A 57,671-nucleotide genomic window follows, 5' to 3' on the forward strand; every position below is an offset into this window, starting at 1 on the left:
GACTCCCGGCCCGTCGCAGAGCTCCGGTCGTTCAGAGGGCCGCTGCTGCGCAGCTGTAAACACCCTCTTCACCCCCATGTGAGAGTAGCACTCGGCAACTGCGTCCTGCGTTGCTCTAATCACCTGCATCCATGCAGGGAACCGCCAGGCTCCTATTTAGAAAGAAGGCTACCCGGTTGGGTGGCCTTTTTTCGTTTCTGCGGCTTCAAATTCTATCTTCTCTGGTAAACTTTTGGGGTAGCCTCCTTTCTAAATAGCAATTAGCTGCGCTAATCTACAGGGGCAACCTAACCCATCGGGTATCATTTTTAGTCTTGTCTACTGATTAGCGTACGGGGCACAAACGTCCCTGTGATGGCAACCAGCCTCGCCATCCATGGCGAGTCGCTCCGCAGGCTGCGTTCATCCAGTAGGTGAACGGTCCTGCTGCGCCCCCATGTGAGAGTAGCACTCGGCAACTGCGTCCTGCGTTGCTCTAATCTCCTGCATCCATGCAGGGAACCGCCAGGCTCATATTTAGAAAGAGGGCTATCCGTTTGGGTAGCCCTTTTTTGCATCTGGAATTCCGAAAAGTTCAGTTGCTGTATCAATACAGCCGGATAGCCCTCTCCCTAAATAGCGATTAGCTGCGCTAATCTACAGGGGAAACCCAACCCATCGGGTATCATTTTAAGTCTTGTTTGCTGATTAGTGTACGGGGCACAAACATCCCTGTGATGGCAGCCAGCGTTTTAGTAACTAGAAGTAATCTATTTTTGTTTGTGTTTAAGCTATGAAGTTTAAACCTTCCATGGTAGGGGCTTCCAGCTCGACGTCCCCTTGTCTCGCGTTCAACCCTAAAATAGCTCCAGGTATTCGCTTCGTCCGAGACGGGCTTCACCCCCATGTGACAAAATCATTGGGAATGATTTTGAACGTGCTTTAGCACGGCCCCGAAGGGGGGAGTCTCAGGGATGAGACGAATAAAGTAGGTCGAGATTGTTCCCGACAATCTCCGACACTTCCACCATCCATGGCGGGCGCTGCTTCGCAGCTAAAGAATCCAAAACAGTATCTTGATGTAATCTTAAATGGTGAATTTCTATCATCGAGGTTTAAACCAACCATGGTGAGAGCCCCCGGCCAGACGTCCACTTGTCTGGCATTCAGCCCTGACAAAGCTCCAGGTATTCGCTTCGTCCGAGACGGGCTTCACCCCCATGTGACAAAATCATCGGGAATGATTTTGAACGTGCTTCAGCAAGGCCCCGAAGGGGGGAGTCTCAGGGATGAGACGAATAAGGTAGGTCGAGATTGTTCCCGATAATCTCCGACACTTCCGCCATCAATGGCGGGCGCAATCGTCAGGTTCCTGATTAGAGAAAGGGCTATCCAATTGGGTGGCCCTTTTTTGCATTTGGTTTTTACTTAAAGCTATTGGCGACGGGTTGGGTGTCGTAATCTATGCCTAGACGACGTTGTTCCTTTTTCATATAGGTTACGATGTTGATAAAGGTATCGGTCCAGAGGGTTTGCTTATGCTCAGAAAGATATCTCAATAGCGTATTATGTGCCTGGTTACTGATACTCAGGTAATCACCACCGATCCCGTGAAACGTAAAATGTATCATAGTGCCTTTGTTCGCCGCTTGTTTAACCAAGGCTACGAGTGCTTCTCCGGTAACATCATACGGGGCGATAAAGCTGACGGCATAGGGGTTTTCTACAAGCATGTTGTCTATGGGTTGTTGTACCACTTTACTCTTAATACCCACAAACAAGGTTTTGATTTGATCCAGATAGAACTCGCCGGCCGCTTTCACATCTGCACAGGGTGCAGTGAATGTGCGACGTGTATTGTTATCGATTGCATTAAGGTAATTGCTGGCGACGCGAATTTGCTGCACATAAGATTTAGCAGGCAGCTTATCAAGATCATTGTCAGCTGAGACCCATTCACGATCGGGCTTAGAGGCTCTGCATTGATGAAATAGACTGTGATTACCTAATTCATGCCCTTGTTGTGCGGCTAGTCGCCATTGTGACAGGTGAGACACCAGAGTCGGGCTATTTAAACTGAGGTAAAAGCTGGCCTTTATGCCAAGGCGATTTAGCTCAGGTATCGCGTTATTTAACTGACTGATAAGTGCATCGTCATATCCTAAACTTACAGCTGCCTTGTATTGCTCAGGCCATTTAAACTGATCAGCGCCAAAAGCACGTGTTGATATTGCAATGCACACTAAAAAAACATATTTGAACATACTATTCCTGTAATCAATCCTGATGGTGACGCTGTCGTTTAATCTGTTCCGCATTATTCCGGGAGACATTTACCCTGAGTAACTGCGTTGCTGGAAACAGTGCTTGTTTCCCTGTGAAGCCGAACTTACAAAACGATGCGCTTTACTATAATGTCATCGACAGTTACAAGTAATTCAAATTTATAGGATTAATTCTTAGCGAAACAGGTTACAATTGCGTCGCAGTCCGAAATTTTCCAAAATTGCGCGTATCTACCTTAAGATAAAGAGAACTTTATGTTAAGGATTAAAAATTGATGTTGCAGCTACACAGTTGATCTTGTAGCATTCATACTAGTTAATTATCTTTACTTGAGAGCATACTATGAAAAAACTAATTTCTTTAATGATGATCGCTCTCTTGTCGCTGGGAGCAAACGTATCAGCGCAAGAGGAAGCCGAAGCTGGTGCAGCTACTGACTCTGTTAGTGGTTTTATTTCTGAAAACAAAGTCGTGATTGGCGCGGTTGCAGTAGGTGTTGCTGCGGCGATTATTGCCAACAATGACGATGACGGTCGCGATTGTCGTGCTGATCAGATTATCGTTGGTGGTGCATGTGTTTGTCCATCTGGCCAGGAAGAAGTAAACGGCGTATGTCAGGATATCGTAACGGGTCCTGAGTGTAATGCTGGCGACGAACTGATCGATGGTATTTGTTACGGTACTACACTGACTGAGACTTTGTCAGGTACAACAACTATTCTGGTACCGGTTACTTTCACTTACTTACCACAATAAGTAAGCAAAGGATTCAGAAAGCCGCCTCAGGGCGGCTTTTTTAATGACAATAAGAATATTCCTGCCATGAAAAAATTATCTGCCATATTTGTATTTCTGTTTCTGCTAAATGGATGTACTAACCCCTTACAATCCCATATTACCTCGCTTAAATTAGCCTATCGCCTGAATCAGGATGCTGAAATCAGTCTTGATAAAGTTCAGGAATCTAAAGTGGATCTGGCATTGATCAAAAGTGGTGACAGACCTGTTGCGATCATAGCTAAAGCGTTTGCCGAAGAAGGTAAAGATAAGTGGATCTCTGAAGACAGGGCAATGTTGGTGGTTGAATCAGGCCGAATCATCAGAACCCAGGGGTTTAAGAATGATTTACTTAGTTTGAGTGGTATTGGGCCGGACCCCTTATTGCAACCCGAAAAACTGAATGGCTCCAGCTGGCGCTCATTATCTGACTGGGAATCGGGCGAATATGGATATTTAAGCGAATCAAATTTTACGGTTGAAAGTGAAGATATCACGGTTCTTGAACACCATTTCAGCACCATAAAAGTCACCGAATCAGTGGAATTTAAAGCAAAGAGAAACTGGTTAATTGGAAATCAGCAATGGGATAACGTCTATTGGTTCGACAGACACAGTAATCGCTTGCTGAAGGCAAAACAGCGTACCGCGCCACACAGTAATGAATTTTTAATTACATTTGTAAGCACTGCGGCTGAATTACTGCAACAAGGAGAGTGATAGTGAGAGTCATATTAGCAAGTCTCTGCGTGTTAAGCCTCTTTCAGGTAAACGCTGAGGTAAGAATCGATTACCTCAGCAACCAGTTAGTTTACGACAGCAACCCCAGAATCGAAACCGTACTTAAAGGGGTGGTTAAAAATCGCGATATATTCTGGCCTGCTGCTGTTTTGTATAACCGATCTGCAGTGCAGGAACTGGGCCTAAAACAACAGTGCCTGCAGATGATTAACGATTTAAAGTCTGAGACGGGCGTTAAGACAGCAAAGTATCAGGCACTGAATTCCTTGTTAAGCCAAATAGATGGATGGAACTTAGCCCACCGGGTTCCTCTGCTAATTGATTATGATTTTGCCCGTGTCCGGGAAGAACTCAATCCGCGTGTTGATGATGGTGACTATTTATTACATCTCCCCGCCCGAAGTAATCAGGTACAGGTGTTTGGTGCTGTACCGGCAGTTCTGACCTTAAATCACATAGGTGCTGCGCCGGTGCAGTCTTATCTGGAAAAGTTTGAACGGCTGGATTATGCCGACAATGAATTTGTATATGTCATCAAACTGGATGGCACTTACGAAAGGGTTTCAACCGGCGTTCATAGTATGCAACGCGTAGAAGTCCCACCGGGCGGAAGTATTTACATTCCTTTACGGGAATTACCCTTTAGCAGTGAAAATACAATCTTAAATGAAATGGTGGCCGAGTTAGCAGGGAGTCGTTTACCGTGAGCTTTTTTTATCGCACAGTGTGCAGTCTGGCCATTACTGCGGCCTTGTTTCCGGCGCATGCAAATGAAGCTGACTCCGGTTATCACCACACCCGTTTGCCGTATTCTCAGGGCGATTTAGGTGGCGTGGGGTTATTACAAACTCCCACGGCGCGTATGCTGAATGAAGGCGATATGGTCCTTGGATATAAGGACAACGGGGAATATCGTTTTTGGACGGCGAGTTTACAATTGTTTCCCTGGATGGAAGCGACAGTCAGGTATACGGATTTCAGAAACCTTTTGTATAGCGAAGTACCAGAATTTAGTGGCGACCAAACCGCCAAAGATAAAGGCATTGACGTAAAATTCAGGTTGTTGCAGGAATCACTTTATCTGCCTCAGGTAGCTGTTGGATTTCGTGATTTTGGTGGTACCGGCTTTTTTGAAAGTGAGTATATTACTGCCAGTAAACGGCTCGGGGATTTTGATTTTCACCTGGGGCTTGGCTTTGGATATCTGGGGAATGCGGGTTCTGTAAGCAATCCTTTTTGCGACATTGCCGACAGATTTTGCGAGCGCAAAGGCTTTGGCGGGTTTGGTGATGATCAGGGCGGTCAGATAAATTTTGACGACTTTTTTAGTGGTAATACGTCTTTGATTGCCGGTTTAGAATATCAGACGCCATGGGAGCCGCTGCGAGTTAAGATTGAATACGAGGGTAATGACTACACCAGAGAAAGGGCACAGCCGTTAGAGCAGGACAGTCGCTGGAACTTCGGTGTTAATTATCGCTACAACGATTTTGATTTTGGTTTGTCATGGGAAAGAGGAAATACATTCGGTTTCAGCGTTAACTACGCGTTTAATTTCCATACCGCCAGCCAGGCCAAAGTGCAGCCTCAACCTCAGTCTTTGAAAGATCGCGATCCGGATGTCAGCGTTCAGGATGTCGGACAATTTGAGCTGATGGCTAAAGTGTCTCAATCGGGATTGATAATATCCAATACCGTGATCAATAAAGATCAATATATCGTTTACGGCTCAAGAACCCGCTACAGAGACGAACAGGATGCCATCGAAAGAATGGGGCGTGCGATGGCGGCTAAGTTGCCAGACAGCGTGAAAAGCTACCATATCGTTGAAACTGCGATGGGTATGCCTCTGGTGGAAACTGTGATAGATGCGCCTGAATTTATTAAGGTGGCAAATTACGAGACACTGGAACATGACATCAGCACCACCTGGAAACGTCAGGAACCTTCACAAGAGGTGATCGCGAAAAAGCAGGATAAACAAGTCAGTGGTTTTTTTGCTAATCTGGATACCTTTTGGATTCAGACATTCGGCTCACCGGAAGCCTTCTATCTGTATCAGGGCGGCCTGTATGGTACCGGGGGGTATGCCTTTAATTCCAACTTCAGAATTACCGGTGGCGTAAAGGCGATACTGCTGGAGAACATGGATAAGTTTAACTTCAAAGTTGATAACTACGATTCACCTGTGCCCCGGGTCAGAACGTATATTCGTGAATATGTTCGGAAAAGCCGGGTTTCAGTGGATACCCTGTTTGCTAACTGGGTGGATCAGATAGCCCCTAATACCTATGCGCAGGTTTATGCCGGTTACCTGGAAACTATGTACGGTGGTATCGGTGGCGAAATCTTCTATCAGGAAGTAGACAGCAATTTTGGCTTTGGTCTGGATCTCAACTATGTTAAGCAACGCTCGTTTGAAAATGATTATGACTTCAGAGATTACGAAGCGCTTACGGGTCATGCCAGTGTTTACTGGAAGCCATCATTTTGGAAAGACGTGCAACTGAGCTTTAACGTTGGCCAGTTTTTGGCTGAAGATAAAGGCGTTAATGTGGAATTTGCGCGTCGTTTCGACAGCGGGATTGTCGTGGGAGCGTATGCTGCACTGACGGATATCTCGGCAGAAGATTATGGTGAAGGGAGTTTCACTAAGGGATTTTATATTTCTATCCCGTTTGATTTGTTCTCCTTGCGACCATCTACAGGTCGGGGTCGCATCCCCTGGGTGCCGATTGCACGAGACGGTGGACAACCATTAAACCGGCCGGTGAAATTAAATTCGATATCCAAAATACGTAGTCCATTTGTGGACTAACTCAAATCGCACCAGGCACTCTCATCGAGTGCCTTTTTTATTCTTTGGTAAAGGTCCCCGGTCTGATGGCATTGACCACGGATTTAAACATCAGTACCCAAAAGAGTAGCGGTAACATCCACCAGGCTTTCAGTTGTTCAAGGCGGTTGCCTCGGTAATTTGATCGCAGGTATTGTTGCGATAGGAGTACTTTATCATTCAGTGTCATATGGAAAATGACCCCATTATCATGCCAGATCTTAAGGTCTGCATCTTTGGGGATGTCTCGTTGCAGCCTCATACATAACTGACCTTTGATATCCACGGCATAAAACTGATGTCCCCACGAATGCACCACGAAATCATAGTAGGGGTATTCTCTGCTGCCCATTTTCTGGCACCGGGTTGTTTCAACATTGATAAGGTACTGGGGTAGAGAGTCGATTTCCGGGATGTGAAGTTTATGGCTAATGAATCCAGCCAGTAAAAGATGTAGCAGAACAACACTACCAAGAAAGAATTTTCTGAATGTCTGTCGTTCGGCACCCTGAAAGTCCAGAATAAAGGCCTCTGAGCTTTCCTCGTCCACTTCGTCGTCTTGTGTTTCGAATTGTTCCGGCTTTTCGCCGGCATCCAGGCGTTTCTGGATTTCAGCATCTACCTTTTCAGCCCGATTTGGAAATTTGTCTCTGTCGATATTTTCTTTAACTTCGAGCAGCTCTGCCAGGCTGTAGCGGGCATAGTGAGGTTCATTGCTCATGAGTCATCCTTGATGTGATTGATATTGGTAATTTACTTGATATTGCGCTTAATGGAAATCTCTGGAACGGGTTGTTAGCTGGGATAACAGATGACTTTGGTCTTCCAGTTTTCCGGCAATGATATGGGTGACACCGCCGTCACCACGCTCCAGGATACCGGTGACTTTGAGGATCTGAGCTTTCAGATAGGCTTGTTTTTGGGCTCTGGCTGTGGCTCTCCAGACGATAACGTTAATATTGCCTGTATGGTCTTCAAGAGTGATGAAAGTGACGCCAGAGGCGGTTCCGGGCGCCTGACGACCTGTAACCATACCCACAACACTAATAATTGCTTGATGCCGTATCTGAGCAAGCCCGGTGGCGCAGACAAATTTGTCCAATTTGCCATTGGCTTGCAATAAGGCAATTGGATGTTGCTTCAGGGTCAGGCGGGTGGCCTGGTAATCTTCCAGCAGGTTTTCTATGTCGTCCGGTTGGTGCTGATAGCCTGTGGCAGGTTCGTGCAGTTCGTTAAACAGGGGTAATTCCGACTCTGTATTGAGTAACGCCCAACGGGTTTGATAGCGGTTTTTTTCTATCATGTGCATGGCATCGGCACTGGCCAGTGCCTGCAATTCGTTACTTTTAATCGTCAATTGCTTTAGCTGACTCACGTATTGATAACCGGACTGCGGGCGGTTTTTTATGAGCTTGTGAGCTGCGTCTTCGGAAAACCCCTTCACCTGGCGCAAACCCAGACGTATGGCAAACTTATCTTGTTGTTTTTCCATCAAATGATCCCAGTGAGAACGGTTAACGCATACGGGTAATACTCTAATCTGGTGTTGTCTGGCATCCTGCACCAATTGCGAAGGAGTGTAAAAACCCATAGGCCAGCTGTTCATCAGCCCTGTGTAAAAGGCTTCGGGGTAATAGTATTTCAGCCAGGAGGAAACATAGGCCAGTATGGCAAATGAAGCTGAGTGAGACTCCGGGAAACCATACTCACCAAAACCACAGATTTGTTTGAATATACGTTCAGCATAGTCATAGTTGTAACCCCGGTGCATCATGCCGCTGATGAGTTTGCTTTTAAACTTCATCAGCTCGCCATTTTTCTTCCAGGAAGCCATGGCCCGGCGCAACTGATCCGCTTCGCCTCCGGTAAAACCAGCCGCTACCATGGCCAGCTTAATTACCTGCTCCTGAAAAATAGGTACGCCACGGGTTCGGCTGAGCACGGCTTTAACTTCTTCTGATGGGTAGCTTTCTGGCTCTTTACCATCCCGGCGACGCAAGAAGGGATGCACCATGTCCCCCTGGATAGGCCCGGGTCTGACGATGGCTATCTGGATCACCAGGTCATAATAATTTTTCGGCCTCAGGCGTGGCAACATACTCATCTGGGCGCGGGATTCAATCTGAAACACACCGACGGTATCGGCTCTTTGGATCATCCGATAGACATTGGCATCGTCCTGTTTACGGGTGATATCCGTGATACTGAGCTTACGGCCATAATGCACCCAGACTAACTGAAACATCTTGCGGATAGCGGTCAACATGCCCAGCGCCAGTACATCCACTTTAAGCAGAGCCAGACTTTCCAGATCGTCTTTATCCCACTGAATAACAGTGCGCTCTGGCATCGCGGCATTTTCTACCGGCACTAACTGGTAAAGTGGCCCTGCTGAGATCACAAAGCCTCCCACGTGTTGTGATAAATGCCGGGGGAAACCTTTGAGTTCTTCCACCAGGTGCACCAGTTTTTCACTCTGGCTGGCGTTACTGGCCAGACCCAGCTCCACAATTTGGGCCTGCCAGTCCAGGCCGCGATCACGACGATTGATGTTTTTAATAAAGTAATCCAGTTGCACTTCGGCAATACCCAGGGCTTTTCCGACTTCCCGTAGTGCACTTTTAAAACGGTAGGTGGTGACTGTGGCAGCCAACGCTGTGCGTTCCCGGCCGTACTTCTGATAGATATACTGAATCACTTCTTCGCGTCGCTCGTGCTCAAAGTCCACATCAATATCAGGCGGTTCGTTGCGTTCTTTGGAGATAAAGCGCTCGAACAATACCGAGATTTGCCGTGGGTCTACTGAGGTAATTTCCAGACAATAACAAACCACGGAGTTGGCCGCTGAACCTCGCCCCTGGTAGAGGATCTGTTGTTGTTTGGCAAACTGTACTATGTCGTAGATGGTCAAAAAGAAGTATTCATAGTGCATTTCTGTAATAAGGCGGAGTTCTTTAGCAATGGTGCGTTTAATGCCGAAGTAGTTATCAGGCCTTTGGGCAAATCGGACAGCCATTCCCCGAAGCACGCATTCTCTCAGATACTGGCGTGGAGTATAGCCTTTGGGTATCAGTTCTTCGGGATACTGGTATTTCAGTTCAGACGGGCTAAAGCTACATCTTTGTGCTATGTGAGTACTTGCTACTATCCACTGCTCCGGATACAAAGATTTGATTTTATCTAACGGGCGCAAAGCGCGTTCGGCGTTACTGAGTAAGTCCCGCCCTAATTGAGCAACCGGTATACCCTCTTTGATGGCGGTAACCACCTGTTGCAATGGCAAACGCTCCGCTTCGTGCATCAGAACGCCGCCACAGGCGGTGACAGGGATCTGATACTGTTCAGCCAGTTGTTTACAGTGCTGTATATAGCTTTGTTCATTGGCGGTCAGGTGACGCTGTACCCCCAGCCACAGACGCTGCGGGTAGTGCCTGATTAACCACTTCGCCCAATGGTTATCCTGTTCTTTATCGCCTTGCGGTAACCAAATCACCAGGCAGTGCTGGCAGCTTTTCAGATCCCATTCTTCCAGTTGATATTCGCCTTTTTCTGAGCGTCTGCGGGCATTGGTAATGATACGGCAAAGTTCACTGTAAGCTTCTTTATGAGGGCAGAGCAGTACCAGTTTCAGATTTTGTTGAAAGCAGAAATAACTGCCAATGATAAGTTTAATGGCAAGCTGGTGTTTTTGTTGTTCGCTGTAGGCCCGCACAATACCTGCCACGGAGCATTCATCGGTAATGGCCAGTGCCTGATAATTTAAAAAATTGGCTCGCTGCATCAGTTCTTCCGGGTGGGACGCACCGGTCAGAAAAGAAAAATTGCTTTGACAAAATAGTTCAGCGTAATACATGGGCAATAACTCAACGCTTAAGCGAATACGCCATGCAGAAACCACCGCTGCTCAGCGGTGCGAAACACCCAGTACCACCTTCCCTGGGCAGAATGGGCGATAAAGTAGTCCCGGGTAATGGCATGATCATCCCACCAACCAGATACGATGCGCTCAGGCCCCTGTAATAGGCGGACTTTTTCATTTAGTTTTTGGGGCTCAGATAACAGGAAAAAAGGCCGGTTTGCCTGTAGTTTTGGTAATGGCGACAAGGCTTTTCCTGCGTTTTGGTAACGGTTAACTTGCTCCGGGCGAAAATCATTATGCAGTGAGATTTGTTGTACCAACTCTTGTCCCAGCTTAGCCTGCAACATAGCAATCAGCTGTGTCTGGGAGAGTGCGGTTTTTTTTCCGGAGAACAGATCATCTGCTCTCGGGGTTTTTAGGTGGGTGTTACCCGTTTCCAGTGATAAGGCGTATACCGGAGACTGCAATTGTACACTTTCCAGCTTCAGCTGCATCAGGGTTTGCCAAACTTTAGCCCGATATTCTCCCTCAGCACTGTTTACTGTGACGGTTAAGCTGGCTTGTTCCCGCTGGTGCAGATTTAGTAAAAGTTCTTCGGTGACCTGATCCCGAATCAATAAAAAATCTTCTAATGCCTGAAGTAGTAACTGAATTGGCGGCAGCAGTATCTGGGTGTTATCTATTTCATACAACAATTCCAGGCGACGGTTAAAGCGCTTTTCAGGATGATAAAAGCTGATGCTATGATGCAGCTCCCCCAGCAGTCGGCCCATATAAGTGACTAACTGAATATCAAAGCGCCTGGCAATCTCACTCAGTGGCATGGCGGCTAAATCCCCTATCAGCCGGATGCCAACCCGTTTCAGGTTGTCCACCACCCTGGTAGGCAATTCACTGGCATCCAGGGGTTGAGCCAATACCTGTTGGTGCATTTGTTGGCGATCTTCACACACCTGATCCCATTGGCTTTGCGCTAATATTTTGGCGGCAAACGGGGTAGCACCCGTGGCGTAATGGTAGCGGATGTTATTTTTATCGAGTGTGCCTGAAATGGCTTGCCAGTAGTTGTCCAGGCCATCGTAAAAGCGCAACATATTGTGAATACGCAATAAAATGCCATCGGGTGGAAATAAACAAATATCCGAAGTAAGTTGGTACAAACTATCGCATAACTGTTTTATTTTATTGCTTTCAAGGTCAGAGTTATAAGGCTCTACATGTAAATCATGGCACAGGGCACAGGCGGTACCTAAGCCCATTCCCGGTTTAATGCCGGCTTTGCTGGCGAGCTCATTCAGTTGCCGGGTGCTATTGTCTTTAGCCTCCAGAATAATCACGGGTCTATGCTGTTCTGCTAAAAACTGACAGTCCATCTGCAGACGGGGAAAATGCAGATATAACCACAACTTTTTCATAACGACTCGTAACCGAATTAACTGGCGCGTTGCTTTGGAAACGGAATAATATTGTTATCGTTATTATGTTGTTCCGGTAATTGCAGAGCTGGCCAGAGTGCCTGCATATTTAGCTGGATATCCTGGTGTCGCCAACTGCCAATGCGCTTATTTACCTTGATGCGCAAACCTTGTGCTTGTGGTTGCAAAGACATAGACAAGGTAACAGGCAGGGACAACCCCTGAGTTTGTTGCTGGCGAAAAATAACCTGTACGGCATGACTTTGTTTTGCCGCCAGTTGTAATCGTTTTACCTGGTGTATTTCCAGATTCTGCAACCAGCTTAGTACGGTATGGCAGCAGTCGCTTTTCAGGCATTGCTCGGCTGCCCATAAAGCCTGTTGTTGGTCTCCCGGGCGGATCACTAATACCTGATTTAAATCAATGCCCAGTTCCGCCAACATTTCACCATTGATCTGTAAAGGCGGTGCAATGATCACCAGCAGGCGTTGTTGCCGGGCCTGGCGCTGCAAAATATAAGGCAAAAACAGGCGCAGTTCACCAATACCAATATCGGAGTGAATATCAATAACCCCCTGGGTCGGCAATCCGCCTTCCAGCCCCGCATCCAGTTCCGGGTAGCCAGACAGGCTGCCGCTGTCGGGCTCATTAATAGCTTTTCCCTGCCATATCAAATGCTTATTTTTAAGATAGCTAAGGATGTTGTTCACCGAAAATACCTGAAGACCTGAAATTTATACTGTATATAAATACAGTATATTTGTTGTCTGAAAACTTGCAAGTTTTGTTTTGGTGTTTGAGTAAAGATTGCTGTATCGGGTAAATAAAATTATGATGAGCGCCAAAATAAATTCGCTTATTTTTAAGTGGTAGTGGAATAAAATATACCCTGGCAACGTCTCACTGACAGATAGCAGGGTATAACAATGAAATGGAGTTTGAGCATGTCTTATTTCACGCTTGCTAAGCGTCTGCTGGCTTTTGGGGTTTCAGTATTTGCTGCGTCTGCATTGGGCAGTGATTCCTTTTTTAGTGAAGTCGTCCCGACATTCTCCGCAAAGTATCAATATGTGGATGAGGCTGAAAACGGGCAGTCGCGTTTATACCTGGCATGGGGCGGCGAAATAGCCGGATATCAATTACCCGGAGCCCGAAACCGCGCCACGCTGGTTTGGGAAACCCCCGAACAAGCAACGCTATTGCATTTGACCATATCTGGTCGCTTAAACACCAATATTATTGCAAACCCTCACTTATCAGCAGATGAGCAGTCGATATACTACACGGCTAACCTCGCGCTTTCTGGCACAAGAGCTAGGGATGCCACTGACTGGTTGCATCGCTACGATATCAGTACTGGTGAAACCTATGAATATGCGATGCCGGAACTGTTTGATGATCAGGCTATCAATGCCAGCAGCGTCATGGCAGATGACTATCTGTACTTTTTACATGAAAAACAGCTCTATCAGTTTGATGTTGAGGCTGGTACCTGGTCAGCGATCAATCTACCTCTGCCTGAGCGTTGCAGCGATACTTCAAGTTTTAATCCAGAACTACGTGTTGTGGATAGTCAACAAAGAGCCATTATTTTTTCTGCATGTGGGGCAGCGGTTATTGCTGTTAGTGCGGATGGCAGCAGCAATGAAATCATTCAGATGCCCATCAGGCCCCCACTAGACTACGCAGATTATATTACTACCTGGTGGGCACAAGGCGCGGCACTGTTAGCGCCTGCCAGCAAGGAAACTGAGGTGTTTTACTATGGCCGCTATGATGATAAATATTATTTATGGGATATTGCCTCGGCAGAAAAAAGTGTTGAGTCATTGTTTAGCCACTCTGACATAAAGCTTTTGGATACCAATCAGGTTTTCGCTGTTAGCAAAGATGGCCGCTATCTTGTTTATATCATCGACGAAATCCGGTTAAAAACCCATAAGAATGACAGTTCAGAATATTTTCGCGCGCCTTTTTTGGTTTACGATCGGGTGCGAAATCAGTACGCCTTTATTCGGTTTGCATCAGAGAATGGTCAATATAACAGGCTGAACTCCAATGCTGATTATAACCTGAAGTTTCTGGACATTAGCGCTAAAGATAATGAACTCCATGTCATCACGAAACACAATGATGAAAACAGTAACAGGCACTTTCTGATCAGTTTGGACGAGGTGTTCAACAATGAGTTTCCCACTGTTCGAGGGATTGCAATCAGTACCCCTGAGGATTTTTCGGCTGAAATAAGCAACATTGATTATGACGGTGAGCTCTTAAAGCTGCGCAGGGTTCACATGGAAAGTGGCGATGTACAGGAATATTATCTTAGCGGTGAGGCTTTTTCAGATGTCGGGATCACAACACCGGGTAATATTAATTATCAGTTTATCCCTTGCAAAGCAAACTTTCTTTGCAATGAGCAGGATATCGCCAATAGCGAACCTGTTTACATAGAAGATATTGCCACAGTGCCGGAATTTACTCTTGAAGTGCTGGCCGAGGGTGGTGATTTTGTTGGTTATAACGTGACACTAACCAATGAGAAAGAGCCGGGTACGGTGCAATTGGTTTATACAGATAATCGCACAGACAAGCTGAATATCGAGGAAACCAGTGTATTCATTTCTAAAGGGGTTTCGGAAGCATTAAACAGCAATATTATTTTGCAAAACTGTTTTGACAAAGGATATGGCTACACATTGGCATGCAGCAGCAATATCTCTTCCAGGCAAACTATTCTGATCCCTGAAAAAAATAATGGGCATATTATGCCATTCGCGGATGAGTCGGGATTTGCGATTCATTGGAAGCCTGTAACAGGAGGGCGCTATACCTTATCTCGTATTCTGGAAGGTGAAACCGAATCTATTCAATTGTTACAGGACTCCGATACGCTTTTTTATCACGATACTGAATACCCTGAAATTAGTGCCGAATATACTCTGATGTCTTGTGTAGCCAGTGGTTGCGTTAGTCAGGTTTTACATCGAACAGCTATTGATGAGGCTGATACTCACATAGAGTTTTTAAAAACCTCGCTAAAAAATCAGCTGTATTTTTCCGCAAATTTGCACGCTGATTTATTTAAGCTTATCAGAACTCTCAGTCGCTCAACCCAGGAACCTGTTACCGTATTTGAGTCAGACAGTGCGTCATTTTCCTTCATAGACGAGGATATTATTGACGGGGGTGAGTATCTTTATACCGTGCAGTCTTGTACACAAAATATCTGTACAGAAACTGCTTCTCTCAATGTTATTGGCGGGATTGAAGTACCAGACTATTTTAATCCTGACATACCTGGGCCACTGAGTAATTTTGAATTGCAAATGGGTTTTATGTCTTATCGCCTTTTATTTGAGTATGAACTCCCTTTTCGCGCTCCCACAAGTGAACTCAAGGGTTATGGTGTATCAGCGTTATATCGCCAGAAAAACAGTGAAAACTGGAAAAGTGGTAATACCGGGATTAATAATTTTACTTTGTACGGAAATAACAATGCCGGGGCCTATGTTGCAATCATGCCGTATTACACCAGTTTTTATGACGATGGTTTCTACCCTGAATACGGGCCTGCCAGTTATTACTCTTTGCCCGAAGTAGATGCTTCAACATTGCCTGTTAATGAGGATTTTAAACTCGACATTGATTTTTCCACGGCTAATAGCCCGCGTATTTATCTTACTGGCGATCCCTATGTGGATGTTTACCATCTCTGGGTAAAAGCACCACAAGATAGTGAATTTTCGTTGCTCTACACTCAGCGTATTAATGTCTTTAGTTTATACACTGGTGGCGACCTTTACTTTAATTTACCGGAAGAATTTCAGGTTCAGGGCACAGAATTTTATGTGCAAGGTTGCTCCAGAGCGTATGCAAAATGCAGTGAACAGCATACGGTTTACACACCTGAGTTGAGTGAACCAGAAACAGAATTGGTCGACTTTGATAATGTTCAGGTATCGGTTGCTGCACCTTTATTGGAGTGGACATCGCAAGGGCTAAACGTAACCGCACAGATTCATTCCGCAGCACAATTGACGAAAGTTAAATTTTATCGAGTTGATAGCGGTGAAGTTATTCAGCAACAAGCCCAAAGCATTAATTATCGCGGTGAGCATAGTGATTTTTCCGACCTGAACATAGGTGACACACTGAGTTGGCAAACTCAATATTGTTTCGTTGCACTGGTGGAATTGATAGAACAGGAAGTCTGTTCGGCATTGAGTGATATTGCTGATTTTACACTGACAGAAGAGATGACGCGTCTGGCGCCATTTGCACCATTAGTTACTGATGTAATTAAGTTAACCAGTAGTCAAATGGCCAATATTAGCTTTAATGTCAATTTCAGCGATAGTGTGCAGCGTGCTGATATTGTGGCAACACCTACAGAGCTGGAGGTGTTACAGCGTTCGTCCACGGGGGAATATTCGGTAGTACACCAGATGTCATTGGTGTCTCCTGAATCAGGAGTTCAGGCGGTATCATTTGATATTGCAACCGGGCAGCATTTAAACCTTGTGGCCCGTGTATGTTCAGAACAGCAATGCAGTGAGCACAGCCAGGAAGTGAGCGTGGACCTGATTAATGACGTCAGTGGTGACACTATTCCGGAAGTTCCTGAGATAGTGACTTCCAAACCTTCCCCGGTTGTCAGTGACATATTGTTAAAAATAAACGCTGAGATGCCCGGTGTCGTTCATGAAATTGTGGTCAGTAACTCGGCTACTGATGCCAGTGAGCATGTCGTTTTAACTGCCAGCACAGCTGAGTCTGATTATGTGCTGAATGCGCTTGATTTCAATCAGACGCTCTATCTTTTTGTGCGAACCTGTAGCTATCTGGGGTGTAGTAACTACACCGCAGCGACGAGTCTGAACGCACTGAACAATATGTTAGTTACGTCTGAATACCACTTTGACAGTGAAGACAGCTTGTTACCTGAAGGTGGTAGCGTCATTGATATTGATGATAAAAAGGCCTTCGCAGGAGAGATTAACAGCGGTTACTTCTTGCCATTAGCGGCAGACACTGCTTTAGATTTTCAACTTTATTTACCGCTATACGTTTCTGAATTGCTCAGTGTTGCTATTGAAACACAGCATGTCAGCACCGGCGAAAATACGGTTTATTTGCAAAACTTGTTCAGCATTGCCTATCGATACGGTGAAGAAGCTGAACTGCATTCCCCATTTTGGGACACTCCAATTTTATTTACAGATGGGTATGAGGAGTGGATTAACCTCAAAGTCGCGTTGAATGAAGACGGTTTACTCTCTTTGTATTACAACGAAGAGTTGCTCTCTGTTTCTGATCGTGGTTTGGATCTGAACATTTGGGAATACAGTAAAATTACCGTAAATACCGGGCATCATGTGTTGGGCAACTTTTCGATTGCCGGCGCAGCTCCTGAATTAATGTCATTTGTCCCCTTTACGGCATCCGGGGGATGGATAACGGATGACAAGGTGCAGTTGCTTTTCCGTCATCCTGAATGGCGAAAATTTGAGTATTTGAATACTGCGATTAATCGGGTAAAACTCTGGCAGGTTAACACTGAGACGGGTGAATATGCTCATGTGTTTGATGGTGACCCGGTGCAGGCTGCATCTTTGTTAACCTCTCTACCTGCTTCTGACACTCTGAATCTGGTGTCGCGTTCCTGCATTGAAGATGTGTGCGCTCCGGCTTACTTCATGTCAGATGTGGCATCTGACTATACCTATATTCACCATGATTGGTCGGATATCCACACGGAATTATCAGCTGCGGGTGTCAATGTGCGATTTGCCATATTCAATGAACAATGGGAGTCGGCTCAAAGCTTTACGTTGTATCGCAATAAAGCCGGGAGTACCGAGCCAGAACTAATATTCAGTGATGACTTCGCGGCGCTTTACCCCTTGGCAGATGACGATTATTACTATACCTATAATGACACCTCGCCACCCGAAGAGAGTTATTACTATCAACTGGAAGTGTGTACTCCGTTAAATTGTGTCTGGGCACAATCCGAGCTGGTAATTACCTCTGAAACTTACGATATCGATGATGATGGAGTACCTGATATTGAAGATGCTTTTCCGTTTGACCCACACGAGTCCACGGATACAGATGGTGATGGAATCGGTGACAATAGCGATCCAGATATAGATAATGACGGCCTTAGCAATACCTTCGAGAACAGGTTGGGGCTGGACCCATACCAGGTAAATGACCTTGAGTCGGACGTTGATGGCGATGGTTACAATGAATTGATGGAAGTTTTGTCAGGGGCCGACCCCAACGATTACAGCAAAACGCCCAATGATTTTGGTTACTTTGAATCTTTTGAGCAGGCTAAATCTGCCCACCTGAGTTTCTTTGATTACTGGAATGAAGATGATTCCGTGTCGTTTGATAATTGGCATATAGAGCCGGAGACTGAAAGTCGGGTAAATGATGCCCAGCATGGTGAAAATGCTTATGTGTTCACGCCGTCTGAAAGGCAAGGAGAGACCACGTCCATTTATTATCGTGGCTATCTGGCTTCTGGGTATATCTGGTTTGCGTTAAAAGATGCCGAGCAGGTACCAGCTGTCAAAGTCGATAATCGGCATATCAGTTTTGATGCGGACAACCAAATAGCCCTATCCGATGGCTATACCATCTATACTTATAGGGTGGCTAACCAAAGTGAAGCTACTTCTCAGGTAATCATCACCATTTCAGGTGAATGGTCTTCTCTCGATAGTGTGTACTTACCTGGTAGTGGAGTATGCCAGAGAGCTGGACAGATAAATCAGCAAATAGATCTCAATTGCGATGGTCAGGCGGAATTTGCCGGCATATCGAATAATACAGACAGTGGTCATACTGAGCACCTGGACAAAGTAATTCGTCACAATACAGTGAATAAGGTAACGCTTAGTGAGTCTTCCGGGCTGATACCTATTTCGGGAGATTTTGATGGTGACGGAATTACGGACCTTGGTTTCAGAAACCCATCGACAAAGCACTATGTTTTCCGCCGTTCATCCGATAACGATGTCTTAAGTGGTCAATTCGGATTACAGGAGGGGGATATTTTGGTTATTGGCGATTACGATGGCGATGGAAAGTCAGATTTAGCCTTGCGTCGTCCCTGGAATACCACCTGGTATATTAAACCCTCCTCCTATCATGGCATAGAGCGCATCAGGTTTGGTCTTGATCCAGAGGATATCCCGGTGCAAGGCGATTATGATGGCGATGGTAAAACAGATCTGGCAGTAGCCAGACTGAAAAACCAAATGTGGTATGTTAAATATTCTTCTGACGACAGCATAGGTCGGATACCAATGACAATGAATGCCGGTGATATCCCGATCACTGCTGATGTGGATGGCGATGGTAAATCGGATCTCATCATTCGCAGACCAGAAACCTTTACCTGGTGGATAAAGCGCTCCAGCGATGGGCAGGAAGAGACGGTTACTTTTGGCAAGCGTAAGTCTGATATTCCGGTAGTTAACGATTATGATGGTGATGGCAAAGCGGATCTGGCAGTGCGTCGCGATTCCAATCATCATTTTTATGTGTTGCGCTCTTCCGATGGGCAATTAGGGCGATATCCATTCGCGAACGTGGACCGGTTTATTCCACTTGCGGCACCCATTCAGATGAGAATGCAATTTGCAGCCGGTGACTGGTCGTTCATCGAACAAGATTAGTTTCCCAATGCCGATTATTCTAAAAGCCTGTTTTCAGACAGGCTTTTTGTAGACTAAGGGCATTATCATTACTTACGTGAGTGTGTGAATATGCAATATTGGCTGTTTAAAACTGAACCGGATGCTTTCAGCATTGATGATTTAGCGGCGCGTCCCAATCAGACGGAACCCTGGGATGGGGTGCGTAATTATCAGGCCCGCAATTTTTTAAGGGATGACATTAAGCTGGGCGACCAGGTGTTTATGTACCATTCCAGCTGCAAGCGCGTGGGGATTGTGGGCATGGCGGAAGTGGTTAAAGAGGGTTATGTGGATGGCACCCAGTTCGACCCGGAAGCCAAATACTATGATCCCAAAGCCAGAACCGATAATCCCCGCTGGTATCGGGTGGATATCAAGTTCAAACAGCAATACGACCAGCTCCTGTCACTGGCTGAGATAAAAGCCATGCCGGAAATTCAGGAGCTGGCTTTAGTTAAAAAAGGCGCGCGCTTGTCAGTAATGCCGGTACCTGAACAGGAAGCGCAGGCATTACTGAAAAAGCTGGAAGGATAACAAGCGAATTTATTCAGCCCGCTTCGGTTTTTTCCGCAGGCTCTGCTTTAGACGTAGGGTTCATAAAGTGGTTGATGATGTTGGTGCAGGCGATCACAAAGCTGCCAACATCATTTTTAACCCAGGGAACCCGCACTTCGGAAGGCATTTCTGAAATAAACTTTCTGATATCGTCCAGGGTTTTTCCGTCGCTGGTAAGGTTGCGTTTCAGGGCTTCTTCAACCGTTGAGCCATGTTCACAACATTGCATGACTACCGACTCAAAACACTTAAAGATGGCTGCTGTTTTTTCATATTGCTCGCCCTTGATCAGTCCGCGTTTTTGCGCAGAATCCAGCTGGCTGCTGAGCATCTTTTGGATTTGCGCTGCCAGAGAGTCTACGGTTACCAGTGCAAATTTGGATTTGTTTTCGGCGGTACGAGCCAGATATCGAAATTCTCTGAGTTCTTTTGCCATGGTTTGATTTTTCACAACAAAATAAATCAGGAACATCACCATAAACATGATTATGGAGACAGCTGCTATCATTTTTATTTACCTTTGACGCTAACATTAGGGTGATACTATTTTCATCGTATCGCCCTGAATTCTAATTAAACTGAACGGAAACTCAACCAGACTTACTGATTTTTGCCAAGTTGCGTTGTTATGAAGCGTTCAATGTTGGTTTCCAGCGTTGTCAGTGGCACAGAGCCATGCTCCAGGACGGCCTTGTGAAATTCACGCACATCAAACTGATCACCCAGTCTGTCTTCTGCTGACTCTCTTAAGCGCTTTATGGTTAGCTCTCCAATTTTGTAAGACAGGGCCTGAGCCGGCCAGGTAATGTAGCGGTCCACTTCGGTACGCACATTGTGCTCTGATAAAGCGGTATTCTCCAACATGTAGTTCACAGCTTGCTGACGAGTCCAGCCTTTGGTGTGAATGCCGGTATCCACTACCAGTCGGGTAGCGCGCCACATCTCATAACTCAAACGACCAAACTCATCATACAGGGTCTCGTAAAAATCCACTTCTTTGCCCAGGTACTCTGAATACAGGCCCCAACCCTCACCAAATGCTGAAATATAGGTGTAGCGTCTGACATTGGGTAAATCCTCCAGCTCCTGTGACAGGGCAATTTGCAGGTGATGACCCGGCACGGCTTCGTGCAATGTCAGTGCCGGCAGCGCATACAGTGGGCGCTTATCCAGTGCATAGGTGTTTACCCAGTAATAACCCGGTTCGGTATCATTGGAGGGGGATATGTAGCGCCCGGTGGTATAATTCGGCGCGATATTTTCCGGCACCGGAGCCACACCATAAGGGGTTCTGGGCAAGTAGGAAAACAGCTTAGGCAGTTTGGCATCAATGCGTTTGGACAAATAGGCAGCATAACGCAGAAGTTCATCTTCGGTTTTGGCGTAAAACTGCGGATCTGTTCTCAGGAAGTGAATAAAGTCGGCCAGTTCACCTTCGTATTCCAGGGCGGCAATAACCTGCTGCATTTCATCGCGAATGCGTTTTACTTCACTCAATCCCAGCTGGTGGATTTCATCAGCCGTCAGATTCGTTGTCGTGTAATACGCCGCACGATTTTGATAATAAGCGTCACCATCGGGCCAGCTGATTGCCCCTAAGGTTTGTTTAGCGCCAGGCAGGTATTGTTCATTGAGAAAAACATGCAGCTTTTGATAGGCCACAATCACCTTGTTGGAGATCACCTGTTGCGCTTCTTTTTGCAAGGCCAGCCATTGTGCATTATCCATAAAGGCTACGGACTCTTTCGCAAAAGGTTTGTAGTAAAGGCTTTCTGTTGGGTTCTCATGAATAAAGTTTTTCACCAACTGAGGTACGATATCCAGCACTTCTCTGGGCTGAGTCATTCCGGATTTAAGGCCCGCTTTTAACCAGTGAGTTTGTTGTTCAAAGTAGCGGGGAAAATCGCTGAGCCGTTGCAGATAAAATTCGAAGTCCGCAGCGCTGTTAAATTTATGGGTATTGGGCAAAAATGCCAAACTACTGTAAAAGCCAGATTCAGAAGTAAAGGGTAAATAATGCCCATTAAAACGATATTCATCGATGTGATTTTGCAGGCGCAATGTCTGAATGGAGTGGGATATCTGGGCTGATACATCCAGTTGCGCCTTATCTATTGCGTTTAACTGTTGCATGAATTGCAAGGCTTGCTGTTGTTGCCTGGCCAGGTTTTCCGGGGAGAGATCCGCCAGCTGCCCGGTTTCCTGCTCTACGCCAAATCGGGTGGCCATTACCGGACTATTTTGCAGTTCCCATGTCCAGATAGTCTCTAATAATTTGTCCAGTTTATTTTGTTCCGCAGCAAAGCTGCTGCCACCGAGTAGTAGCAGGATTAACAGTAGATGTTTCATTGTTATTATTTGGTTAATTTGCAGATGGCCTAGTGTAAGCCACCTGCCGCGAAATACCAATTCAGCGTGAAGGAATTAGTTTTTTGGGGTGTAAATCGGAGAAGGAAAGGGCGTAACCTTATCGCCCAGGTCTGTGATTTTGGCGGTTCCCTGTTTGTTGACTTCATCAATTTTTAATACGCTGTGCAGCGGAATGTAAGTGCGATTTACATTGGCGTACTCTGATTTTAACTTTTCATGGCTGGGATCCACTACCAGACTGGTGTGGTTGTCCCAGACAAAGTCACCGATTTCGATAAAACCAAATAAGCTGCCCTGAGTTAATTCACGAACATAAAGCTCGTAACGTTCATTGTTGGCAATAAACTGAATTCGGTATAAAGGTTGTTTTTCGCTCATATTCTCCGCCCGACCTGTGAGGTCGTGCAATCAGTGCTGTAAATTAAGGTTAGCCTGGAAATGGCGCTAATTTTGAACTTTTCAAGAGATCATCACGAAGAAAACAGCTTTTTCCAGATACCACTTTTTTCCGGTTTATTATTGATGATGGTGGCTCGCCACAACTGCTCCAAAGCATGTCGGGCCGAGGTGCTGAAATCGGGTTTCAGAACTTGCAGGCTGGGAGACATCAGGACTTTCGCAATGTTATCGGTAGGGTGAGACAGTTGCCACAAGCCCAGGAGCATCGCATAACTGCGTACGATGAGCGCAGCGGCTTCTTCTTCTTCCAGCGTAGGCAGCATGGCCGAAATGGATCGGGCTGCGGCTTTTGTGGCTTTGGCCTGTTCATTTTTGTGGGCCAGCAGCACTTTGTAATCGACATTCTGTTCGATCACGCTGGTGCTCATACAGGCTAATTGCATGAATACCGGGTTCTCTTCCATGTAGGCACAGCCCGTGTCTAATAACGTCAGCATAATAGATTCATCAAGCTGACCGTATTTGTGAAAGGTTTTCAGCCAGTTGAGGTGATACTCTTCCAGAATTGCGAGAAAAATTTCTTCTTTGCTGCGGAAATACAGATACAGCGTTCCTTTGGCTACCCCCGCATCTTTACCAATTTGCGCGGTAGTGGGTAAGACGCCGGGGTTGTTTTGATACAGATTTATCGCCGATGCCAGTATGGCCTTGCGTCTGACTTCTTTTTCTTTTGCTCCGCGAGCACGCTTAAATTCTGTCATATAAACCTTCTAGGCGGCCAGTGGCCCTAATAACGCCTCTGTGGCTAATTCCAGTTCATCCGTGGCACCCGCCAGGATTCCGGTTACCGCAAAACCCTGCACGTAATTACAAAGTTGTAATGCCGTGGCTTCAATATTGATATCTGCGCGCACCTGTTGGTGCTCGATGGCGCGCTCAAGGCAGCCAATAAAGCCAATTTCAAGCTGGTCGATATAGTGCCGGCCAATACTTTTGACTTGCTTGTCATCAAAACCTAACTCTGTCACTGTATTGACCAACAGGCAACCTTTGCCTTTCACCAGCGCGATATACTGCTTGAAGAAGGCCGTAATAGAAACCAGTCCCTTGTTGTTCTCCAGATGACTGATGGCCTGATGCAGTACCGTTTTTTGATAGTGCTCCAGCACCTGATAAAGGAACTGTTGTTTGGAGCCAAATTCCAGATAAAAGCCGCGTCGGTTAAAGCCGGTGCGCGCTATGATTTCATCCATGACCGCGCCGTTAAAGCCATGCTCCAGAAATATCTGGATGGCCTCTGTTAATACTTCGTCGACATTATATTGTGGTCTTCTCGCCATTTGTCGTTTCCTGGAAGGGCCTGTTGACCTTTCTAATATGATTTTTGTTCTATACAAACGCGTTTTAATTGTGCAACAGCGCTACAGGCATAAAAGACCTGTGACAAAATCGGCAGGTCCTAAGAACAGCTGTTCTCTAAGGATAAATTATCAACAATGACTGTCAAGCTGGAAAAAGATAAACTTATGCCATAATGTAGGAACCAGGGAGTTCCTGTATAACAAGGTCTGACAGGCCAGAAAAATAACCGTTTCTTGAAAGAATAAACCTCTATGAAAAAACTAAGATTTACACTCTATCTGTTACTGGGTTCGCTGCTGAGCGCCCCGGGTCATGCGGAAATGTTGCAGGCTGATGAAGATCGCATTAAAGCCCATTTACGCTTTTTATCTCACGATTTGCTGGAAGGCCGCGATACCGGTTCAAAAGGGTTAGAAATTGCCTCCTTATATATTGCCTCGCAATTTGAACAATATGGTTTGCAACCCGCCGGTGATAACGGCTCTTACATGCAGCGGGTGACATTCCGCCAGTCATTTCTGGATCAGGACTCGCCCAGGTTTCTGCTGAACAAAGGTGGCGAAACTACGGAACTAAAGTATCCCAAGGAATTTCTGGTCAGCCCAAGTTCAACCTCTGAAGTGGCTGAGGTTACCGGTGACCTGGTGTTTGTGGGCTACGGCATTATTGCGCCAGAGCTGAATCACAACGACTATGCCGATATTGATGTAAAAGACAAAATTGTGGTGATGCTGTCCGGCAAGCCTCAGTCTTTCCCCAGCGAGGAAGGGGCGCACTTTGCATCCGGTTATCAGAAAGGTAAATACGCTGCAGAAAACGGCGCTAAGGGCACCATAGTGATCCCCACGCCGCGCAGTGAAAAGGCTCGACCTTATGAGCGCTCCCTGAGTTACATCCACGTGCCCAGAGTGCGTTGGTTGAAAGACGATGGCACACCCGCCAATACCTTTGCAGAGCTTAAAAATGGGGCTTCACTGAGCCCGGATACAGCCAAAATGTTATTTGCCGATGAGCAGATGACGCTTGACGATATCTATGCTGAGCTGGAAGAAGACAAGTCGCCTAAAGCCTTCGCTATGAAATCCAGTATCGCGCTGAGCAAGAAAAGCGAATTCAAAGAGATCACCAGCCCGAATGTGGTGGCCATCTTACCGGGCAGTGACCCGACATTAGCCGCTGAGTACGTTTCGTTTTCGGCCCATCACGATCACATTGGTATTGCTAAAACGGTTGAAGAAGACAAAATCAACAACGGCGCTCTGGACAACGCCAGTGGTACAGCCGTACTGCTGGAAACCGCTCGTCTGTTGACGCAGGCACCGGCACCCAAGCGTTCTATCCTGTTTGTAGCGGTCACCGGTGAAGAGAAAGGCCTGTTGGGCTCAGACTATTATGCGCAAAACCCCACAGTACCCATCGAATCTATCGTGGCTAATGTCAATCTGGATATGCCGGTACTGACCTATGAATTTGCTGATGTTATTGCTTTTGGTGCGGAGCACAGCAGTCTGAAAGCCTCAGTGACCGCTGCTGCCGAATATCACGATCTGACGTTGGGACCGGATCCTATGCCGGATCAGGCGATTTTTACCCGTTCGGATCACTACAGCTTTGTAAAGCAAGGTGTGCCTTCGGTATTTGTTATCCCTGGCTGGACCGCAGTTGATCCCGAAGTGGACGGCGGTAAGAAATTCGGGGAGTTCTTTGGTAAGTGTTATCACAAGCCCTGCGATGAGTACTCGGACGAATTTAACTGGAAAGCGGCAGTTAAGTTTGCCGAAGTGAACATCCAGATCGGCCAGACCATTGCAAATCAGGACAATAAACCCACCTGGAATGCCGACAGCTTCTTTGGCAATACCTTTGGTCGTTAATCAAGGTAGAGGGCATTAAGCACATAAAAAGGGCTGCAATTGCAGCCCTTTTTGGTGATTTCAGGATGGTATCCGGTTAGCCAAAAAAGCGTTCCCGCATAAACTTCCACTGCGCACCAAAGCCATCAGTCGGTCTGGCACTAAATTCTGAACGCACAAATTGGTTGATGCGGCCATCTACGTAACAGATGAGAATATTGGCGATCAAGGTTTCATCAGCGGGCAGGGCTTTGCCTTCGCGCAATTTGCGCTCCCTCAGTATTTGTCGCAATTGGGTTTCCAGGCGCTCAAACAATTGTGCGATGCGGGTGCGTAAACGCTCCTGTTCGCCTTGCAAGGCATCGCCATTTAAAATTCGGGTAATCCCGGGATTTTTCTCAGCGAAGCCCAGAATAAGATGCAGGATAAGCTGGCAGCGACTTCCGGTATCCTTTTCTTCATCAACGATTTTATTGATGCGGCTAAACAAGGTTTCTTCAATGAACTCTATTAATCCTTCAAACATCCGCGCTTTGCTGGGAAAGTGACGATACAACGCGGCCTCAGAAACACCGACTTTTTCGGCTAACTTGGCGGTTGTGATGCGTTGCCCATGGTGGGTTTCTAACATGACGGCGAGTGATTGTAATATTTGCGCTTTGCGATTGTTCTTACGAGTAGCTGGCATAGTAATAACCTGGAATAAATCGTGTCCCTGAATTAATGTGTGCCAGACGAGCCAAAGCCCCCCTGACCCCGTTCGCTTTCTGTAAACTCTTCAACAACTTCAAACTGCGCCTGAATCACCGGCAGAATAACCAGCTGCGCAATGCGTTCGCCAGGCTTTATTTCCTGACTTTGCTGACCCCGATTCCAGACCGACACCATAAGCTGTCCCTGGTAATCAGAATCAATCAGACCGACTAAATTGCCCAGCACCAGACCTTTTTTATGGCCCAGTCCGGAGCGCGGTAAAATGGTGGCGCACAACCCCGGATCACCGATGTACATAGCCAGTCCGGTGGGAATGAGTTCGGTTTGCCCTGGCGCTAACGTCAGTGGAGCGTCCAGACAGGCTCGCAGGTCCATACCGGCCGATCCTGGTGTCGCGTATTCCGGAAGAGGAAACTCGTTGCCCAGTCTGGGATCTAAAATTTTAAGGTCAATCTTGTGCATGTTATTGTTTTTTCTGGTGATACTGTTGTGTAATTGATGCCATCAATTGCATCGCAATTTGGCTCTTACTGGCTTTATCCAATTGTTTTTCACCGTTGGCCCAGTAGAGGGTCAGGGCGTTTTGCTCGCTGTTAAAGCCGATATCCTGGCGTGAAACATCATTGGCTGCAATTAAATCCAGCTTTTTGCGAGCCAGTTTATCTTTGGCATATTGTGCAACATTTTGAGTTTCTGCGGCGAAGCCTACGGTAAAAGGTGGCCTGGGGAGAGCCGCGACAGATGTCAGTATATCGGGATTCTTAACAAAAGTAAGTGTTAACTCAGTATTGCTCTTTTTGATTTTTTGATCAACTACCTGGCTGGGTCGATAATCGGCGACAGCGGCACAGCCAATAAAGATATCACAGTCCTGGGTTTCGGCCATAACGGCAGCGAGCATCTCTTCTGCGGTGGTTACCTTTTGCACTGTTACACCTGATGGGGGAGGCAGATTAACCGGTCCGGAAACCAGCACGACAGAGGCACCCATCTGCTGAGCTGCCGAAGCGACAGCATAACCCATCTTGCCAGAACTGTGATTGCTCATGTAACGCACCGGATCGATGTGTTCCCGCGTTGGTCCGGCGGTGATAACAACTTTGACCCCTTGCAGCAATCCTTGCGCCGGCAGCTCGTCTAACCGATCCGCAATGTCCTGAGGTTCCGGCATGCGTCCGGGTCCCACATCACCACAGGCCTGTTCACCCTGATCAGGGGCAATAATAGTGACGCCACGACGGCCGAGTATTGCCAGATTGTCCTGAGTCGCTGTGGCGTGCCACATTTGTTGATTCATGGCAGGAGCTATGTGCACCGGGGCTGTTGTAGCCAGCACCAAAGTGGTTAACAGATCGTCTGCCAGGCCGTGGGCCAGTTTCGCAATGGTATTGGCCGTGGCCGGAGCAATGATCAGCAGGTCGGCCCATTTGGCCAGCTCAATATGACCCATTGCGGCTTCTGCCGCGGGGTCCAGTAAATCGTCGGAAACGCTGTTGCCAGAAACCGCCTGAAGCGATAAAGGGGAGACAAATTCTTTCGCTGACTGGGTTAATACAACCCGTACATTAGCACCTTTAGCCTTCAATTTTCGAACTAAGTCGGGGGTTTTGTAGGCGGCAATACCCCCGGTTACGCCCAATAAGATATTGGTGTTGAGCAAGGATCCCATAGCAGAAATACTATTGTTCTTTTTCGACTAATTATGTAGATTACCATGAAAGCAGAGGAACTGCTTTGATAATAATTATTATTCATCGGTAACCCGTACTATTTTTCATAATAATTAGCACTAACACTACATGGAATGTATCTATGAAAATGTCACAATGGCCAGAGGCCGAAAGACCCCGTGAAAAACTGCTCAATCTGGGCCCTCAATCGCTTTCTGATGCGGAGCTCTTAGCTATTTTTTTGCGCACCGGGATTCCCGGTTTTAATGTAGTGGATTTGGCCCGGCAATTATTAGCCGAGTTTGGTTCATTAAAAAGGTTGATGTCAGCCAGTCACCCGCATTTTTGTCAGGCTAAGGGATTGGGTACCGCTAAATTTGTGCAGTTGCAGGCAGTACTGGAGTTATCTCGCCGTTATTTTGAATCAGATCCGGAGCAAAAACCGCAGTTTACTTCGTCTGCTTATACCATGGACTTTATCAGCCGTCGTATGACCCATTACACCCAGGAGGTTTTTGCTGTTCTGTTGCTGGATTCACAGCATCAGTTTTTGCACTTTCAGCCGGTGTTTTTTGGTACTATTAATGCCGCGCCGGTCTATCCCAGGGAATTGGTGAAACTGGCTATCGCTCACAATGCCGCGGCGGTAATTTTGGCACACAATCACCCGTCCGGTATTTCAGAGCCCAGTAGCGCAGACCGGCAAATTACGCAACGTATCGTTGACGCCATGGCATTGCTGGATATTCGGGTATTAGACCATATTGTGGTGGGCGACGGGCGTCATACCTCGATGGCAGAGCGCGGAATGTTATAACGGTTAAATACAGCCTAAAGTGCTGAAAATAGCCCTTTATACTAACTTTTACTTGAATCTGGCGTTTTTATACTGTATAAAGTGCGCCCTCTTGTATGAGCATCTTCTGACCAGCGGCTGAATGTCGGATATATGAGGTCGGGTAAAGTAAGTAATTTTTGGAGACAACAACAATGTCCAGAGTATGTCAAGTTACTGGCAAACGCCCTGCGGTAGGTAACAACCGTTCTCACGCGAACAACGCAACGCGTCGTCGCTTTTTGCCAAATCTACAATCTCACCGTTTTTGGGTTGAGTCTGAAAACCGTTTCGTTAAACTGCGTGTTTCTACTAAAGGCATGCGTATTATCGATAAAAAAGGCATCGATTCAGTATTAACTGAAATGCGTGCTCGCGGCGAAAAAGTTTAAGGAGTCTGAGTAATGCGCGATAAAATCAAATTAGTATCTACAGCTAACACAGGCTATTACTACACGACAGACAAAAACAAGCGTAACATGCCGGGCAAAATGGAAATCAAAAAGTATGATCCAGTTGTTCGCAAACACGTGCTTTTTAAGGAAGCAAAGATTAAGTAATCTTTTTGGTTTTTGTCTCCCGAAAAACCCGGTTTAAGCCGGGTTTTTTGCGTTATCCTGCTGAAAAACTTCTCTTTTTCTGTGCAGGCGCTACACTGCCTGTTAATGCAATCGAATAACCTCCGCTATGCTTAGACTCAGTCAACGGGCCTGGAACAATGTAGTGATCCTGGCGATGTTGTTTATGGTGTACCTGTTTACACTCAGCAACGACATGATCAATGAAGGCGAGCAGCCCTCAAACGAGGTCATTCCGGTGTTTCCAGCCTACAGTGTGATAATGAGTCTAGATTTCGGGTTTGTCCGGCTGGAGCGTATTGGACAGGACTGGCGCGTTAAGGGGGCAGAGGATATTGCTATCAATAGCCTTGTACCACTATCAGAGCAATGGTCGATGCTGGAAGTGCAGCGAACCAATGTTGCACCTGAGCAAGCGCCTTACATCGTATCTGTGTTATTAGCAGGTGAAGACAAAAAGCGTGTATTTCAGCTTTACTCCGTGGCTAACGGTACCTTGCTGCAGTCTGACGGACGGTTTTATCTGGCGCAAGACGTGGCAACAGACAAGCTTTTTCCGGTTGACCGTATTCCAGCCTTATAACTCTATTCCCCAGTTTTTAAGCCATTGTCTTAGCGTCAACAAAAACACGCTTAACAGTCCTATTAATAAGGCTATTTTAAACAGGCGGTTAGCGCTATGGTCACGGCACAACCAAATTGCCAGCAAAGCGTAAAACAGCAGCTCTGTAATCAGTTTTATGCTTACCAGTAGCGCAATGGGGTATTGTGGGTAGCGGATGACGTATTCAAAGGCCAGATGCCAGACACCTTGCCACATAAGCCAGATGGCCAGGGCATGCGACAGGCGTTTGTGTAGTTGGCCCGCCTGATAGCGAGCCTCTGACGGTTTCACTTCTGGCAAGCCGGGCAATACACCGAGCTGCGATTAGACAAGCGAACTTCTTTTAACGTCGTTTCACACTGCGGGCAAGGTTCGCCTTTGCGACCATAAACTAACAACTGCTGGGCAAAATACCCGGGTTTACCATCTCCGCCAACAAAGTCTCTTAACGTCGTTCCACCCTGAGTAATGGAGCGTTGTAATATATGCTTTGCCGCATCGACAAAAAGGCTGTATTTGCTTTTTGAGACTTTTCCTGCGGGTTTGTTAGGGTGAATACCGGCGGTGAACAAGGCTTCTGTGGCATAGATATTACCGATGCCTGTGACCACTTTTTGATCCATCACAAACTGTTTAACCGCCACGGATTTGGTACGGGACTTGTGCCACAGATAATCGCCGTTAAAGGCCTCTGACAGAGGCTCTGGCCCCAGGTGACTCAGTAGTTTGTGTTCTGCTGGTGGCGTATCCAGCCACAGTATGCAACCAAAGCGGCGCGGATCTGAGTAGCGCAGTATCTGCCCATCTGCAAAAGCGATATCCAGATGGTCGTGTTTGAGTATGGCGTCAGATTGACGGGTGATCCGCAAGCTGCCAGACATCCCCAGATGTATCAGCAACGCCTGTTGCGGATTATTATCCAAAAACAACAACAAATACTTTGCCCGCCGTTCGATGGCCGTGACGGTTTTGCTCTGTAAGCATACCCGGATATTATCCGGAACAGGCCAGCGCAGCGACGCCTGACGCACAATAACATCAGTTATCTTGCTGTTCAGAATGTGAGGCGCTATGCCGCGTTTTGTCGTTTCGACTTCCGGAAGCTCTGGCATAAACTGGCTTATTCTTCGCTGTGGAACTTCTGATACAGGGCGTCCTGTACGATGGGATGGCAAAATTCATCAACCTTGCCGCGATGCAGAGCCACTTCTTTCACCAGGGTGGATGAGATAAAAGAGTTTTCTTCAGCCGGGGTCAAAAACACGCTTTCCAGATTGCGATTTAAGCGACGATTCATATTGGCCAACTGAAATTCGTATTCAAAGTCGGAAACTGCCCGTAGCCCCCGGATAAGTACGTTGGCATTTTGTTCTTTGGCAAAGTCCGCCAGCAGTCCCTGGAAGCCCACAACGCTGACGTTGCCCAGGTGTGCTGTGACTTTTTGCGCTAACTCTACCCGCTCAGTTAAGCTGAATAAGGGCTTTTTGCTGGGATTTGACGCAATGGCTACCGTGACTCGGGAAAAGAGTTTGGCAGCACGCTCGATGAGGTCGGCATGACCATTGGTGATGGGGTCAAAAGTGCCGGGATAAAGTGCAGCTGTTTTCATAGGGTCTCTACCGTTATCCTTAAATGTCTAGCTTAGCCTGATTGCTGACAGATGTGAAAGATTTCAAATTTAGCCATCAGCGCAAAATTTACCAGCGGTAAAAGGCGCTCAGGCGGTTGTAGTTTTCACCAAAGGCATCGCGGCCAACGGTACCATCCAGACCCCAGAAACCATATTGCGTGGCAAAGCTGTAACGGGCATTCATCTGGAAGGTGTCAGACAATCCTGCGGTGTTTTCGATACTTTGGTGGGTCAGTTTGATGGCTAACTGTTGATCATCAAACAGTTCCCAGTCCATCATGACATGATGAGTAAGTGCCTCTGGACTGATGCTGGTGCCAAATTCATCGGCACTCCAGTGGCCTAACAGCACGTTTTTGTTGCTATAACCCTGTTCGTAGAAAGCCGACTGATACCAGCCTGAATCCCGGTCGGTAATTTCGTAGCGCAACGACATGGTTTCAAACAATACCGGCATAAATACCCCCAGGGAAATGGCGTTGCCTGTATCGTCGGCTCCGCTGAGGGCATCCCGCTGATACTGGGCAAGTTCGGCGTAAACCGACAGAGGCATTTCTAAGCCGATATTCCATTTCGCACTCAGTGCCGTTTGCCCGTAGCCCTGTTCGTTGTTGTCTTGTGCGTTATCTTCTAATGACGAGGGGGTAAACAGTCCCTTAAGACCAATGCCAAAGCCACCGTCCCGGTTGCCTCCGCCAAAGTAATAGGTGCGTGTCAGTCCGATGGACAGCCGTTCCACAGGGCTGAAACTGAAATGCATGCCGGTCAGCTCAGGTTTACCGGCGGTTATCAATCCCTGACTATTAACGTTAGTTCGCTCATCAAATTTGGCATAAAAAAGTTCGTAGCGAATATTAAAATCTGTTATCCCGCTAGAATTACTGAGGGTGACTGATGGCGGATTTTCTGCATGTGTGCTTAACAACATTGCAGAATCCTGCATGGGCGACAGCCAATGATCGCGAAAACCCATGTCCAGTTGCAGGTATTCATTGCCCAGACTCAGATGGGTATTAGTGGCCGCCTTGCCGCTTTCATCGTTATAGCTCGCTCCGGCCGCTAAATAAATATAGGGATTGAAAAAGATGTGCCCGGCAGCTGAGACTTCCACATTGGTATTGTGTTGCACGCCCCGGTTGTTTTCCTGATGTCGGGTGTTTTCATCGCTCACCGACAAAGCCAGCGCCCTGTGGGTATTGGCCATGGTTTCGGTATAACGTTCCAGATAAGCCGTCAGACGACTGTGTAAAACCGGGTGATAGTCCCGAATGGTTTCTAATCGGCTCAGTAATTCAGTGGCTTTATAAGGTCTGGTGAGAGGTGTATCACCGGTCATTGCCATCAGCTTTTCAATTTGTAGCTCCACTTCCGGTGCCAGATTGATTGGCAGGTACGGTGATACGCCTTTGGCCAATACCTGGCCGTTCAAACTCAATAAAATCAGGAAAGTTAACCGCTTCACGTTTCATCCTCTGGGTGCAATGCGCCGCCAATTCTAACAGGAAGTACTCAGGGTTAAAGTGCTATCATCATCTGGGCGACATTTCTGACTTTTCTCCACCCCGGTGAATTGCTATTCTTACCGGTTCCGGCAAGGCTGAACCTTGTGTTTTTCGGCGGGGACTTTCCCTTCGATTTATTAACTGGCGAGTAACGAGTGCGTAGAATAATCACCTTTGGAACCTATGACGTTTTTCATGTTGGTCACGTTAAATTATTAAAACGGGCCAGATTACAGGGGGATTATTTAATTGTCGGGGTGTCCTCCGATGAACTCAACTTCAGTAAAAAAGGTCGTAATCCGGTGTATTCACTGGACAATCGCATGGAAATCATTGGGTCCTTAAAGTTTGTCGACGAAGTCTTTGTGGAGCATTCCCTGGAGGCAAAGCGCCAGTACATCCTGGAGACCAAAGCGGATGTACTAGTGATGGGGGATGACTGGGTAGGCCGGTTTGATGAGTTTAAAGATATTTGTGAGGTGGTGTATCTGCCACGTACGCCATCGGTTTCCACCACTGAGATCATCGAAGTGATTAAGGAGATTGAGTAATGCGGCGGTTTCTCATGTATATCTCCGAAAACTATGCATTTGAAATTTTACGACCACTACAGGCAGAGATAAAAAAACGTGGATTTCAGGTGGCCTGGTTTGTAGAGGGGGATCATGTCAATCTGAGCTATTTTGCTGAAGATGAAACCCTGCTACCCGATGTGCCGGCGGTCAAAGCGTTTAATCCCGATGCGGTGTATATTCCCGGAAATCTGGTGCCAGACTTTATCCCCGGTCTGAAAGTGCAGTTGTTTCACGGCTTTGAGTGGAAGAAAAAGGGCCATTTTCGCATTCGCGGCATGTTTGATCTCTATTGCACTCAGGGACCATTGTTTACCAAAAAATTTAATGAACTAGCGCAACCACATCGCCATTTTGATGTAATAGAAACCGGCTGGCCGAAGATAGATAGCTTGTTTAACGCTAAACCTTATCACTGGCCTGAGCGAGACCAAAGACCGGTAATTTTGTTCGCACCTACTTTTTCCCCAGCCTTAACCAGCGCTCCGGCATTGTTTGAGCAAATTAAAGCATTGTCGGAAACCGGACAGTGGCAATGGTTAGTTAAGTTTCATCCCAAAATGGATGCACACTGGCAACAACAATATCGGGACATTGAAAACGCCAATTTAAACGTGGTGGAAACACAGGAAATTGCCGGTCTGCTGCAGTGCGCTGATGTTATGGTATCCGATACGTCATCTATCATTACCGAGTTTGCTCTGCTCAATAAGCCGGTGGTTACTTTTGCCAATTCTCAGCCAGATCCACATTTACTGGATTTTAGTGAGCCGTCACAATTGCGGGAAATGCTCCAACAGGCGCTTGAGACAAAAAGCGCGTTGGCCGAAAAAATTAGCAATGCGGTAGCGCAATTACACCCCTATGCGGATGGCAAATCTTCGCAACGGGTGCTGGATGCAACCTTGCAGTGCATCGAGCAGGGCCGTGATCACCTTAAAGCGAAACCTTACAACCTGATCCGCTCTTTGAAACTGCGTAAGAAACTGCGCTATTGGTGGGGTTTTTGACGTCCTGTTAATCGCTACCTGGCTGCAATGTCATTCAGCTTTAATGACCAGGCAGCTATAGTCATAGTGTAAAATAATGTTGAGCATCCCTGAAAACACCTGCAGCCGGAGACCAGACAATGCAAAAATCCGTTATTGAAGAATTTTTAGATAAAGAATCCTCCGCCGGGATCATTCTGATGTTTGCTGCTGTGTTGGCTATGATAGCCGCCAATACGCCGCTGTCCGCCTGGTATGATTTATTGATTGATACGCCGGTGGCGGTACAGGTCGGAAAACTGGAAATAGCCAAACCACTGTTGCTGTGGATCAACGATGGCTTAATGGCGGTGTTTTTCCTGTTGGTGGGGCTGGAGCTCAAGCGCGAAGTGCTGGAGGGAGAGTTATCTGATCCGGCTAATATTGTGTTTCCCGCTATCGGGGCCGTAGGGGGTATGTTGGTACCGGCGGCTATTTATTATTTTTTCAATCAGCATGATCCCGTCACGCTGAAAGGCTGGGCCATTCCCGCCGCTACAGACATTGCGTTTGCGCTGGGTATTTTGTCGTTGTTGGGTTCGCGGGTGCCGGTGAGTTTAAAAATCTTTCTGACTTCGCTGGCCATTTTTGATGATCTGGGTGCCATCATTATCATCGCGCTGTTTTATACCAGTAAAATATCGGTATCGGCACTGATTGTTGCCGCCATCTGTACGGCCATTCTGGGCTTTATGAATTATCGTGGCATTTCTGACCGAAGTCGTTATGTGTTTGTGGGGGTTGTGATGTGGGTGGCTATGTTGAAGTCCGGCGTGCACGCGACCTTAGCCGGGGTCATTATTGCGATGTTTATTCCCATCAAACATCAACAGCCGGATCAGCCCTCGCCACTGAAGGAAATGGAGCACGATCTGCACGGTGTTGTGGCGTTTTTTATCCTGCCTATTTTTGCCTTTGCCAATGCCGGTATCAGTCTGGAAGGTGTGACTTTTGAGCAGATATTACATCCGGTACCACTGGGCATTGCCGCCGGGCTTTTTGTCGGGAAACAGGTGGGTATATTTGGTTTGTGCTGGTTGGGGATTAAATTAGGGCTGGCAAAATTGCCCAAAGGCATGTCCTTTCTGAGTCTCTATGGTATTTCACTGTTGTGCGGGGTGGGTTTTACCATGAGCTTATTTATCGGTTCTCTGGCGTTTGAAGAAACCGGTGCTATCCCGTTATTTGACGAGCGACTCGGTATTATTCTGGGCTCCTTATTGTCCGGGGGTGTGGGCTTTATCGTGTTAAATTTCAGTCTTAAGCCTAAGGCGCAGAAGGTGGCGTAGCTGAAGAGTCGCTCTGGAATTGCTCATCGCCCTCCAGCTTATATTTGCAGATGTATTCAGGTGTCTTCAGCAATGAATGAGCGTAAATAAAGCCGTATATCCCGGTCATCAGGATACTGGGTGCCACTGTCGCTGCCACATCCGGGGTGTTGTTTATCAGGTTGAGTACAACCACCATCACGGATTGCAAAGCCAGAGGTGGCAGTACGGCAATTTGGGGGCGCTTGTGACATTTCATTTTACTCAATGTCCAGTTGAGTAATGCCGTAAAAGTAACCGTCATCAGGGCGCTGTAGCTGCCCTGTAAAAGTGCACTGCGCAGCACCAGCGCGCTATCGTCACTGGCCATGCTGTTCACCCACCATGACCACAAGCTGTAAAATATGAAGGCCACCAGGGCGGACAGGATTGCGCGCGTTTTTGCAGACATTGTCGATTCTCTTTTCTGACGGGAGCCGATGATACCCTGCCGGTCAATGCAGAGGATTACCTGTTGCTACTTATAGCTATTAGACCTGAAAACTCGCATTTTCATTCCGCTTAGCGACTTTTTGCCTCATAGCCTTGAATAAAACAGTCCCAGTCTTTCTCGCTCCAAAAGAAGCGCTCATTCTGAGCTTGTTCTTTTTCCAATGAACGGTGCAAGCGTTGCAGGTTTTTTGCTTTCCAATTGTCACCCGTTAATCTGGCGCATTTGTCGAAGTCTATCAGCCAGCCCTGATTTTGTTTATCCAGCATGATATTGCGAATATTGAGATCGTGATGATAGATTTGTTGTTCGTGAAAGCTGCTGATTAAACCACCCAAATGAACCCAAAGTTCATCGGACAGGGCTTGTTGTGTCAACTTCTGATGCAAATCAACTGCGTCGGGAATGCGTTTGATCAGGATGTAATTGCGGTAAATGAGCCCGCTTCGATCAATGCCGGCCATCACAGGTTCGGGCACAGGCAGCCCCAGTTTGTGCATCTCCAACAGCAGAAAAAACTCCCGCCAGGCACGGGTTTTCTGGTAACCATTGAACACAAACTGATTGGATAGCAGCTTGCCAGGTAGTCCGCCGCGTAAGTATTGACGCAGGATCATGTGCTGCTCATCGTGCCGGACAAAAAGTGTTGTACCCCTGCCTGCCGCGGAGCCGGTTACGGCATTGTTTTTGTACCAAAACTCGGCTTTGAATACCTGTCTGGAGGCATTGAGGTGACAATGCTGGTGGCGCAGTATACGGCATCCCGATTGCTGAAATAATTGCACATCAGGGTGTTGTTGTTGCAATAAGTGCGGCAACGGGATTTGTTTTGGCATTTGACTTCGCTTGCGACAGGTAAACAAGTAAGGAACAATAGTGCCAGATTATAAATGACAGTGACAGATCCGACGTTCGGATTGGAATTTTTTGTGCAAGAAAACGGTAAGCTTTGTATTTTAAGGTTGTCTGCTATTGGTGATGTATGCCATGCCGTAGCGATGGTTGAACGCATTCAGCGCATGCGCCCCGATATAGAAATCACCTGGATTATCGGCAAAGTGGAATATCAGCTTGTGCAGGATATGCCAGGCATTCGGTTTGTGGTGTTCGACAAGCGTCAGGGGTGGTCAGCCTATCAGCAATTGCGTCGCGACCTGAAAGGGACGCGCTTTGACGTCTTGCTCTTGATGCAGGTGGCCTTGCGCGCAAACCTGGCCAGTCTGATGATCAGAGCAAAAAAGAAAATCGGGTTTGATGCTGAACGGGCCAAAGAGTTACACCATTTCTTTATCACTCATCGCATCGCCAACCAAAAGCACCCTCATGTGTTAGATGGCTTTATGGCCTTTGCCGATGCTGCTGGTATTGCAGACGGGGGAATACCCCGTTGGCATATTCCCATTCCCGACGAGGCTGGCAGGTCTGCGCAGGCCTTGTTAAATGGTATGCAACGCTACGCAGTAATCTGTCCGTCCGCCAGCAAAGCCGAGCGGAACTGGACGGTAGCCGGTTACCAGGAAATTGCCTGCCACCTTAAAAGTCGGGGCTACGCCGTGATCCTCTGTGGTGGACCTGCCGGGAGTGAAAAGGCGTTAGCGGAAGCGATTGAGGTATGTGGCGACATCCAGCTCAACCTTACCGGGAAAACCAGCCTGAAACAGTTATTGGCAATACTCAAAGGTGCTGAGCTGGTCATTGCGCCGGATACCGGGCCTGCGCACATGGCAACCACAGTGTCTACGCCAGTGGTTGGTTTATATGCTCATAGCAATCCGGTACGCACCGGACCCTACAATGACATTGAACATGTGGTTTCTGTTTATGAAACTGTAATCCAACAGCAAAAAGGTAAATCCTGGCGCGAATTGCGCTGGGGAGCACGGGCAAAAGGTCAGGATTTAATGGCTCTGATTAAGCCGGAGCAGGTGATTGCTCAAATTGACCGGGTACCTGGAACGCCTGATAACCGCCTTTAAATGGTTTGATCTGCCAGTTTTGCTAAAGGTTTGGCCTCCTTCACATTTCTAATAATAAACAGCTCAGCGATAAGCAAATTTAGCGCAAAGCCGACCCAGATACCGATACCAATGACCAGCTGATCTATTTGCCCAAGCACCAGAAAGGCCGGAATAAAGAACAGGCGTTGTGTGGCAGGGCCAAGTGCTACTGCTGTGGTACGGATCATCCAGGCGCGGTGTTCAGCGATTTTGCCTTGCCTGATTTTCACAATACCAAAGACAACACAGATACAGCTGGCAAGAGCGAAAGTCATGACACCAAAATACTTAAGATAACCACCAAAGGCTGGATACACCTGGTTCATAATCAGCGCCGTTGTCCCGGCGGTCAGGGCACTGAACACTAACAAAATGCCTGCGGACTTGTGAAACCATGGCGCTTTTGCACGAATATTGGCGGAAAATTGTAAGGGACTAAGTAAGTTAAACGCCACACCGGCAATTATGTGTAGAATGATGGGCAAGGGTATCTGGTAGTAGTGGGGAACTTCCGGATCATGAGACGCGTCGCCGCTGATCAGTCCGGTGTTTAAGGCTTCCAGTTGTAATGTACCTGACAGGATGCTGATGAGTCCCAACAGGTACAAACCCAGAATACTCCAGTTCAGATGTTGTTTAATTGTGGTCATAATGGCTTCCTGTGTCAGCATAAAAAAGTATGGCAGACAGTTTGTCAGTAACCGGTTATCTGGTCGTCCTGCTCCACCGGGAAGGACAGCTTTTTATTACTGAATGCTGGTCACTTAGTGGCGTGCAGAGGGCTCTTTTTCTATGCAAGATATGTTGTCATTTCACTTTTTCGCGTTCAGCCAGGGCATAGCCCTGTTGGGCGGCCTGCTTGTATGGCGCAACAATTCGGATAACAAGCTGAAGTGGCTTTTTTCCGGACTTATTCTGTCGGTGGGCTTAATCGCGCTGGCTGCGCAATTGGTGGAATACCAGGAAGCTAATGTGAGTGTGGCAATTGCCCTGTTGCTCCCTGCCTTTTTTGGGTTACCTGCATTGTATTGGTTGCTGATTGCCTATCTCACCAGTACAGACTTTCGCCTTTCTAAAAAACAACTGCTGCACAACAGTTTGTTGCCGGGTTTGTCGTTAATTGTCAGTGTCTGCATTCTGCTGCTGCCGACGCAAAGGCGTGTTCTGGTTTTTGGTAATGGCGACAACTACCTGCATTGGTGGGAAGATGCTCTGTTGGTTGCGGTATTTGTCCTGTTTGTGATCTGGCTGCTCTTTTCGCTGACCTATCTGATTAAAATGATACGTCGACTGGTTCATTACCGAAGGCAGTTGCCTCTGGTGTTTTCCAATATCGAAGGACGGGAATTAAACTGGATCAACTGGCATGGTTTGCTGATGTTGTTACTGTGGTTATTAACCGCCAGCGGTTATCTGGGGGTATTTGCGCAGTTGCAGACCCTGAACATGGTTATGGGTGCAGTAGCCTGCTTGATATTTATGTTGGTATTGACCTTGTGGGGTACACAACAACAGCCCGGTTTTGCCTTGTTTACCGCACAGCGTCAGCAACTGGAAGCGGTATTGCTTGCCGATACTGAGCCACAGACTCAGCCGGAGCAGCCTAAAGCCTATCAAAACTCCGGGTTGGCGGCCGCGGATTTGCAACTTTTTTCAGAAAAGCTGGAGGCATGTATGGATGAGCAAGTTTATCTGGATCCCGATTTAACCTTACCGGAGCTGGCCGCTAAAAGTCACATTCCGGCAGTTTATGTCTCCCAAACCTTGTCTCAGGTGTTTAAATGTAATTTTTATCAGTTTATCAACCGGCGTCGAATTCATTTTGCACAGCGACTGCTGACGGAAAGCAACCAGAGTGTGCTGGATGTTGCCTTAGCCGCGGGGTTCAATACCCGTTCGGCCTTTTACAATGCGTTTAAAAGCCAGACAGGGCTGACACCAGGTCAGTACCGCAGTAAGTCTCAAACACCTAAGCAAAACCAATAATCGCCAAAGTTTGGTCGATAGCTCCTGCATTGTGCGCGATGACTGCAGCTCCGGCTTTGCCTGCTGCACTGGCCTGTTCAGGATGAGCCAGCCAAAGCTGGATTTGTTCGCAGAGTTGCTGTTCGTTTGGCACCGACACCATAGCCTGAGCGTTGACTAATGTCTCAAATATGACAGGGTTGTTGTATAAATGCGGCCCCATGATAACGGGTTTGCTAAACAATGCCGCTTCCAGCGCATTGTGGCCGCCTTTGTCTGCCAGGCTACCACCGACAAAGGCGATATCGGCAAGGTGATAGACGCTTTTTAATATGCCCATAGCATCTATGAGTAACACGTCTGTGTCTGCTGTTACCGGCCGGTCATCGGACAATCGTTGCTGCTTAAGTGGCTGCCCGGCAATGAGCTTTTCGACGCGACTAAAGCGCTGAGGGTGTCTGGGTGTAAGGATTAGCAGCAACTTAGGAAACGCGGATTTCAATGTCTGATAGCTTTGCAGCAGGGCTTTTTCTTCCGGATCGTGGGTACTGGCGCCCAGTAACACAGTACGCCCCTGTAACTGCAGTTTCTCCGCCAGGACAACGGCCTTGGCCTGATCATCCTCGGAAAGCGTTTGATCAAACTTGATATTGTTGGTGAGGTGTAACTTTTCCTGAGGACAACCCAGGGCCATATAGTTGTCAAAATCCCGCTGACCCTGAGCGCAAACGGCGGTGATTTTACACAGCATAGGTCGGAACAGGGTTTTGAGTTTGGCATAGCTCCGGGCGGATTTATCGGTCAGGCGGGCATTAATGATGTATACCGGTATATTGGCCTTCCAGCAGGCATGGATCAGATTAGGCCAGAGCTCCACTTCAGTGATCAGTACCTTTTGGGGGGCGACACGGCGCAATAAGCCATACATGGCCATGTGCAAATCGTAGGGCAAATAAACATGGCACACAGAGTCACCGAAGGTCTTTTTAACCTGAGCAGAGCCGGTTGGCGTGGTGGTAGTAATTGTCACAGGGTATTGCGGGTGTTGCTGCCGGATTTTTTTCACCAGTGCTGAAGCTGCCACCACTTCACCCACGGAAACGCAATGCAGGAGCAAGCCACCCCGTTGCTTGATTTTGGGCAAAAAGCCGAAGCGTTCAAATTTTCTTTTGCGATATTCCTGACCGCGATAGCCAGCTTTGATTAACAGGTTCAAAAAAGCCAGCGGAATAAACAAGGCGATTAACCCGGAATACAACCATCGGGCTATAAATTCTTTCAGTGTGGGTTTGTAAGAGGCTTCATGCATAGTGATTATTTGTCACGATGTTTCGGGTGCAAAACCCAATATTCATATAATTGTATTAATTGTGTGCTTCCATCCGAAGTCAGAGTAGCGCAGCAAAATGACGGATTTTTTGCGCATTATAACCGCCTCATCAGATTTAGGTTGAGTTTTTAACATTATGTTGCCTGACACGGCTAACCCCAACACTATTTTAGTGATCCGACTGAGTGCCATTGGCGATATTGTGATGGCCAGTGGCTTGCTTAACAGCCTTAAGTCCCGATGGCCTGACGCCAATATCGTCTGGTTAGCGGAACCGGTTGGCGCCACTATGCTGCATGGGCATCCGTTGCTGAAGGAGGTCCTGGAATTACCCCGGGCACGCTGGAAAAGACTGGGAAAACAAGGTCGTCTGCTCGCACTGTTCAAAGAGATAAAGGCTTTTCGAAGACAACTAAAAGCCCAATCATTTGATCTGATTATTGATGTGCAGGGCTTACTTAAAAGTGGCATCTGGGCCTGGCAGGCGAGAGGTACTTTAAAAATTGGTCTGGGCAGCAAAGAGGGTAGTCACTGGTTCTTTCATCAGACCCTGCCCAGGGAAAATACCCCGATAATTGCCTCTGAATATCGGGCTTTGGCTAAGCAGTTGGGCTGTTCAATGTCCCAATACCAGATGTCGATAGCCAGATCAGAGCAAACAAGACAGGCGGTCGACACGCTATTGAGTGACAGGGGGGTGTCGGAATATGCGGTTTTTTGTGTCTACACCACGCGGCCACAAAAGCACTGGTTTGAAGGTCACTGGATGGACCTGGCTGAAAAGGTGCGTAAAAAATATCGCATTCCTGTGCTCATTGTCGGTGGCCCCGAGGATGCTGAACACGCCAAGGATTTAGCCGCCTGTGGCAATATGCTGTCAGTGGCAGGCCAAACCACGCTGCCGGAAACCGCTGAGTTGGTGCGCCGGGCGCGTTTTGTGGTAGGTGTGGATACCGGCGTGACCCATATGGGCATTATGCACAACGTGCCCACTGTGTGTCTGTTTGGCTCTACCGCACCCTATCTGAGTGCTGAGGGAGCTGAAATTATCTATCTCAATAAATCCTGCTCGCCATGTAAGCGCAAACCCAGTTGTGATGGTGAGTTTCATTGCATGGCCGATATCAGCGCAAAGAGTGTACTAAAGCGCCTGAAAATGTTGCGGGTCAAGGCTAACAATAACGGTAAATCAGCAACATGAAGGCACCTACTGCAGAGCGAATTCGGGTGCTGCATATCGAAGCGGGGAAGCACCTGTATGGCGGTGCTCAGCAAGTGGTTTATCTGTGTCAGGGGTTGCAGTCTTACCCGGTTGATAACGTTTTACTGTGTCCTGTCGAAAGTGAGATTGCGCTGGCCGCCAGAGATGTTGCGCTGGTGGACCCCATACCCATGCGAGGGGACCTGGACCTGGGTTTAATATCTCGTATTAGCCAGAAAATTCGACACTATCGCCCCCATATCGTGCATGTTCACAGTCGCCGGGGGGCGGACCTGTTTGCGGCGTTGGCCGCGCAATTCTGCGGCGTTGCGGCGGTGTGTTCGCGCAGGGTGGACAACAAAGAGCATGCCCTTTTTGCCCGCTGGAAATATCGCAAGTACCGCAATGTGGTGTGTATTTCTGAGGGAATTGCCAATGTGGTGAGGGCTACCGGATACCCCAGCGAGCGCATAACCACCATCCACAGTGCCGTAGATACCAATTTATTTACCCCTGAAGCCGATGCCAGCTGGTTCCGAAGCGAGTTTAATATTCAGCCGGAAGAACTGGTGATTGCCAATTTTGCTCAGATGATTGAGCGCAAGGGGCAGGCCGCTTTGATAGACGCGTTTTACCGCTTGCGCAACAGGTTCCCCCATACCCGGTTATTGCTGTTTGGCAAGGGGCCCAGATTGCCAGCCTATCAGCAACAGGTGGCCAGATTGGGGTTGCAGGAGCGGGTGCAATTCCCCGGATTTCGCAAGGATATGAGGCGCATTATCCCCGCTGTTGATCTGGTGGTTCACCCCGCCACAACCGAAGGGTTGGGAGTGGCGTTGTTGCAGTCAGCTGCCTGTCGGCGACCTGTTGTCGCTACCCGTGCCGGAGGCATTCCTGAAATAGTGCGACACCAACAAAATGGCCTGTTAACCGAGGTGGGCGACCAGACAGGCCTGACCGACGCCATGCAACAACTTCTCAGCGACGCTGAATTGCGAAAGACAATGGGCCACAACGGCCGCATCATTGCCGAGCGAGATTTTTCCATCGCCACCATGGCTAAGCGAAATTACCAAAACTACCTGAGTCTGATTTGACGTTTCGGCAACAGGGGCACTGTCAGTTTTTAATTACAATTTGATTTAACTGCATAGAAGCCAGACTATCGGCTTTGCATTGGGCCAGTTACTATTGCACCTTTATCCTTTAAAATACCTACAATAAATTAATAACGATATTTTCAGCAGGCCTACAATGAGCATGATAGAACATTTGAAAACCGAACTGGCAACCTTGAAAGAAGAAGGTTTATACAAATCAGAACGGGTGATTACTTCGCAACAAGATGCCGACGTGAGTGTCACCAGTGGCGCCCAGGTACTGAATTTTTGTGCCAACAATTACCTCGGACTGGCGAATCATCCTGAATTGATACAGGCGGCAAAAAATGGTCTGGATAGTCATGGCTTTGGCATGGCGTCAGTGCGGTTTATTTGCGGAACTCAGGACAACCACAAAGTGCTGGAGCAAAAAATCTCTGAGTTTCTCGGCATGGAAGATACCATTTTGTATTCTTCCTGTTTTGATGCTAACGCCGGTTTATTTGAAACCCTGTTAGGTCCTGAAGATGCGATAATTTCCGATGCTTTAAATCACGCCAGCATTATTGATGGCGTGCGCCTGTGTAAAGCAAAGCGCTTTCGATATGGCAACAATGATATGGCTGATCTGGAAGCCAAATTGCAGGAAGCCACAGAACAAGGTGCCCGCTTTAAACTGATTGCTACCGATGGGGTGTTCTCTATGGACGGCATCATAGCCAATCTGAAAGGCGTGTGTGACCTGGCAGATAAATACGGCGCAATGGTAATGGTGGATGACTCTCATGCCGTTGGCTTCGTAGGCGAAAATGGTCGCGGCAGTCATGAGTATTGTGAAGTGATGGGCCGGGTTGACATTATCACCGGTACACTCGGTAAAGCCTTAGGTGGCGCGTCCGGCGGATATACGGCGGCCAGAAAAGAGGTCGTTGAATGGTTGCGTCAGCGCTCACGCCCCTATCTGTTTTCCAACTCCTTAGCGCCCTCCATCGTGGCGGCATCAATTCGCGTTATTGAAATGTTGCAACAGGGCAGTGATTTACGTGAAAAGCTGGTGGAAAACAGCCGTTATTTCAGAGAAAAAATGTCAGCTGCAGGTTTTACCCTGGCAGGTGCCGATCACGCCATTATTCCGGTCATGATTGGCGATGCGAAACTGGCGTCACAGATGGCAGATAAAATGTTGCAAAAAGGTATCTATGTGGTGGGATTTTCTTTCCCGGTGGTGCCAAAAGGTCAGGCCCGCATTCGCACCCAAATGTCGTCAGCACATAGCAAAGCGCATCTGGACAAAGCCATTGATGCCTTCATCAGTGTGGGCAAAGAGTTAGGAGTGATCTAATGAAAGCCTTATCAAAATTACATGCCGAAAAAGGTATCTGGATGGTGGATACCGATAAACCCGAAATGGGCCACAATGATTTGCTGATCAAGATCCGCAAGTCTGCAATTTGCGGCACCGACATGCATATTTACCACTGGGACGAATGGGCCCAAAAAACCATTCCCGTGCCTATGGTTGTGGGCCACGAATACGTTGGCGAAGTCGTGGACATGGGCAGTGAAGTGGCAGGGTTTAAACAGGGTGACCGGGTTTCCGGCGAAGGCCATATTACCTGCGGTCATTGCCGCAACTGCCGGGCCGGGCGTCGTCACCTGTGTCGCAACACTTATGGTGTGGGCGTAGATCGCACTGGTTCATTCGCCGAATATCTGGTGATCCCGGCGTTCAATGCCTTTAAAATCCCGGACAATATCAGTGATGATCTGGCCGCTATATTTGATCCCTTTGGCAACGCGGTGCATACCGCGTTATCTTTTGATTTGGTGGGTGAGGATGTACTGATCACCGGTGCTGGTCCTATTGGTATTATGGCGGCGGCCGTGGCCAAACACGTGGGTGCGCGCAATGTGGTGATCACCGATGTCAATGAGTACCGACTGGAACTGGCCCGTAAAATGGGCGCAACGCGTGCGGTAAATGTCGCATCGGAATCTCTGAAGGATGTGATGCGGGATTTAGGCATGACCGAAGGGTTTGACGTAGGGCTGGAAATGTCAGGTGTCCCGGTGGCTTTCAGAGACATGCTGAACAGCATGAATCACGGGGGTAAAATTTCCTTGTTGGGTATTCCGCCCTCGGATATGGCCATCGACTGGAACCAGGTTATCTTCAAAGGGTTGGTGATCAAGGGAATTTATGGCCGGGAAATGTTTGAAACCTGGTACAAAATGGCCAGTCTGATCCAGTCTGGATTGGACCTGACGCCCATGATTACCCATCAGTTCGGCATTGATGATTTTCAAAAGGGCTTTGAAGCCATGGCTTCCGGTCAATCCGGAAAAGTGTTGTTAAACTGGCAGGAGTAACATGCAATCTTTTAAACATATTGATGTCGCTGGCACGGCGACCCTGATGCAACAGGGCGCGAAAGTGTTTGATATACGCGATCCTGACAGCTTTGCTCAGAGCCATATTCCGGGTTCTGCGCATTTGACCAACAACAATCTGCAGCAAGTGATTACAGAGTTATCCACTGATACTCCGGTGGTGATTTGTTGCTACCACGGCATCAGCAGTCAGCAAGCCGCTCAGTATTTTGTGGCACAAGGATTTGATGACGTTTATAGCATGGATGGTGGTTTTGAGGCCTGGAAACAATCTATGCCATCAGAAAGCGCGTGATTGTTCTGGCGGCCTTTCCGCAAAAGTCACCGGCGAATACGCTGGTGGCTTATATGCAGGCGAATAATATCGCGTGTTCCTGTCAGGCGCAGGAACAGCAATTTCAGGTGATTCTGCACGATGATTCCGATCTGGAAGAGGCAAAACAGATGTTGCTGGAATTTGTGCAAAATCCCAACGCCAAAAAGTTTCAGTCTTTTGCCTGGCAAATTGCCGCGCCTGCTGAATTAGGGGCGGGCAACAGCCATTTTTCCCTGAGCAACATCGCAAATTCGCTGTTCAAATCGCCCTTTGCCGCCGCAATTTTACTGATTGCCCTGGCTATTCATGGTCTGGTGTTTGTATTTGGCCAGTTTGAACTTTTCGATCACCTTTATTTTCAGCCCTGGTCAGACGTGATGCAAAGTGGTGAGGTGTGGCGATTAATCACACCAACACTGATGCACTTTTCTGCCCTGCATATTATTTTCAATCTGGTGTGGTGGTGGATTCTGGGCAGTGACATTGAACATAAACTGGGACTGGGTTTGCTGGTGGCAATCTATCTCATTACCGGATTGCTCTCCAACCTGGCGCAGTTCTGGGTCTCTGGCCCGAATTTTGGCGGTTTAAGTGGAGTGGTTTACGGATTATTTGGTTTTGTCTGGTGGATGGGCTGGCTTAGACCTGATAAAGGATTGAGTCTGTCGAAACCCTTGATTGGCTTTATGCTGCTGTGGCTGGTTATAGGGTTTGCAGACGTGCTCTGGATAAACATGGCGAACACCGCTCATTTAACGGGTTTGGTTAGTGGCTGTCTGCTGGCGTTGCTGGCCAGTAGAGTTTTTGCCAAGGTGTAGGCTGAGGCTTTCAACATTTCAGATTTTTTTCCACAATTAATTGGTGTCATGTTTTCCACATTTCTATATGATCTAAATTCGCTTGATTTCCCGCGATAACTAAATGCAATCAGGAGTGTTTATGAATCATCTTACCCGACGTAACTTTCTCCAGGCTGGGGGCGCTGTTTTAGGCATTTCCGCAATGGGTTTTCCTCACTTTGTGAGTGCGAAACACGATTATTTGACTGGCGATTACCCCATTCCAACGGCCCCCATAGACGACTTTGTGTCGGTTCTAAGGAATATTATCCCGGACAGTGACGCGGCGTATTGGCAAGTCAATTGGCAGTTTGCCGAAGATCCTTATTTCGAATCTGTCGTTAATGCTGATAGTGTGAAATACAAAGCTGATGGAGAAAAACTAATTTCTATCAGATTGGAAAAAGTGCCTGCGGGCAAAAAGCTCTATTTCAAAATTGAGTGCGAGAATTGCTATGCAGATGAGTTGATCGGGGGTATGGACAAATATGCTGCCACGCAGTTTGTTGTTTTCCCGGGCTCTGAAATGTCTGCTGAGGGTTTGGACGTCAAAACATCCCCAACACTGGCGGCAGTTTACTGAGCTTCAGTTTAACCGGTCTCGGCCTGAACAAGGTGCGCTCAGGCTGAAGATTGGCAATGATTTAACCTTGATAAAGGTATTTGGTAAAGATCACATCTTTAATCATTTCTGAACCGGTTTCTGCTTTCATGAGTTTGCGCAACTCATCCAGGCAGGCGCGGCGAATATCTTCCCGACCGGTCAGAGACTTTACCTGTTCTTCAGTCTGGCGACCAAAAATGTCAATGGTGGTGGCTCGCAATAGCGGAGCGTGGTGTTCAGCGGCTTCCAGATGTTTGGCGGAATCCAGCATTAACTCGATGGTAACTCTGACATAACCGATATTGCGGCTGTTGGAGCTGATGTAGTTAGTGACAATGTCCGGCTCCAGACCAAAGTAAGCAGTATCATTGGCTTGTGTCGTGCCACTAAAGAGCAAAATGTTTGCTAAAAGTGTGAGTCCCAATATTTTTATTTTCATATTCAGTACCAGAAAAAACCAATAATAAACAGGATGATAACGGTCCAACCGCTATTGTAGATTATATTACGCAGAAGCTTTAGTCTAAATCATCTAATTGGTATTATTTTGCATAATTTAATTAATCTACATGAATTTTGGCTGAAAACCTTCTGAAAAACCTCACTATTAACGAATCCTGGCATAATGCTGATGATTTCCAACCCACTGATCCTCTGTTGCGCAACTGGTTGCTAAATACCGGGTCGTTAACTGAAAGGCTGCAGGCCAATTGTTTGCGCTTTGAGGTAGAGGTACTCAATCAGCAAACGGCGGAGATTTCTCCCGATGAAGTGCAGTATCTTTATGGTCAGTTTGGTATGGTGCCACAGGATACCCAGGTGCGTGAAGTATTCCTGAAAGGCAATGATGAAACGTGGGTATTTGCCCGCTCTTTGTTGCCGGTGAATTTCCTGAATGACGAAATGTCTGGTCTGATGCGATTGGGCAACAAACCTTTGGGTAAAATCATCTTTAACGATCCCAGGTTTCAACGTCAGAGCTTTCAGCTGGTTAAGTGTCCGGTGTCGGGCCTGACTCAGGAGAAACTGGGGTTGCGCGATAACCAACTGGATTTGTGGGGCCGCCGGTCGCTGTTTAGTTTTAAAACTTATCACATGATGGTGGCTGAGATTTTTCTGCCAGGGAGTCCGGCCTATGCCAATCTCTAAGTTGTCAGGTGGTTCACATTGAGCACATTCAACCTGTCAAATAAAGCCAGTGCCTGTTGGCGGCTGATGCGGGCAGACAAGCCCATCGGTACCTGGTTGCTGATGTGGCCTACCTGTTGGGGCTTGCTATTGGCGGCACAGGGTTGGCCTGGCTGGCATATCAGTCTGGTATTTGTATTGGGGACTTTTCTGATGCGGTCGGCCGGCTGTGTGATCAATGATTTTGCTGATCGCAAAATTGATGGTCATGTGCAGCGCACACAGCAAAGACCGATCGTCAGCGGCGAAATTTCGTCCCGGGGTGCGGTGTTGATGTTTGCCAGTCTGTCTTTGCTGGCTTTCCTGTTGGTTCTGACACTGAACTGGCAAACGGTAATGTTGTCCTTCGTGGCGCTGGCTCTGGCATTTTGCTATCCCTTCATGAAACGGTTTACTTACCTGCCGCAATTTGTGTTGGGGGCGGCATTTGGTTTTGGTATTCCGATGGCATTCATGGCGATTCAGCAACAGGTTCCCTGGTGGGTTTGGCTGCTTTATCTGGCTAATCTGTTGTGGACCGTGGCTTACGATACCATGTATGCCATGGTAGACAGAGAAGACGACCTGAAAATAGGGGTGAAGTCCACCGCCATTCTGTTTGGTCAGTACGATAAATTAATCATTGGTCTGTTGCAGGGCTTAACCCTGGTGAGTCTGTTGCTGGTATTTTTATGGTTGCAGTTAGGCTATTTTGCCTATTGTGCGCTGTTTATCGCTGCACTTTTGTTCTTACAGCAACAAAAAATGATTGCGCATCGTCAGCGTGACGCCTGCTTTCAGGCGTTTTTGCACAACAACAAGGTGGGGCTTGTGATCACCCTGGGGCTTGTCGGGGAGTTCCTTCTCCCGACATTCATCTGAGCTTATTTGATTTGCTGCAGGCGTTTGACAAATTCCGGTGACACCAACGTAAACAGCAGTTGCTGTAATTCTTTACTCTTTTCTGAGTGCAATAACAGGCCTTCATCATTGGATTCCCAGATTTCATACTCGCGTGCGGCAGCAATAAATGTAGCCAGCACATTTTTGTCGTAAAATTCCGGGGCGCTGATACCGTGCAGCGTTGACATACGCTCCGCCACCTGTCTGCTGCGTTTTTCCAGGGCGCCGCGTGCGGTGGTACCCAATTGCTCTAATTGATTCAGCACCAGGGCATAGCGTTGCAATGTTTCCTGGATCACCGATTTGAGCAGCCACAGGCTGTAAAATTGCACACTGCTGGTATCGGCGGGGGTAAGTACGCCGTCGTTGGATTGCAGCATGCCCTGTTGCACCATGCCGTCGATCAGACTTTGGGTGTAGGCTTCAGCCTCTGCTTCTTTCATGTAGATAAAGAGTTCTTTTTTCAGCAGCGGGAAAATCCGGGAAACAATGCTGCTTACTTCATCGCGATGGCATTCATTGTGGGCGATAATGATGGCCGCGATTAAACCGGGTACGCAGAACATGTGCAAAATGTTGTTGCGATAATACGTGAGCAATATCGCGTTATCGCGCTCAATGGAAATAATCTCACCAAAGCTATCTTCGGTAACATTAAATTTGTCCAGTCGGAGGGTGTTTTCTAACAGCTTTTCGGCGCTCACCTGCGGGAAGCTGCTCTGACTGCTGTAGGGGCATTGTCTGAGCAGTCCAAGATAGCTTTCCATAACCTGCAGAAGCTCTTCTTTGCTCATGGCCCGTTTTTCGGCAGCCAGCAAGCATAAAGAGGCCAGGCCCATACCGCTTACCGCTGATGCCTGGTTAATTCTCTCCAGAATGTTGTGACTCAGTACATTGACAGTCGGGTTTAACCAACTGGGCTTTTTGTCTTCAATACTGCCCTGAGCTTCACGCCATTGCGGTGCATTGTTATCCAGGTACTGACCCAGGTGGATCGGCTCCCCAAAATTTAAAAAGCCATACCCGTAATTTTTCAGCTTTCTGATGGCGGAAAACACCCCGAGAAAGGACTCTTTTTCCTTGTTTTTACCGCGCAGCTCTTTCAGATAACTTTTAACTTCCATGACGTGTTCGTAACCGATGTAGACCGGCACGATGCTGACCGGTCGTTTTACGCCTTTCATCATTGCCTGAATGGTCATTGCCAGCATCCCGGTTTTTGGCGGCAGTAATCGCCCGGTACGGCTGCGACCGCCTTCTGCGTAGAACTTTACCGAATAGCCTTTGTTGAACAACTGCTCCAGGTATTCACGAAATACCGCGGTGTAGAGTTTGTTTCCGGCGAAAGAGCGTCGGATAAAGAAGGCTCCACCGCGCCTGAACAGGCCACCAACAGGCCAAAAGTTGAGATTGATGCCTGCGGCGATATGGGGCGTAACCAGTCCTTCGTGATAGATTACATAGGTCAAAAGCAGATAATCCATGTGGCTGCGATGGCAGGGGACATAGATGATTTCGTGACCATTTTGCGCCAGTTCCCGTACTTTGTCGGCGTTTTTAACTTCAATGCCATTGTATATTTTGTTCCAGACCCGCCCTAACAAGCGGTCTCCTAGTCGGATAACACCTTCGCGATAGTCGGCGGCGATTTCTTCAATATAACTTTTGGCATTCTGCCGGGCCTTGTGTAATTGTGCCGGTGAGTTTTTGGCTTCCTGTGCCATGGCTTTTTTCACTGAGGGGGCCGCCAATATGCTGTTAAACAGCTGATGTCTGTCCATCAACATCGGGCCATTCATGCTTTGTTGGCGACGATAAAAATGGGTACGCGCCAATCGGATGAGTTTATGTGCTATTTCAGAATCTGTGCCTCGGGTGGTGGCCATACGCTGGCTGGATACCGCAGAGCTGTAATAGACGAAGTTGTCCCGTCCTAAAAACAATACGATAAAAAACTTTCTCAACCAGTTTGGCGACGCTCTGTCGGTAAGCAGATCAGCCCAGCCACGACTTTCTTTGCCTGGTGCCCGGCCCCAAAAAATAGAGACGGGAACGATTTGCAGATCCAGTGACTCGTCATCACGGTGCAGCTCAAACAACCGGGTAAAGCTTTTATTTATGTCTGTGTGTTTGGATTTTTTTGACAGCAGCGCTTCCGGCTCCTGTAAAAACAGACAGTTGGTTATCTTGTCGTTGCCAATTTCCAGTTGTTTGTCAGGCGCCGGCAGGCCCAGCATTTTTGTGGAGAGTTCCAGCGCTACGCGGTCTGTTACCGAGTTGGTTTTTAACAGATAGATAATTGGACGACTTTTATCAATACCTAACTCGCCTTCAATGTCTGTCGGGATATTGCTGGTTTTAACCAACCAACGAGTTGGAAACTTCACTAAATTAAAAAACAGATTCTGATACCAAGCCATGGTTATTTAAATTAGATTCACATTGTCGGGGATCATAGCATGACCTTTTCTGTTTGGCTTAGTGATCTATGTAAGCGAATATCGCGGTCAAAAGCGAAATAGCAGATTTTCTGTTGAGATTATTCGGCAACTGTATATACTCCCAGTTAAACTGTACGTAAAAACAGGTTCGATATGCGTCCACTTACATTACGACAAGAGCAGGTACTCAACCTGATCAAAGAGACCATTGCCGATACGGGTATGCCACCCACACGCGCTGAAATTGCACGTGAACTGGGGTTTAAGTCAGCCAATGCCGCCGAAGAGCATTTGAAAGCCTTGCAAAGAAAGGGGGTCATTGAAATTCTGGCAGGGACCTCCCGTGGCATTCGTTTAACCGGACCTGTTGACGAGCCTGAACCTGAGTTGGGTTTACCCCTGATTGGTAAAGTGGCTGCCGGTGAACCCATACTGGCGCAGGAGCATATCGAAAGTCATTATCAGGTCGCTGCCGGTATGTTTCAGCCAGAGGCACATTATCTGCTGCGTGTGGATGGTGAGAGTATGAAAGACATCGGCATAATGGACGGTGATTTGCTGGCCGTGCATCGCACTAATCAGGCGCGTAATGGTCAGGTGGTGGTGGCAAGAGTGGAAGATGATGTCACGGTTAAACGCTTTGAAAAAACCGGTTCCCAGGTTTTACTGCATGCTGAGAACGCCGACTTTGCCCCGATTAAAGTGGATTTAAACTCCCAGCCGCTAAATATTGAAGGTATTGCGGTGGGAATTATCCGAAATAACGCCTGGATGTAATAATCTTTTTATCCGGCATTAGTTTTTAAATATCTTTCTGTGATGACCTAGCCCATTGATAAATGGGCTTTTTTGTTTGTAATACCGCTTCAGTATAGTTTCCCCGGCCTAAAAGTTTTGCCTGAAAATGGCTTTTTTATTTCCTTTTTCCAAATTTAGGTCTATTTTTGACCCTATAGGTGATGAAAAAATCATCATTTAGTGTCTCTCAATTGTTTTTGATCTTCGAAATTTGTTTACATATCATTCAGTTTTTAACATAGTAATAACATATCTGTTTCAATGCCGTAACTTTTGTGCGGCACCGTTGTTGTAAAAATGACCAATAAGAAAACAACGGGTTAAGAAGGAGGAACACACAGGTGGGTAAAATATTTACTGGGTTTTGGGGCGTAATGGCGTTTTTAGTGAGTTTCGCTTCTTTCGCTGCATCAGATCCTAAGCCTGAACAATATCAGTTAAATCTGCGTAGTGGCGTTACTGACATTAGCCAACAGGTTTATGACCTGCACATGACCATTTTTTGGATTTGTGTGGTGATTGCCATCATAGTGTTTGGTGCGATGTTGTGGGCTACCATTTTCCACAGAAAGTCCCGGGGCGTAAAACCGGCTACCTTCCATGAAAGTGTAAAGGTGGAAATCGCCTGGACGGTGGTTCCTTTTATCATCCTTATCGGTATGGCCATTCCCGCCACTAAAACCCTGATTGCTATGGAAGATGTCTCTGCACCAGATGTGTCTGTGATCGTGACCGGATCACAATGGAAGTGGCATTACAAATACATGGACAATGAGGTGGAATATTATTCTGTGATGGCGACTCAACCTGAACAGATTGCCAATAAGCTGGAAAAAAATATCAATTATTTGCTGGAAGTGGACCGGCCACTGGTGATTCCCACCAACCAAAAGGTCCGTTTCCTCATTACTTCTGATGACGTGATCCACTCCTGGTGGGTTCCTGATTTTGCGGTGAAAAAAGACGCGAACCCCGGCTTTATTAATGAAGCCTGGGCCCGGGTAGAAAAGCCGGGTATTTATCGCGGACAGTGTGCCGAGTTGTGCGGTAAAGATCACGGCTTCATGCCCGTGGTGGTGATTGCGAAAGAACCGGCCGAGTATGCAGCCTGGATAGAAGAGCAGGAAGAGTTGCAGCGCAAAGCAAAAGAAGAAGAGCAAAAGTTACTGGCCATGAACATGGACATGGACGAGCTGATGACTGTTGGTGAGCGCGTCTACAATACTACCTGTGCGGCGTGCCATATGCCGAACGGGGAAGGGTTGCCGGGCGTATTCCCTGCACTGAAAGGCAGTGACATTGCGCTAAATGACATGCAAAAACATATTGATGTCGTGGTTAACGGGGTATCGGGTACAGCGATGCAGGCTTATGCAAAACAGCTTTCCATGAAAGAACTTGCCGCAGTAATAACCTACGAGCGTAATGCCTGGGGCAATGATACCGGTGAATTGGTGCAAGCCAAAGATGTTAACGCTGTATTAAATGGACAATAAGGGGGAGTTGAGATGAGTACAGTGACTAATGATATCCATCACGACGAACACCATGATCATCATGATCATAAACCCAGCGGTATAAAGCGCTGGTTGTACACAACTAACCACAAAGATATCGGAACATTATACCTTTGGTTCGCCTTTATCATGTTTTTGATTGGCGGTGCCATGGCAATGGTGATTCGGGCAGAATTGTTTCAACCCGGGTTGCAGATAGTTGATCCCAACTTTTTCAACCAGATGACCACAGTGCACGGTTTAATCATGGTGTTTGGTGCGGTAATGCCTGCATTTACCGGCCTGGCGAACTGGATGGTGCCGCTGATGATAGGCGCACCTGATATGGCATTACCCAGGATGAATAACTGGAGTTTCTGGATCCTGCCTTTTGCATTCTTGATCTTATTAATGTCGCTATTTATGGAGGGCGGTGGCCCGGCTTTTGGCTGGACGTTCTACGCTCCGTTGTCCACCACATACAGTAATGATACCACTGCATTATTTGTGTTTTCAGTGCACATCATGGGGGCCAGCTCAATTATGGGGGCGATTAACGTTATCGTAACCATATTAAACATGCGCGCGCCGGGCATGACGTTTATGAAAATGCCCTTGTTTGTCTGGACCTGGCTGATCACCGCCTTTTTGCTGATTGCCGTAATGCCGGTTTTAGCCGGTGCGGTGACTATGGTACTGACCGACAAGTTTTTTGGAACCAGCTTTTTTGATGCCGCCGGTGGTGGTGATCCAGTGATGTTCCAGCATATTTTCTGGTTCTTCGGGCATCCGGAAGTATACATCATGATATTGCCTGCGTTTGGCATTGTTTCTCAGATTGTTCCTACCTTCTCCCGTAAAAAACTGTTTGGGTACTCATCAATGGTGTATGCCACAGCGTCCATTGCGTTGTTGTCATTTATCGTTTGGGCGCACCACATGTTTACCACCGGGATGCCGGTAGGGGCTGAGTTGTTTTTTATGTTTGCCACCATGCTGATATCGGTGCCAACAGGGGTGAAAGTCTTTAACTGGGTGGCGACGATGTGGCGGGGAGCCATTAGTTTTGAAATACCTATGATGTTTTCACTGGCCTTTATTGTCCTGTTCACCATTGGTGGATTGTCGGGTCTGATGTTGGCGATTACACCGGTGGATTTCCAGTATCACGATACCTACTTTGTGGTAGCTCACTTCCATTATGTTCTGGTTACCGGTGCGGTATTCTCAATTATGGCGGCAACCTACTATTGGCTGCCGAAATGGACCGGAAAGATGTTTGATATTACCCTGGCCAAGTGGCACTTCTGGTGTTCACTGATTTCGGTAAATCTGCTGTTTTTCCCCATGCACTTTGTTGGCCTGGCGGGTATGCCAAGACGGATCCCGGATTATGCACTGCAGTTTGCGGACTTCAATAAGTGGATAAGCCTGGGTGGATTTGCGTTTGGCCTGTCGCAATTGATCTTCCTCGCCTTGTTGATTAAGGCGTGTCGCAAGAAAGGCGAACCTGTATCTGCGCAGGTTTGGGACGGCGCTGAAGGGTTAGAATGGGAAGTGCCCAGCCCGGCACCTTACCACACCTTTGAAACACCGCCAGTGGTTAAGTAGTTTACATTTATGAGTCATTCACGGCAGGCCGAAAACAAGAAAGTTGTCATCAAACTGGTGGCTGTGGTTTTTGGCATGTTTGGTTTTGGGTTCGCATTGGTCCCCCTGTATGACGTGTTTTGTGCAGTTACCGGCATCAATGGAAAAACGTCTAATGAGGCGGCGGTATACACCAATATAGAGGTGGATAAAAGCCGCCTGGTGACGGTGGAGTTTATCACCCGAACCAATACCGGTATGCCCTGGCAATTTGAGACACAGACGCGCCGCGTTGAGGTTCATCCCGGTGAAATGTACCAGGTAGACTTCTATGCAAAGAATCCGACGCAACGGGATATTGTGGGACAGGCTGTCCCCTCTGTTTCCCCCGGAACCGCAGCAATATACCTGAACAAAACAGAGTGTTTTTGTTTCGAGCAACAACCCCTTAAATCGGGGGCCGAAACAGTGATGCCAATGCGGTTTTATGTGGAC

At 47.4% G+C, this 57,671-nt stretch carries 52 protein-coding genes (1 of these 52 running past the window's edge); 29 read left to right on the forward strand and 23 right to left on the reverse strand.

Features of this window, described 5'->3' with window-relative positions; translation table 11 throughout:
* Positions 1-1,403 precede the first annotated feature (1,403 nt).
* On the reverse strand, positions 1,404-2,243 hold the full coding sequence (locus LJ740_RS13585) for a polysaccharide deacetylase family protein (RefSeq protein ID WP_229529655.1): 840 nt from the start codon (positions 2,241-2,243) through the stop codon (positions 1,404-1,406).
* 364 nt (positions 2,244-2,607) lie between these two features.
* Here LJ740_RS13585 and LJ740_RS13590 point away from each other — a divergent pair, with 364 nt between their 5' ends.
* The 4 genes from LJ740_RS13590 (at position 2,608) to LJ740_RS13605 (ending at position 6,601) form a co-directional block, all read left to right on the forward strand.
* Complete coding sequence (locus tag LJ740_RS13590; RefSeq protein WP_229529656.1) at positions 2,608-3,021, forward strand: hypothetical protein; 414 nt, start codon at positions 2,608-2,610, stop codon at positions 3,019-3,021.
* Between the two features lie 66 nt (positions 3,022-3,087).
* Positions 3,088-3,762, forward strand: coding sequence for a YjbF family lipoprotein (locus LJ740_RS13595; RefSeq protein WP_229529657.1), 675 nt, complete (start codon positions 3,088-3,090; stop codon positions 3,760-3,762).
* A 2-nt stretch (positions 3,763-3,764) separates the two neighbouring features.
* Entirely contained in the window at positions 3,765-4,490 is a 726-nt protein-coding gene (locus LJ740_RS13600; RefSeq protein WP_229529658.1) for a capsule biosynthesis GfcC D2 domain-containing protein, read from the forward strand.
* Positions 4,487-6,601, forward strand: coding sequence for a YjbH domain-containing protein (locus LJ740_RS13605; RefSeq protein WP_229529659.1), 2,115 nt, complete (start codon positions 4,487-4,489; stop codon positions 6,599-6,601). Before LJ740_RS13600 ends, LJ740_RS13605 begins: the two co-directional genes overlap by 4 nt.
* 37 nt (positions 6,602-6,638) lie before the next feature.
* Here LJ740_RS13605 and LJ740_RS13610 read toward each other — a convergent pair whose 3' ends face one another.
* From LJ740_RS13610 to imuA, 4 genes are read right to left on the reverse strand one after another with little or no spacing between them, the layout of a single operon-like run.
* A complete protein-coding gene (locus LJ740_RS13610; protein WP_229529660.1) occupies positions 6,639-7,340 on the reverse strand; it encodes a hypothetical protein in 702 nt (233 codons plus the stop codon).
* Positions 7,341-7,388: 48 nt separating this feature from the next.
* Positions 7,389-10,472, reverse strand: coding sequence for an error-prone DNA polymerase (locus LJ740_RS13615; protein ID WP_229530163.1), 3,084 nt, complete (start codon positions 10,470-10,472; stop codon positions 7,389-7,391).
* 17 nt (positions 10,473-10,489) lie between these two features.
* Positions 10,490-11,893 carry a Y-family DNA polymerase gene (locus LJ740_RS13620; protein ID WP_229529661.1) on the reverse strand — a complete coding sequence of 468 codons (1,404 nt, stop codon included), beginning with the start codon at positions 11,891-11,893 and terminating at the stop codon, positions 10,490-10,492.
* Between the two features lie 17 nt (positions 11,894-11,910).
* Positions 11,911-12,603: a translesion DNA synthesis-associated protein ImuA gene (gene imuA / locus LJ740_RS13625; protein ID WP_229529662.1), complete on the reverse strand. Its 693-nt coding sequence runs from the start codon at positions 12,601-12,603 to the stop codon at positions 11,911-11,913.
* A gap of 234 nt (positions 12,604-12,837) precedes the next feature.
* Between imuA and LJ740_RS13630 the strand changes: the two genes are divergently transcribed.
* A complete protein-coding gene (locus LJ740_RS13630) occupies positions 12,838-19,587 on the forward strand; it encodes an FG-GAP-like repeat-containing protein (RefSeq protein ID WP_229529663.1) in 6,750 nt (2,249 codons plus the stop codon).
* A gap of 90 nt (positions 19,588-19,677) precedes the next feature.
* Complete coding sequence (locus LJ740_RS13635; RefSeq protein ID WP_229529664.1) at positions 19,678-20,142, forward strand: EVE domain-containing protein; 465 nt, start codon at positions 19,678-19,680, stop codon at positions 20,140-20,142.
* 13 nt (positions 20,143-20,155) lie between these two features.
* Here the strand turns inward: LJ740_RS13635 and LJ740_RS13640 are convergent, their stop codons facing one another.
* From LJ740_RS13640 to LJ740_RS13660, 5 genes are all read right to left on the reverse strand, one after another.
* Complete coding sequence (locus LJ740_RS13640) at positions 20,156-20,671, reverse strand: hypothetical protein (RefSeq protein ID WP_229529665.1); 516 nt, start codon at positions 20,669-20,671, stop codon at positions 20,156-20,158.
* A 92-nt stretch (positions 20,672-20,763) separates the two neighbouring features.
* On the reverse strand, positions 20,764-22,512 hold the full coding sequence (locus tag LJ740_RS13645) for a DUF885 domain-containing protein (RefSeq protein WP_229529666.1): 1,749 nt from the start codon (positions 22,510-22,512) through the stop codon (positions 20,764-20,766).
* 75 nt (positions 22,513-22,587) lie between these two features.
* Positions 22,588-22,911 (reverse strand): DUF1820 family protein, encoded by a 324-nt coding sequence (locus tag LJ740_RS13650; RefSeq protein ID WP_229529667.1) that lies wholly within the window; start codon positions 22,909-22,911, stop codon positions 22,588-22,590.
* A 92-nt stretch (positions 22,912-23,003) separates the two neighbouring features.
* Positions 23,004-23,693 carry a TetR/AcrR family transcriptional regulator gene (locus tag LJ740_RS13655; RefSeq protein ID WP_229529668.1) on the reverse strand — a complete coding sequence of 230 codons (690 nt, stop codon included), beginning with the start codon at positions 23,691-23,693 and terminating at the stop codon, positions 23,004-23,006.
* Positions 23,694-23,702: 9 nt separating this feature from the next.
* Positions 23,703-24,272, reverse strand: a complete 570-nt coding sequence (locus LJ740_RS13660) for a TetR/AcrR family transcriptional regulator (RefSeq protein WP_229529669.1) — start codon at positions 24,270-24,272, stop codon at positions 23,703-23,705.
* 273 nt (positions 24,273-24,545) lie between these two features.
* On the opposite strand from LJ740_RS13660, the gene LJ740_RS13665 reads away from it, so the two are divergent.
* A complete protein-coding gene (locus LJ740_RS13665; protein ID WP_377307065.1) occupies positions 24,546-26,168 on the forward strand; it encodes a M28 family metallopeptidase in 1,623 nt (540 codons plus the stop codon).
* Positions 26,169-26,244: 76 nt separating this feature from the next.
* Here the strand turns inward: LJ740_RS13665 and slmA are convergent, their stop codons facing one another.
* The 3 genes from slmA to coaBC are packed head-to-tail and all read right to left on the reverse strand — an operon-like array spanning position 26,245 to position 28,530.
* Positions 26,245-26,835, reverse strand: a complete 591-nt coding sequence (gene slmA / locus LJ740_RS13670) for a nucleoid occlusion factor SlmA (protein WP_229529670.1) — start codon at positions 26,833-26,835, stop codon at positions 26,245-26,247.
* A 32-nt stretch (positions 26,836-26,867) separates the two neighbouring features.
* The gene (gene dut, locus LJ740_RS13675; RefSeq protein ID WP_229529671.1) at positions 26,868-27,323 is read right to left on the reverse strand and encodes a dUTP diphosphatase; all 456 of its coding nucleotides are present in this window, start codon (positions 27,321-27,323) and stop codon (positions 26,868-26,870) included.
* A gap of 1 nt (position 27,324) precedes the next feature.
* Positions 27,325-28,530, reverse strand: a complete 1,206-nt coding sequence (coaBC, locus tag LJ740_RS13680) for a bifunctional phosphopantothenoylcysteine decarboxylase/phosphopantothenate--cysteine ligase CoaBC (RefSeq protein ID WP_229529672.1) — start codon at positions 28,528-28,530, stop codon at positions 27,325-27,327.
* A gap of 143 nt (positions 28,531-28,673) precedes the next feature.
* Between coaBC and radC the strand changes: the two genes are divergently transcribed.
* The 4 genes from radC (at position 28,674) to LJ740_RS13700 (ending at position 30,527) form a co-directional block, all read left to right on the forward strand.
* Positions 28,674-29,348, forward strand: a complete 675-nt coding sequence (radC, locus tag LJ740_RS13685) for a RadC family protein (protein ID WP_229529673.1) — start codon at positions 28,674-28,676, stop codon at positions 29,346-29,348.
* Positions 29,349-29,521: 173 nt separating this feature from the next.
* The gene (gene rpmB / locus LJ740_RS13690) at positions 29,522-29,758 is read left to right on the forward strand and encodes a 50S ribosomal protein L28 (protein ID WP_229529674.1); all 237 of its coding nucleotides are present in this window, start codon (positions 29,522-29,524) and stop codon (positions 29,756-29,758) included.
* Between the two features lie 12 nt (positions 29,759-29,770).
* Positions 29,771-29,926: a 50S ribosomal protein L33 gene (rpmG, locus tag LJ740_RS13695; protein ID WP_229529675.1), complete on the forward strand. Its 156-nt coding sequence runs from the start codon at positions 29,771-29,773 to the stop codon at positions 29,924-29,926.
* 127 nt (positions 29,927-30,053) lie between these two features.
* Positions 30,054-30,527, forward strand: coding sequence for a hypothetical protein (locus LJ740_RS13700; RefSeq protein WP_229529676.1), 474 nt, complete (start codon positions 30,054-30,056; stop codon positions 30,525-30,527).
* Here LJ740_RS13700 and LJ740_RS13705 read toward each other — a convergent pair.
* From LJ740_RS13705 to LJ740_RS13720, 4 genes are all read right to left on the reverse strand, one after another.
* A complete protein-coding gene (locus tag LJ740_RS13705) occupies positions 30,522-30,848 on the reverse strand; it encodes a hypothetical protein (protein WP_229529677.1) in 327 nt (108 codons plus the stop codon). The genes LJ740_RS13700 and LJ740_RS13705 overlap by 6 nt on opposite strands.
* Positions 30,836-31,660: a bifunctional DNA-formamidopyrimidine glycosylase/DNA-(apurinic or apyrimidinic site) lyase gene (mutM, locus tag LJ740_RS13710; protein ID WP_229529678.1), complete on the reverse strand. Its 825-nt coding sequence runs from the start codon at positions 31,658-31,660 to the stop codon at positions 30,836-30,838. The genes LJ740_RS13705 and mutM overlap by 13 nt, the downstream gene beginning before the upstream one ends.
* 8 nt (positions 31,661-31,668) lie before the next feature.
* Complete coding sequence (gene coaD, locus LJ740_RS13715; protein ID WP_229529679.1) at positions 31,669-32,157, reverse strand: pantetheine-phosphate adenylyltransferase; 489 nt, start codon at positions 32,155-32,157, stop codon at positions 31,669-31,671.
* 88 nt (positions 32,158-32,245) lie between these two features.
* Entirely contained in the window at positions 32,246-33,640 is a 1,395-nt protein-coding gene (locus tag LJ740_RS13720; RefSeq protein ID WP_229529680.1) for a capsule assembly Wzi family protein, read from the reverse strand.
* 195 nt (positions 33,641-33,835) lie between these two features.
* Between LJ740_RS13720 and LJ740_RS13725 the strand changes: the two genes are divergently transcribed.
* The 3 genes from LJ740_RS13725 to nhaA all read left to right on the forward strand — a co-directional run bounded on the left by LJ740_RS13725 (position 33,836) and on the right by nhaA (position 36,569).
* Complete coding sequence (locus LJ740_RS13725; protein ID WP_229529681.1) at positions 33,836-34,231, forward strand: adenylyltransferase/cytidyltransferase family protein; 396 nt, start codon at positions 33,836-33,838, stop codon at positions 34,229-34,231.
* The gene (locus LJ740_RS13730; protein ID WP_229529682.1) at positions 34,231-35,262 is read left to right on the forward strand and encodes a CDP-glycerol glycerophosphotransferase family protein; all 1,032 of its coding nucleotides are present in this window, start codon (positions 34,231-34,233) and stop codon (positions 35,260-35,262) included. The genes LJ740_RS13725 and LJ740_RS13730 overlap by 1 nt, the downstream gene beginning before the upstream one ends.
* 119 nt (positions 35,263-35,381) lie before the next feature.
* A complete protein-coding gene (nhaA, locus tag LJ740_RS13735) occupies positions 35,382-36,569 on the forward strand; it encodes a Na+/H+ antiporter NhaA (RefSeq protein WP_229529683.1) in 1,188 nt (395 codons plus the stop codon).
* Here nhaA and LJ740_RS13740 read toward each other — a convergent pair.
* Together LJ740_RS13740 and LJ740_RS13745 are read right to left on the reverse strand one after the other, a co-directional pair.
* Positions 36,547-36,999: a hypothetical protein gene (locus tag LJ740_RS13740; RefSeq protein ID WP_229529684.1), complete on the reverse strand. Its 453-nt coding sequence runs from the start codon at positions 36,997-36,999 to the stop codon at positions 36,547-36,549. The genes nhaA and LJ740_RS13740 overlap by 23 nt on opposite strands.
* Positions 37,000-37,109: 110 nt before the next feature.
* Positions 37,110-37,874, reverse strand: a complete 765-nt coding sequence (locus LJ740_RS13745) for a 3-deoxy-D-manno-octulosonic acid kinase (RefSeq protein WP_229529685.1) — start codon at positions 37,872-37,874, stop codon at positions 37,110-37,112.
* 54 nt (positions 37,875-37,928) lie between these two features.
* Here LJ740_RS13745 and LJ740_RS13750 point away from each other — a divergent pair, with 54 nt between their 5' ends.
* Positions 37,929-39,014, forward strand: coding sequence for a glycosyltransferase family 9 protein (locus LJ740_RS13750; RefSeq protein WP_229529686.1), 1,086 nt, complete (start codon positions 37,929-37,931; stop codon positions 39,012-39,014).
* On the opposite strand, the gene LJ740_RS13755 is transcribed toward LJ740_RS13750, so the two are convergent.
* Positions 39,011-39,685, reverse strand: a complete 675-nt coding sequence (locus LJ740_RS13755; RefSeq protein ID WP_229529687.1) for a DUF2306 domain-containing protein — start codon at positions 39,683-39,685, stop codon at positions 39,011-39,013. The genes LJ740_RS13750 and LJ740_RS13755 overlap by 4 nt on opposite strands.
* Before the next feature lie 142 nt (positions 39,686-39,827).
* Between LJ740_RS13755 and LJ740_RS13760 the strand changes: the two genes are divergently transcribed.
* On the forward strand, positions 39,828-41,021 hold the full coding sequence (locus LJ740_RS13760; RefSeq protein ID WP_229529688.1) for a helix-turn-helix domain-containing protein: 1,194 nt from the start codon (positions 39,828-39,830) through the stop codon (positions 41,019-41,021).
* Here the strand turns inward: LJ740_RS13760 and waaA are convergent.
* Positions 41,005-42,309 (reverse strand): lipid IV(A) 3-deoxy-D-manno-octulosonic acid transferase, encoded by a 1,305-nt coding sequence (waaA, locus tag LJ740_RS13765; RefSeq protein ID WP_229529689.1) that lies wholly within the window; start codon positions 42,307-42,309, stop codon positions 41,005-41,007. The genes LJ740_RS13760 and waaA overlap by 17 nt on opposite strands.
* 157 nt (positions 42,310-42,466) lie before the next feature.
* Here waaA and LJ740_RS13770 point away from each other — a divergent pair, with 157 nt between their 5' ends.
* From LJ740_RS13770 to LJ740_RS13800, 7 genes are all read left to right on the forward strand, one after another.
* Positions 42,467-43,531 (forward strand): glycosyltransferase family 9 protein, encoded by a 1,065-nt coding sequence (locus tag LJ740_RS13770; RefSeq protein WP_229529690.1) that lies wholly within the window; start codon positions 42,467-42,469, stop codon positions 43,529-43,531.
* The gene (locus tag LJ740_RS13775; RefSeq protein WP_229529691.1) at positions 43,528-44,628 is read left to right on the forward strand and encodes a glycosyltransferase; all 1,101 of its coding nucleotides are present in this window, start codon (positions 43,528-43,530) and stop codon (positions 44,626-44,628) included. Before LJ740_RS13770 ends, LJ740_RS13775 begins: the two co-directional genes overlap by 4 nt.
* Positions 44,629-44,785: 157 nt before the next feature.
* On the forward strand, positions 44,786-45,973 hold the full coding sequence (gene kbl / locus LJ740_RS13780) for a glycine C-acetyltransferase (RefSeq protein ID WP_229529692.1): 1,188 nt from the start codon (positions 44,786-44,788) through the stop codon (positions 45,971-45,973).
* Entirely contained in the window at positions 45,973-47,001 is a 1,029-nt protein-coding gene (gene tdh, locus LJ740_RS13785) for an L-threonine 3-dehydrogenase (protein WP_229529693.1), read from the forward strand. The genes kbl and tdh overlap by 1 nt, the downstream gene beginning before the upstream one ends.
* 1 nt (position 47,002) lies before the next feature.
* Positions 47,003-47,317: a thiosulfate sulfurtransferase GlpE gene (glpE, locus tag LJ740_RS13790; protein ID WP_229529694.1), complete on the forward strand. Its 315-nt coding sequence runs from the start codon at positions 47,003-47,005 to the stop codon at positions 47,315-47,317.
* Complete coding sequence (gene glpG, locus LJ740_RS13795) at positions 47,314-48,156, forward strand: rhomboid family intramembrane serine protease GlpG (RefSeq protein WP_229529695.1); 843 nt, start codon at positions 47,314-47,316, stop codon at positions 48,154-48,156. Before glpE ends, glpG begins: the two co-directional genes overlap by 4 nt.
* A 121-nt stretch (positions 48,157-48,277) precedes the next feature.
* Positions 48,278-48,760, forward strand: coding sequence for a hypothetical protein (locus tag LJ740_RS13800; protein ID WP_229529696.1), 483 nt, complete (start codon positions 48,278-48,280; stop codon positions 48,758-48,760).
* A 61-nt stretch (positions 48,761-48,821) separates the two neighbouring features.
* On the opposite strand, the gene LJ740_RS13805 is transcribed toward LJ740_RS13800, so the two are convergent.
* Positions 48,822-49,220 carry a flagellar basal body-associated protein FliL gene (locus LJ740_RS13805; RefSeq protein ID WP_229529697.1) on the reverse strand — a complete coding sequence of 133 codons (399 nt, stop codon included), beginning with the start codon at positions 49,218-49,220 and terminating at the stop codon, positions 48,822-48,824.
* A gap of 137 nt (positions 49,221-49,357) precedes the next feature.
* On the opposite strand from LJ740_RS13805, the gene LJ740_RS13810 reads away from it, so the two are divergent.
* Complete coding sequence (locus LJ740_RS13810; RefSeq protein WP_229529698.1) at positions 49,358-49,930, forward strand: chorismate--pyruvate lyase family protein; 573 nt, start codon at positions 49,358-49,360, stop codon at positions 49,928-49,930.
* Positions 49,931-49,996: 66 nt separating this feature from the next.
* A complete protein-coding gene (ubiA, locus tag LJ740_RS13815) occupies positions 49,997-50,830 on the forward strand; it encodes a 4-hydroxybenzoate octaprenyltransferase (RefSeq protein WP_229530165.1) in 834 nt (277 codons plus the stop codon).
* A gap of 2 nt (positions 50,831-50,832) precedes the next feature.
* Here ubiA and plsB read toward each other — a convergent pair whose 3' ends face one another.
* Positions 50,833-53,271 carry a glycerol-3-phosphate 1-O-acyltransferase PlsB gene (gene plsB / locus LJ740_RS13820; RefSeq protein WP_229529699.1) on the reverse strand — a complete coding sequence of 813 codons (2,439 nt, stop codon included), beginning with the start codon at positions 53,269-53,271 and terminating at the stop codon, positions 50,833-50,835.
* A 174-nt stretch (positions 53,272-53,445) separates the two neighbouring features.
* On the opposite strand from plsB, the gene lexA reads away from it, so the two are divergent.
* From lexA to LJ740_RS13840, 4 genes are all read left to right on the forward strand, one after another.
* On the forward strand, positions 53,446-54,069 hold the full coding sequence (gene lexA, locus LJ740_RS13825; RefSeq protein ID WP_229529700.1) for a transcriptional repressor LexA: 624 nt from the start codon (positions 53,446-53,448) through the stop codon (positions 54,067-54,069).
* A gap of 395 nt (positions 54,070-54,464) precedes the next feature.
* Positions 54,465-55,586 (forward strand): cytochrome c oxidase subunit II, encoded by a 1,122-nt coding sequence (gene coxB / locus LJ740_RS13830; protein ID WP_229530166.1) that lies wholly within the window; start codon positions 54,465-54,467, stop codon positions 55,584-55,586.
* Positions 55,587-55,598: 12 nt separating this feature from the next.
* The gene (gene ctaD, locus LJ740_RS13835; protein ID WP_229529701.1) at positions 55,599-57,197 is read left to right on the forward strand and encodes a cytochrome c oxidase subunit I; all 1,599 of its coding nucleotides are present in this window, start codon (positions 55,599-55,601) and stop codon (positions 57,195-57,197) included.
* Positions 57,198-57,206: 9 nt separating this feature from the next.
* Positions 57,207-57,671, forward strand: partial view of a cytochrome c oxidase assembly protein gene (locus LJ740_RS13840; protein ID WP_229529702.1) — the 5' portion only. The gene runs 96 nt beyond the window's last position; 465 of the gene's 561 nt are visible here — the first part of the coding sequence; its start codon is at positions 57,207-57,209; its stop codon lies beyond the right edge, outside the window.

Source organism: Planctobacterium marinum (assembly GCF_020687805.1).
GTDB classification, from domain to species: Bacteria; Pseudomonadota; Gammaproteobacteria; order Enterobacterales; family Alteromonadaceae; genus Planctobacterium; species Planctobacterium marinum.

Coding starts and splice junctions, on each gene's coding strand:
- LJ740_RS13585 (WP_229529655.1), bottom strand. CDS start 2,243: ATGTTCAAATATGTTTTTTTAGTGTGCATTGCAATATCAACACGTGCT.
- LJ740_RS13590 (WP_229529656.1), top strand. CDS start 2,608: ATGAAAAAACTAATTTCTTTAATGATGATCGCTCTCTTGTCGCTGGGA.
- LJ740_RS13595 (WP_229529657.1), top strand. CDS start 3,088: ATGAAAAAATTATCTGCCATATTTGTATTTCTGTTTCTGCTAAATGGA.
- LJ740_RS13610 (WP_229529660.1), bottom strand. CDS start 7,340: ATGAGCAATGAACCTCACTATGCCCGCTACAGCCTGGCAGAGCTGCTC.
- LJ740_RS13615 (WP_229530163.1), bottom strand. CDS start 10,472: ATGTATTACGCTGAACTATTTTGTCAAAGCAATTTTTCTTTTCTGACC.
- LJ740_RS13620 (WP_229529661.1), bottom strand. CDS start 11,893: ATGAAAAAGTTGTGGTTATATCTGCATTTTCCCCGTCTGCAGATGGAC.
- LJ740_RS13630 (WP_229529663.1), top strand. CDS start 12,838: ATGTCTTATTTCACGCTTGCTAAGCGTCTGCTGGCTTTTGGGGTTTCA.
- LJ740_RS13635 (WP_229529664.1), top strand. CDS start 19,678: ATGCAATATTGGCTGTTTAAAACTGAACCGGATGCTTTCAGCATTGAT.
- LJ740_RS13640 (WP_229529665.1), bottom strand. CDS start 20,671: ATGATAGCAGCTGTCTCCATAATCATGTTTATGGTGATGTTCCTGATT.
- LJ740_RS13645 (WP_229529666.1), bottom strand. CDS start 22,512: ATGAAACATCTACTGTTAATCCTGCTACTACTCGGTGGCAGCAGCTTT.
- LJ740_RS13650 (WP_229529667.1), bottom strand. CDS start 22,911: ATGAGCGAAAAACAACCTTTATACCGAATTCAGTTTATTGCCAACAAT.
- LJ740_RS13655 (WP_229529668.1), bottom strand. CDS start 23,693: ATGACAGAATTTAAGCGTGCTCGCGGAGCAAAAGAAAAAGAAGTCAGA.
- LJ740_RS13660 (WP_229529669.1), bottom strand. CDS start 24,272: ATGGCGAGAAGACCACAATATAATGTCGACGAAGTATTAACAGAGGCC.
- LJ740_RS13665 (WP_377307065.1), top strand. CDS start 24,546: ATGAAAAAACTAAGATTTACACTCTATCTGTTACTGGGTTCGCTGCTG.
- slmA (WP_229529670.1), bottom strand. CDS start 26,835: ATGCCAGCTACTCGTAAGAACAATCGCAAAGCGCAAATATTACAATCA.
- dut (WP_229529671.1), bottom strand. CDS start 27,323: ATGCACAAGATTGACCTTAAAATTTTAGATCCCAGACTGGGCAACGAG.
- coaBC (WP_229529672.1), bottom strand. CDS start 28,530: ATGGGATCCTTGCTCAACACCAATATCTTATTGGGCGTAACCGGGGGT.
- radC (WP_229529673.1), top strand. CDS start 28,674: ATGAAAATGTCACAATGGCCAGAGGCCGAAAGACCCCGTGAAAAACTG.
- rpmB (WP_229529674.1), top strand. CDS start 29,522: ATGTCCAGAGTATGTCAAGTTACTGGCAAACGCCCTGCGGTAGGTAAC.
- rpmG (WP_229529675.1), top strand. CDS start 29,771: ATGCGCGATAAAATCAAATTAGTATCTACAGCTAACACAGGCTATTAC.
- LJ740_RS13700 (WP_229529676.1), top strand. CDS start 30,054: ATGCTTAGACTCAGTCAACGGGCCTGGAACAATGTAGTGATCCTGGCG.
- mutM (WP_229529678.1), bottom strand. CDS start 31,660: ATGCCAGAGCTTCCGGAAGTCGAAACGACAAAACGCGGCATAGCGCCT.
- coaD (WP_229529679.1), bottom strand. CDS start 32,157: ATGAAAACAGCTGCACTTTATCCCGGCACTTTTGACCCCATCACCAAT.
- LJ740_RS13730 (WP_229529682.1), top strand. CDS start 34,231: ATGCGGCGGTTTCTCATGTATATCTCCGAAAACTATGCATTTGAAATT.
- nhaA (WP_229529683.1), top strand. CDS start 35,382: ATGCAAAAATCCGTTATTGAAGAATTTTTAGATAAAGAATCCTCCGCC.
- LJ740_RS13740 (WP_229529684.1), bottom strand. CDS start 36,999: ATGTCTGCAAAAACGCGCGCAATCCTGTCCGCCCTGGTGGCCTTCATA.
- LJ740_RS13745 (WP_229529685.1), bottom strand. CDS start 37,874: ATGCCAAAACAAATCCCGTTGCCGCACTTATTGCAACAACAACACCCT.
- LJ740_RS13750 (WP_229529686.1), top strand. CDS start 37,929: ATGACAGTGACAGATCCGACGTTCGGATTGGAATTTTTTGTGCAAGAA.
- LJ740_RS13755 (WP_229529687.1), bottom strand. CDS start 39,685: ATGACCACAATTAAACAACATCTGAACTGGAGTATTCTGGGTTTGTAC.
- LJ740_RS13760 (WP_229529688.1), top strand. CDS start 39,828: ATGCAAGATATGTTGTCATTTCACTTTTTCGCGTTCAGCCAGGGCATA.
- waaA (WP_229529689.1), bottom strand. CDS start 42,309: ATGCATGAAGCCTCTTACAAACCCACACTGAAAGAATTTATAGCCCGA.
- LJ740_RS13770 (WP_229529690.1), top strand. CDS start 42,467: ATGTTGCCTGACACGGCTAACCCCAACACTATTTTAGTGATCCGACTG.
- LJ740_RS13775 (WP_229529691.1), top strand. CDS start 43,528: ATGAAGGCACCTACTGCAGAGCGAATTCGGGTGCTGCATATCGAAGCG.
- kbl (WP_229529692.1), top strand. CDS start 44,786: ATGAGCATGATAGAACATTTGAAAACCGAACTGGCAACCTTGAAAGAA.
- tdh (WP_229529693.1), top strand. CDS start 45,973: ATGAAAGCCTTATCAAAATTACATGCCGAAAAAGGTATCTGGATGGTG.
- glpE (WP_229529694.1), top strand. CDS start 47,003: ATGCAATCTTTTAAACATATTGATGTCGCTGGCACGGCGACCCTGATG.
- LJ740_RS13800 (WP_229529696.1), top strand. CDS start 48,278: ATGAATCATCTTACCCGACGTAACTTTCTCCAGGCTGGGGGCGCTGTT.
- LJ740_RS13805 (WP_229529697.1), bottom strand. CDS start 49,220: ATGAAAATAAAAATATTGGGACTCACACTTTTAGCAAACATTTTGCTC.
- ubiA (WP_229530165.1), top strand. CDS start 49,997: ATGCGGGCAGACAAGCCCATCGGTACCTGGTTGCTGATGTGGCCTACC.
- plsB (WP_229529699.1), bottom strand. CDS start 53,271: ATGGCTTGGTATCAGAATCTGTTTTTTAATTTAGTGAAGTTTCCAACT.
- lexA (WP_229529700.1), top strand. CDS start 53,446: ATGCGTCCACTTACATTACGACAAGAGCAGGTACTCAACCTGATCAAA.
- coxB (WP_229530166.1), top strand. CDS start 54,465: ATGGCGTTTTTAGTGAGTTTCGCTTCTTTCGCTGCATCAGATCCTAAG.
- ctaD (WP_229529701.1), top strand. CDS start 55,599: ATGAGTACAGTGACTAATGATATCCATCACGACGAACACCATGATCAT.